Origin of the sequence: Nocardioides sp. CPCC 206348 (assembly GCF_048654705.1) — a bacterium.
Classification (GTDB): domain Bacteria; phylum Actinomycetota; class Actinomycetes; order Propionibacteriales; family Nocardioidaceae; genus Nocardioides.
Map to the genome: position 1 here is coordinate 8,816 of NZ_JBMCZA010000042.1, position 47,236 is coordinate 56,051.

Annotated in this window: 59 protein-coding genes and 1 pseudogene; 14 read left to right on the plus strand and 46 right to left on the minus strand. The window is 69.3% G+C overall.

Annotated elements, in window-relative coordinates:
* The 8 genes and pseudogenes from ACOADB_RS01225 to ACOADB_RS01260 form a co-directional block, all read right to left on the minus strand.
* A pseudogene (locus tag ACOADB_RS01225) lies at positions 1-277 on the minus strand (glucosamine-6-phosphate deaminase); the annotation flags it as partial.
* The gene (gene nagA / locus ACOADB_RS01230; protein WP_378596103.1) at positions 277-1,401 is read right to left on the minus strand and encodes an N-acetylglucosamine-6-phosphate deacetylase; all 1,125 of its coding nucleotides are present in this window, start codon (positions 1,399-1,401) and stop codon (positions 277-279) included. The pseudogene ACOADB_RS01225 and the gene nagA, both read right to left, overlap by 1 nt.
* Positions 1,394-2,299, minus strand: a complete 906-nt coding sequence (locus ACOADB_RS01235) for an ROK family protein (RefSeq protein WP_378596104.1) — start codon at positions 2,297-2,299, stop codon at positions 1,394-1,396. Before ACOADB_RS01235 ends, nagA begins: the two co-directional genes overlap by 8 nt.
* Complete coding sequence (locus ACOADB_RS01240) at positions 2,296-3,723, minus strand: glycoside hydrolase family 3 N-terminal domain-containing protein (protein ID WP_378596105.1); 1,428 nt, start codon at positions 3,721-3,723, stop codon at positions 2,296-2,298. Before ACOADB_RS01240 ends, ACOADB_RS01235 begins: the two co-directional genes overlap by 4 nt.
* Complete coding sequence (locus ACOADB_RS01245; RefSeq protein WP_378596106.1) at positions 3,720-4,562, minus strand: carbohydrate ABC transporter permease; 843 nt, start codon at positions 4,560-4,562, stop codon at positions 3,720-3,722. Before ACOADB_RS01245 ends, ACOADB_RS01240 begins: the two co-directional genes overlap by 4 nt.
* On the minus strand, positions 4,559-5,458 hold the full coding sequence (locus ACOADB_RS01250; protein ID WP_378596107.1) for a carbohydrate ABC transporter permease: 900 nt from the start codon (positions 5,456-5,458) through the stop codon (positions 4,559-4,561). Before ACOADB_RS01250 ends, ACOADB_RS01245 begins: the two co-directional genes overlap by 4 nt.
* Before the next feature lie 101 nt (positions 5,459-5,559).
* Positions 5,560-6,834: an extracellular solute-binding protein gene (locus ACOADB_RS01255; RefSeq protein WP_378596108.1), complete on the minus strand. Its 1,275-nt coding sequence runs from the start codon at positions 6,832-6,834 to the stop codon at positions 5,560-5,562.
* A 94-nt stretch (positions 6,835-6,928) separates the two neighbouring features.
* On the minus strand, positions 6,929-8,053 hold the full coding sequence (locus ACOADB_RS01260; RefSeq protein WP_378596109.1) for an ROK family transcriptional regulator: 1,125 nt from the start codon (positions 8,051-8,053) through the stop codon (positions 6,929-6,931).
* Between the two features lie 81 nt (positions 8,054-8,134).
* Between ACOADB_RS01260 and ACOADB_RS01265 the strand changes: the two genes are divergently transcribed.
* Together ACOADB_RS01265 and ACOADB_RS01270 are read left to right on the plus strand one after the other, a co-directional pair.
* Positions 8,135-9,214 (plus strand): ABC transporter ATP-binding protein, encoded by a 1,080-nt coding sequence (locus tag ACOADB_RS01265; RefSeq protein WP_378596110.1) that lies wholly within the window; start codon positions 8,135-8,137, stop codon positions 9,212-9,214.
* Between the two features lie 19 nt (positions 9,215-9,233).
* On the plus strand, positions 9,234-9,656 hold the full coding sequence (locus tag ACOADB_RS01270) for a DUF6542 domain-containing protein (RefSeq protein WP_378596112.1): 423 nt from the start codon (positions 9,234-9,236) through the stop codon (positions 9,654-9,656).
* A 13-nt stretch (positions 9,657-9,669) separates the two neighbouring features.
* Here the strand turns inward: ACOADB_RS01270 and ACOADB_RS01275 are convergent, their stop codons facing one another.
* The 37 genes from ACOADB_RS01275 to rpsJ all read right to left on the minus strand — a co-directional run bounded on the left by ACOADB_RS01275 (position 9,670) and on the right by rpsJ (position 34,366).
* Positions 9,670-10,290: an L-threonylcarbamoyladenylate synthase gene (locus ACOADB_RS01275; RefSeq protein WP_378596113.1), complete on the minus strand. Its 621-nt coding sequence runs from the start codon at positions 10,288-10,290 to the stop codon at positions 9,670-9,672.
* A complete protein-coding gene (locus ACOADB_RS01280; protein WP_378596114.1) occupies positions 10,290-11,306 on the minus strand; it encodes a 4-hydroxy-3-methylbut-2-enyl diphosphate reductase in 1,017 nt (338 codons plus the stop codon). The genes ACOADB_RS01275 and ACOADB_RS01280 overlap by 1 nt, the downstream gene beginning before the upstream one ends.
* Before the next feature lie 97 nt (positions 11,307-11,403).
* Positions 11,404-11,961 carry a 50S ribosomal protein L17 gene (gene rplQ / locus ACOADB_RS01285; protein WP_378596115.1) on the minus strand — a complete coding sequence of 186 codons (558 nt, stop codon included), beginning with the start codon at positions 11,959-11,961 and terminating at the stop codon, positions 11,404-11,406.
* 222 nt (positions 11,962-12,183) lie between these two features.
* Positions 12,184-13,203, minus strand: a complete 1,020-nt coding sequence (locus ACOADB_RS01290) for a DNA-directed RNA polymerase subunit alpha (RefSeq protein WP_378596116.1) — start codon at positions 13,201-13,203, stop codon at positions 12,184-12,186.
* A 129-nt stretch (positions 13,204-13,332) separates the two neighbouring features.
* Complete coding sequence (gene rpsD, locus ACOADB_RS01295; protein WP_378596117.1) at positions 13,333-13,941, minus strand: 30S ribosomal protein S4; 609 nt, start codon at positions 13,939-13,941, stop codon at positions 13,333-13,335.
* 18 nt (positions 13,942-13,959) lie between these two features.
* Positions 13,960-14,361: a 30S ribosomal protein S11 gene (gene rpsK, locus ACOADB_RS01300; protein WP_038681087.1), complete on the minus strand. Its 402-nt coding sequence runs from the start codon at positions 14,359-14,361 to the stop codon at positions 13,960-13,962.
* Positions 14,362-14,417: 56 nt separating this feature from the next.
* Positions 14,418-14,795, minus strand: a complete 378-nt coding sequence (gene rpsM, locus ACOADB_RS01305; RefSeq protein ID WP_056707962.1) for a 30S ribosomal protein S13 — start codon at positions 14,793-14,795, stop codon at positions 14,418-14,420.
* A 164-nt stretch (positions 14,796-14,959) separates the two neighbouring features.
* The gene (rpmJ, locus tag ACOADB_RS01310; protein WP_056707964.1) at positions 14,960-15,073 is read right to left on the minus strand and encodes a 50S ribosomal protein L36; all 114 of its coding nucleotides are present in this window, start codon (positions 15,071-15,073) and stop codon (positions 14,960-14,962) included.
* A 43-nt stretch (positions 15,074-15,116) separates the two neighbouring features.
* Positions 15,117-15,338 (minus strand): translation initiation factor IF-1, encoded by a 222-nt coding sequence (gene infA / locus ACOADB_RS01315; protein ID WP_028656368.1) that lies wholly within the window; start codon positions 15,336-15,338, stop codon positions 15,117-15,119.
* A 201-nt stretch (positions 15,339-15,539) separates the two neighbouring features.
* Positions 15,540-16,595: an LLM class flavin-dependent oxidoreductase gene (locus tag ACOADB_RS01320; RefSeq protein WP_378596118.1), complete on the minus strand. Its 1,056-nt coding sequence runs from the start codon at positions 16,593-16,595 to the stop codon at positions 15,540-15,542.
* Between the two features lie 36 nt (positions 16,596-16,631).
* On the minus strand, positions 16,632-19,166 hold the full coding sequence (locus ACOADB_RS01325; RefSeq protein WP_378596120.1) for an FHA domain-containing protein: 2,535 nt from the start codon (positions 19,164-19,166) through the stop codon (positions 16,632-16,634).
* An 81-nt stretch (positions 19,167-19,247) separates the two neighbouring features.
* Complete coding sequence (locus ACOADB_RS01330; RefSeq protein WP_378596121.1) at positions 19,248-20,288, minus strand: TerC family protein; 1,041 nt, start codon at positions 20,286-20,288, stop codon at positions 19,248-19,250.
* 196 nt (positions 20,289-20,484) lie between these two features.
* Positions 20,485-21,627, minus strand: coding sequence for an isochorismate synthase (locus ACOADB_RS01335; RefSeq protein WP_378596122.1), 1,143 nt, complete (start codon positions 21,625-21,627; stop codon positions 20,485-20,487).
* A gap of 9 nt (positions 21,628-21,636) precedes the next feature.
* Positions 21,637-22,461 carry a type I methionyl aminopeptidase gene (gene map, locus ACOADB_RS01340; RefSeq protein ID WP_378596123.1) on the minus strand — a complete coding sequence of 275 codons (825 nt, stop codon included), beginning with the start codon at positions 22,459-22,461 and terminating at the stop codon, positions 21,637-21,639.
* A gap of 10 nt (positions 22,462-22,471) precedes the next feature.
* A complete protein-coding gene (locus tag ACOADB_RS01345; protein ID WP_378596124.1) occupies positions 22,472-23,047 on the minus strand; it encodes an adenylate kinase in 576 nt (191 codons plus the stop codon).
* Entirely contained in the window at positions 23,044-24,357 is a 1,314-nt protein-coding gene (gene secY / locus ACOADB_RS01350; RefSeq protein WP_378596125.1) for a preprotein translocase subunit SecY, read from the minus strand. The genes ACOADB_RS01345 and secY overlap by 4 nt, the downstream gene beginning before the upstream one ends.
* Positions 24,358-24,516: 159 nt before the next feature.
* On the minus strand, positions 24,517-24,960 hold the full coding sequence (gene rplO, locus ACOADB_RS01355; protein ID WP_056707981.1) for a 50S ribosomal protein L15: 444 nt from the start codon (positions 24,958-24,960) through the stop codon (positions 24,517-24,519).
* 2 nt (positions 24,961-24,962) lie between these two features.
* A complete protein-coding gene (gene rpmD / locus ACOADB_RS01360) occupies positions 24,963-25,151 on the minus strand; it encodes a 50S ribosomal protein L30 (RefSeq protein ID WP_056707984.1) in 189 nt (62 codons plus the stop codon).
* Positions 25,151-25,795, minus strand: a complete 645-nt coding sequence (rpsE, locus tag ACOADB_RS01365) for a 30S ribosomal protein S5 (RefSeq protein WP_056707987.1) — start codon at positions 25,793-25,795, stop codon at positions 25,151-25,153. The genes rpmD and rpsE overlap by 1 nt, the downstream gene beginning before the upstream one ends.
* A 25-nt stretch (positions 25,796-25,820) precedes the next feature.
* The gene (gene rplR, locus ACOADB_RS01370) at positions 25,821-26,204 is read right to left on the minus strand and encodes a 50S ribosomal protein L18 (protein WP_056707991.1); all 384 of its coding nucleotides are present in this window, start codon (positions 26,202-26,204) and stop codon (positions 25,821-25,823) included.
* Position 26,205: 1 nt separating this feature from the next.
* Complete coding sequence (gene rplF, locus ACOADB_RS01375) at positions 26,206-26,745, minus strand: 50S ribosomal protein L6 (RefSeq protein WP_378596126.1); 540 nt, start codon at positions 26,743-26,745, stop codon at positions 26,206-26,208.
* A 26-nt stretch (positions 26,746-26,771) separates the two neighbouring features.
* Positions 26,772-27,176, minus strand: coding sequence for a 30S ribosomal protein S8 (rpsH, locus tag ACOADB_RS01380; protein WP_056707995.1), 405 nt, complete (start codon positions 27,174-27,176; stop codon positions 26,772-26,774).
* An 81-nt stretch (positions 27,177-27,257) separates the two neighbouring features.
* Positions 27,258-27,443 (minus strand): type Z 30S ribosomal protein S14, encoded by a 186-nt coding sequence (locus ACOADB_RS01385; protein ID WP_056151931.1) that lies wholly within the window; start codon positions 27,441-27,443, stop codon positions 27,258-27,260.
* A 1-nt stretch (position 27,444) separates the two neighbouring features.
* The gene (gene rplE, locus ACOADB_RS01390; RefSeq protein WP_378596127.1) at positions 27,445-28,026 is read right to left on the minus strand and encodes a 50S ribosomal protein L5; all 582 of its coding nucleotides are present in this window, start codon (positions 28,024-28,026) and stop codon (positions 27,445-27,447) included.
* Complete coding sequence (gene rplX, locus ACOADB_RS01395; RefSeq protein WP_378596128.1) at positions 28,026-28,421, minus strand: 50S ribosomal protein L24; 396 nt, start codon at positions 28,419-28,421, stop codon at positions 28,026-28,028. The genes rplE and rplX overlap by 1 nt, the downstream gene beginning before the upstream one ends.
* On the minus strand, positions 28,421-28,789 hold the full coding sequence (gene rplN, locus ACOADB_RS01400; RefSeq protein WP_017932847.1) for a 50S ribosomal protein L14: 369 nt from the start codon (positions 28,787-28,789) through the stop codon (positions 28,421-28,423). Before rplN ends, rplX begins: the two co-directional genes overlap by 1 nt.
* Before the next feature lie 66 nt (positions 28,790-28,855).
* The gene (gene rpsQ / locus ACOADB_RS01405; RefSeq protein WP_378596129.1) at positions 28,856-29,137 is read right to left on the minus strand and encodes a 30S ribosomal protein S17; all 282 of its coding nucleotides are present in this window, start codon (positions 29,135-29,137) and stop codon (positions 28,856-28,858) included.
* Complete coding sequence (gene rpmC / locus ACOADB_RS01410; protein ID WP_056708009.1) at positions 29,137-29,376, minus strand: 50S ribosomal protein L29; 240 nt, start codon at positions 29,374-29,376, stop codon at positions 29,137-29,139. Before rpmC ends, rpsQ begins: the two co-directional genes overlap by 1 nt.
* Positions 29,376-29,795, minus strand: a complete 420-nt coding sequence (gene rplP / locus ACOADB_RS01415) for a 50S ribosomal protein L16 (protein ID WP_056708012.1) — start codon at positions 29,793-29,795, stop codon at positions 29,376-29,378. Before rplP ends, rpmC begins: the two co-directional genes overlap by 1 nt.
* A gap of 3 nt (positions 29,796-29,798) precedes the next feature.
* The gene (rpsC, locus tag ACOADB_RS01420) at positions 29,799-30,632 is read right to left on the minus strand and encodes a 30S ribosomal protein S3 (protein ID WP_378596130.1); all 834 of its coding nucleotides are present in this window, start codon (positions 30,630-30,632) and stop codon (positions 29,799-29,801) included.
* Positions 30,632-31,063, minus strand: a complete 432-nt coding sequence (gene rplV, locus ACOADB_RS01425) for a 50S ribosomal protein L22 (RefSeq protein WP_378596131.1) — start codon at positions 31,061-31,063, stop codon at positions 30,632-30,634. The genes rpsC and rplV overlap by 1 nt, the downstream gene beginning before the upstream one ends.
* The gene (rpsS, locus tag ACOADB_RS01430) at positions 31,060-31,341 is read right to left on the minus strand and encodes a 30S ribosomal protein S19 (RefSeq protein ID WP_056708017.1); all 282 of its coding nucleotides are present in this window, start codon (positions 31,339-31,341) and stop codon (positions 31,060-31,062) included. The genes rplV and rpsS overlap by 4 nt, the downstream gene beginning before the upstream one ends.
* Positions 31,342-31,353: 12 nt before the next feature.
* Positions 31,354-32,190, minus strand: a complete 837-nt coding sequence (gene rplB, locus ACOADB_RS01435; protein WP_056708018.1) for a 50S ribosomal protein L2 — start codon at positions 32,188-32,190, stop codon at positions 31,354-31,356.
* Positions 32,190-32,492, minus strand: coding sequence for a 50S ribosomal protein L23 (gene rplW / locus ACOADB_RS01440; RefSeq protein ID WP_056708020.1), 303 nt, complete (start codon positions 32,490-32,492; stop codon positions 32,190-32,192). Before rplW ends, rplB begins: the two co-directional genes overlap by 1 nt.
* Positions 32,493-32,494: 2 nt before the next feature.
* Entirely contained in the window at positions 32,495-33,391 is an 897-nt protein-coding gene (gene rplD / locus ACOADB_RS01445; protein WP_378596132.1) for a 50S ribosomal protein L4, read from the minus strand.
* 5 nt (positions 33,392-33,396) lie between these two features.
* A complete protein-coding gene (gene rplC / locus ACOADB_RS01450) occupies positions 33,397-34,047 on the minus strand; it encodes a 50S ribosomal protein L3 (RefSeq protein ID WP_182379745.1) in 651 nt (216 codons plus the stop codon).
* 10 nt (positions 34,048-34,057) lie between these two features.
* Positions 34,058-34,366, minus strand: coding sequence for a 30S ribosomal protein S10 (gene rpsJ / locus ACOADB_RS01455; protein ID WP_007078637.1), 309 nt, complete (start codon positions 34,364-34,366; stop codon positions 34,058-34,060).
* 473 nt (positions 34,367-34,839) lie between these two features.
* Between rpsJ and ACOADB_RS01460 the strand changes: the two genes are divergently transcribed.
* From ACOADB_RS01460 to ACOADB_RS01480, 5 genes are read left to right on the plus strand one after another with little or no spacing between them, the layout of a single operon-like run.
* Positions 34,840-35,988, plus strand: coding sequence for a hypothetical protein (locus ACOADB_RS01460; RefSeq protein ID WP_378596133.1), 1,149 nt, complete (start codon positions 34,840-34,842; stop codon positions 35,986-35,988).
* Positions 35,985-36,626, plus strand: a complete 642-nt coding sequence (locus tag ACOADB_RS01465) for a DUF4129 domain-containing protein (RefSeq protein WP_378596134.1) — start codon at positions 35,985-35,987, stop codon at positions 36,624-36,626. The genes ACOADB_RS01460 and ACOADB_RS01465 overlap by 4 nt, the downstream gene beginning before the upstream one ends.
* The gene (locus ACOADB_RS01470) at positions 36,623-37,723 is read left to right on the plus strand and encodes a DUF4350 domain-containing protein (protein ID WP_378596135.1); all 1,101 of its coding nucleotides are present in this window, start codon (positions 36,623-36,625) and stop codon (positions 37,721-37,723) included. Before ACOADB_RS01465 ends, ACOADB_RS01470 begins: the two co-directional genes overlap by 4 nt.
* Positions 37,720-38,712, plus strand: a complete 993-nt coding sequence (locus tag ACOADB_RS01475; protein WP_378596136.1) for an AAA family ATPase — start codon at positions 37,720-37,722, stop codon at positions 38,710-38,712. The genes ACOADB_RS01470 and ACOADB_RS01475 overlap by 4 nt, the downstream gene beginning before the upstream one ends.
* A gap of 7 nt (positions 38,713-38,719) precedes the next feature.
* Positions 38,720-40,045, plus strand: coding sequence for a DUF58 domain-containing protein (locus tag ACOADB_RS01480; protein WP_378596137.1), 1,326 nt, complete (start codon positions 38,720-38,722; stop codon positions 40,043-40,045).
* Between the two features lie 202 nt (positions 40,046-40,247).
* Here ACOADB_RS01480 and ACOADB_RS01485 read toward each other — a convergent pair whose 3' ends face one another.
* Positions 40,248-41,252: a stage II sporulation protein M gene (locus ACOADB_RS01485; protein ID WP_378596138.1), complete on the minus strand. Its 1,005-nt coding sequence runs from the start codon at positions 41,250-41,252 to the stop codon at positions 40,248-40,250.
* Positions 41,253-41,289: 37 nt separating this feature from the next.
* On the opposite strand from ACOADB_RS01485, the gene ACOADB_RS01490 reads away from it, so the two are divergent.
* From ACOADB_RS01490 to ACOADB_RS01520, 7 genes are read left to right on the plus strand one after another with little or no spacing between them, the layout of a single operon-like run.
* A complete protein-coding gene (locus ACOADB_RS01490) occupies positions 41,290-42,102 on the plus strand; it encodes an RDD family protein (protein ID WP_378596139.1) in 813 nt (270 codons plus the stop codon).
* Positions 42,103-42,118: 16 nt separating this feature from the next.
* A complete protein-coding gene (locus ACOADB_RS01495) occupies positions 42,119-43,147 on the plus strand; it encodes an AAA family ATPase (RefSeq protein ID WP_378596140.1) in 1,029 nt (342 codons plus the stop codon).
* A 25-nt stretch (positions 43,148-43,172) separates the two neighbouring features.
* A complete protein-coding gene (locus ACOADB_RS01500) occupies positions 43,173-44,063 on the plus strand; it encodes a DUF58 domain-containing protein (protein ID WP_378596141.1) in 891 nt (296 codons plus the stop codon).
* Positions 44,047-44,529 (plus strand): hypothetical protein, encoded by a 483-nt coding sequence (locus ACOADB_RS01505; RefSeq protein ID WP_378596142.1) that lies wholly within the window; start codon positions 44,047-44,049, stop codon positions 44,527-44,529. Before ACOADB_RS01500 ends, ACOADB_RS01505 begins: the two co-directional genes overlap by 17 nt.
* Positions 44,526-45,572 carry a VWA domain-containing protein gene (locus tag ACOADB_RS01510; RefSeq protein WP_378596144.1) on the plus strand — a complete coding sequence of 349 codons (1,047 nt, stop codon included), beginning with the start codon at positions 44,526-44,528 and terminating at the stop codon, positions 45,570-45,572. The genes ACOADB_RS01505 and ACOADB_RS01510 overlap by 4 nt, the downstream gene beginning before the upstream one ends.
* Positions 45,569-46,507, plus strand: a complete 939-nt coding sequence (locus ACOADB_RS01515; RefSeq protein ID WP_378596145.1) for a vWA domain-containing protein — start codon at positions 45,569-45,571, stop codon at positions 46,505-46,507. The genes ACOADB_RS01510 and ACOADB_RS01515 overlap by 4 nt, the downstream gene beginning before the upstream one ends.
* Positions 46,504-47,217, plus strand: coding sequence for a hypothetical protein (locus tag ACOADB_RS01520; protein ID WP_378596146.1), 714 nt, complete (start codon positions 46,504-46,506; stop codon positions 47,215-47,217). Before ACOADB_RS01515 ends, ACOADB_RS01520 begins: the two co-directional genes overlap by 4 nt.
* Positions 47,218-47,236: the final 19 nt, after the last annotated feature.

Here is a 47,236-nt window from a genome sequence, read left to right on the forward strand (position 1 = left end):
GCGCGTCGGTGAGCTCGCGCGCGATCGTCGCCCGGTAGCTCTCCGGATGACCCGGTTCGAGGCCGACGTACTCGTCGAGGTTGAAGCACCGCACCCGTGCGTACGACGGTCCGACACCGGCGACGTACCGCCGGACCAGCTCGCGATAGGTGGGCAGCGGGGTCGAGCCCGTGGCCAGCCCGAGCACGGAATCGGCGTCGGCCGCGACCACACCCTCGATGACATCCGCGGCCAGTGCCGCGACGTCCTCCGGCGTACCCAGCGGAACGACCTCCATCAGCGCATCTCCCCGTGCAGCAGGTGTCCACCCACCACGGTGGCCGCCACTTCCAGCTCGTCGTCGACGAGCGTCAGGTCGCCGCGGGCGCCAGCGGCGATCGTGCCCCGGGACCGGTCGCCCAGCACCCGCGCCGGCACGGCCGTCGCGGTGGCAACGGCGTGCGCCAGACCGCATCCGGCGGCGCTGCGGAGCACGGCCAGGCACTGCGGCAGGTCCACGGCTGATCCGGCGAGGGTGCCGTCCTCGAGCCGCACCGTGCCACCGCCGACGACGACGTGCTGCTCACCCAGCCGCGTTGGCCCGTCGGGCAGGCCCAGCGCTGCGGTGCAGTCGGTGACGGCGAGGAAGCGGTCCGGGCCGAGGGCCTGCCAGAAGGCCGCGAGGGTCGTGGGATGCAGGTGGTGGCCGTCGGCGATCACTCCTGCGGTCAACCGGGGGTCGGCGAGTGCGGCCGCGATCGGGCCGGGTTCGCGGCCCAGGAACGGCGGCATCGCGTTGCCGAGGTGGGTGACGAGACGGGCGCCCCGGTCCACGGCGGCGAGCACCTGGTCGCTGGTGGCGTCGGTGTGGCCGATCGCCACCAGCACACCGCGAGCGGTGAGGTCCGCGATCACCTCGAGCGCTCCGGGGAACTCCGGCGCGATCGTCACCAGCGCGACTCCGTTCGCACGCGACCATCCCTCGACCAGTTCCGGCGCCGGCACCCGGAGCCAGTGCTCCGGGTGTGCACCCTTGCGCGCGGGCGCCAGCATCGGGCCCTCGAGGTGCAGGCCCAGCGGTACGGCGCCGCGCCACCCGGCGGGCGGACCGGCGGCCAGGACAGCCATCGCCGCTTCGCGTGAGTCGGGTCCGGACGTGATGATCGTCGGCAGGAACGCGGTGACGCCCCACCGGGGCAGCGCGGAGGCGACCTCCCACAGGCGCTCGGGCTCGAGGGTGAGGTCGAGGCCGGCGACCCCGTTGACCTGGAGGTCGATGAGTCCGGGCAGGACGTGCAGCCCGCCGGCGTCGTACGTCGGGAGGGAGCGGGGTCCGTCGTCGACGACGTGGCCGCCGACGATGGCGACCTCGACCGGCTGGCCGGCGGCATCGACGCCCCCGACGATCCTCAGGTCAGCCATCGCTCCTCCCGAGGAGGGCCGCTCCGAGCGCGGCGACGGGGAGGTCCTGCGGGACCAGCCGGACCCGGCCGGCCAGGTCGAGCGAGGCGAGGAACGGCGACCCGGTTGCCTGCTCGGCCAGCGCATGGGCGACAGCGACCCGCAAGCGCTCGCCAACGCCGGCGACGCCGCCACCGAGCACCACGACCTGGGGATCGACGGTCAGCGCGACCAGCCGTACGGCGTCGGCGAGGTGCGCGGCGAAGCGGTCCCTGATCGCCACCGCTGCCGCATCGCCGCTCGCGGCCGCGTCGAAGAGTGCCTGCGCCGGCGGCCGGTCCGTCGAGGGCCAGAGTGCCGCCAGCGCCGAGCCGGACGCCACCGTCTCCAGACAACCCACCTGGCCGCACTCGCACAACGGGCCGGACGGGTCGACCGGGATGTGCCCGATCTCGCCGGCCGCATTGCGCGCCCCGCGGCGCAGGACGCCCCCGAGGACGGCCGCGGCGGCCAGGCCGGTGCCGATGCTGAGGTAGACGAGGTCCTGATGGCCGACCAGAGCCGTCGCGCCCAGGGCCGCGGCATTGGCGTCGTTGTCGAGGACCACCCGCATCCCCGTCACGGCGGCGAGACGGGACCCGAAGGGGAAGCCGTCGTCCACGCCCAGGTTCACGGCGTGCCGCACCGTCCCGTGGTCAGTGTCCACCAGACCGGGGATGCCGACGCCGACGATGCCGTCGAGGGACTCCCCCGACGCCACCCGGAGCCGGGAGACGACCTCGGCTGCGGCAGCCACGACGTTGTCACCCCCGGCAGGGCTGCCGGCCCGCACCTCGGCGACGACGCGACCGTCCGGTGACGCCACCACTCCGAGGATCTTGGTGGCCCCGATGTCCAACCCCACGAGCAGCCCGCTCACCGCGTCCAACCTGCCTTCTCCAGTAGTTCCTCGACGGCCGTGATCGACGGTCGACTGTTGCCGCGGGTGCAGATCCGGGCGTGCGGACTCGAGGTCCAACCAGTGCGGGGGCCCGGCCAGCCCCACTCCACGACCACCGCCGGACCGGACACGGCGGCGAGCATCGCCGCCACACCAGGTCGTCGATGCGCATCCCGGACCTGTACGACGACCGGCCCGTCCGGCACCGCGTCGCCCTCGGCCACGACGAGATCGGCGACCACGCCCCAGCGCCCTTCACCCACCGCGATGTTGGCCTCGGACGCGATGCTCACGATCCGTGCGCCACCCAGGTCGGGCAGGGTGCCCTCGACGACGAGCGCCGCCCGCGCCGCCGCAACGAAGTCCGTCTGCTCGAACGGGTCGAACGGGTCGGGCAGGCGGGGCGGGTCGGCCGCCCGGGAACCGCGCGGCAGGTCGGCCACCCGCGCAGCCGCTTCGGCGAGCCGGCCCAGCGGCAGCTGCCCGCTCCGGACCGCCTCCTCGATGGCGGCCTGGACCTCGCGCACCAGGGACGGATCCTTGTCCGATCCCAGGCACAACAGGTCGGCGCCGGCCGCGAGCGCGAGCACCGCCGCCGCGGGAATCCCTCGGCCGGCCGAGGCTCCGGCCATGTCCAGCGCGTCACTGACGACCACGCCGTCGTACTCCAGCTCGCTGCGGAGCAGCGAAAGGATCGGCTCGCTCATCGTGGCCGGCAGGTCGGGGTCGAGCGCCGGCACCATCAGGTGCGAGGTCATCACCGCTGCGGTGCCCGCCGCGACGGCGGCGGCAAAGGGCACCAGCTCGCGCTGGCGAACGGTGGCGGCCGAGGCGTCGAGCACCGGGAGCGTCAGGTGGCTGTCCTGCGCGGTGTCACCGTGGCCGGGGAAGTGCTTCACACAGGCCGCGACGCCGGTCGCCTGCAGACCGGCCAGCCAGGCAGCGACGTGCCTCCCGACGAGGGCCGGATCGGCACCGAAGCTGCGGGTGCCGATGACCGGGTTGTCCGGATTGCTGTTGACGTCGGCGACTGGACCCAGCACGAGGTCGACACCGAGCGCGGCCAGCTCCTGGCCGACGGCGACGCCGACCGCTTCGGTCAGCGCGAGGTCGTCCACCGCTCCGAGGACCGCAGGCCCGGGGACCGGGCTCGCGTCGCCCACGTGCAGCCGGGTGACGTCTCCGCCCTCCTCGTCGATCGCGACGAGAGCTCCCGCACGATGGGCGCGGATCGAGGCAATGAGAGCGACGGCATCGGCCCCGGCGCCGGTCAGGTTGGAGCCGAACAGGCAGATCCCGCCCAGTCCCTCGTCGAGGAGGCGCGCCCACTCCGCCGGGAGCACCGGTCCGTGGAACGACGCCAGCTGCACCTGGAGCGCGAGCGCGGCCACCTGGTCGCTCATCCCTTGACCCCGCCCGCCGTCATGCCCGACACGACCCGCCGCTGCACGACCAGGAAGAAGACGATCACCGGAATCGTGATCAGTGTCGAGGACGCCATGATCGCGCCCCAGTCGACACCACGGCTGCGGTCGTCGGTGAAGGCGACCAGCCACACCGGCAGGGTCTCCTTCGACGGGTCGGTCATCACCACGACGGCGAGGGTGAACTCGTTCCAGGCCTGGATGAAGCCGAAGACCCCGGTCGCCACCAGGCCCGGTGCGAGCAGAGGCAGCGTGACCCGGAAGAACGCTCCAGTCCGCGAGCAGCCGTCCATCATGGCGGCTTCCTCGAGCTCGCGCGGCACCCCGTCGACGAACCCGCGCAAGGTCCACACCGTGAACGGCAGCACGCTGGCGACATACACGAGGGTCAGGCCGATGACCGAGTTGAGCAGGCCCATGCCGTCGAGCATCTTGTACTGGCTGATGAACAGCGCCTCGGCCGGGATCATCTGGATGACCAGCAGCGCGAGGATGAACGAGCGCCGCCCCCGGAAGCGGAACCGGCTCACCGCCACGGCCGCCAGGAAGGCGAAGATCAACGCGACGGCCACGGTCAGCAGGGTGACGCTGAGGCTGGTCACCAGCGCGTTCGTGAAGTCGTTGTCGCCCAGGACGCGCTGGTAGTTGTCGAGGGTGCCGTGCGTCGGCACGATCTCGGGATCCTCGCCCTTGATCCGGTTGCGCGGCAGGAACGAGCGGCTCACCATCCAGTAGACCGGGAACACGCACGCGAGGAAGACCAGTACGCCGATCAGGTCGGCGCCGATCCGGACGGGGAGCGGGGTCTTGCGGCTCACGACTCGTCCTCCGCCTTGAGCATCAGGCGCACGTACGGCGCGGTGAGGACCACGGTCAGGACGAGCATGAACATCGCGGCCGCCGCTGCCATCCCGAAGTCGCCGCCCTTGATGCCGAGAGTGTGGATGTAGGTGCCGAGCAGGTTCGTGTCCTTGGCGATCCCGCCGGCCCGCTGGAGGGTGTAGATCTGCGTGAACACCCGGAGGTCCCAGATCACCTGGAGCAGCACGACGACGAGCAGCACCGGCCGGATCGACGGGAAGACCACGTGCACGAAGCGTTGCCACACGCCCGCGCCGTCGATCTGGGCGGCCTCGACCACGTCCTCGGGGACCTGGGTCAGGGCGGCGTACAGGGTGAAGGCCACGAAGGGGACGCTCATCCAGACCACGATGATGGTGGCGACCAGGAAGAACGACCACGGATCGAGCAGCCAGCCGTGCCGGTGGAAGTCGCCGCCGGCCTTGGTGAGCAGCCAGTTCACGACCCCGTAGTCGGTGTCGAAGAGGAACTGCCACACCGTCATCGCCGCGACCACGGGCATCGCCCAGGCCAGCATCAGCCCGCACTGGGTCACGACCCGCACGAACCGGCTCATCCGGGTCATCAGCAGCGCGAGGCCGAGCCCGATGGCAAAGGTCAGGCCCGCGTTGACGAAGCAGAAGGCGACGGTCCGCAGGACGACGGCCCACAGCTCACCGTCGGTGAGCAGCTCGCGGTAGTTGGCGAAGCCCGCCCACACCGGCGCCTGGCCGAACTGCTGCGCCAGCCCGAACTCCTGGAGGGACAGGACCACCTGGCGCACCAGCGGATAGCCGAGGGCCAGGCCGAGGGCGATGGTGGCCGGGACGACCAGCCCGTAGGGCAGCGGCGATCGGCGTGCGGTGGATGCCACGGGCTCCTCCTCTCGAGGACGGCGTGTCAGGACGGCGTGTCAGGACGGTACGACGTCCGGCCGGCCATGGGGACCGGCCGGACGTCGTGCGAGGGGTCGAGCTAGTTGAGTTCGGCGGTGATCTCGTCGTCGGCCTCGGCCGCGAGCTCCTTCACGTCGCCGCCCTGGGCGATCTCGCTGAACAGGTCCTCGAGGATGAACTTGCCCTCGACGGTGGCCCACGCGGCTGCCGCCGGCGTCAGCTTGGCGTTGGACGCAGCAGCGACCGTGGCCTGGGCGAACTCGTCGTCGCCGAGCTTGCTCGCGAACGACTGCCGGGCCGGCGTCAGGCCTGCCTCGGCGAGGATCGTCTGGTACTCATCGCTGAGCATCAGCGCGACGACCTTGCGGGAGAGGTCCTGGTTCGGCGACTTCGCCGACACGGCGATGTCCGAGCCGCCGAGCAGCACCGGCGCGGGCTCACCGTCGGTGCCTGGAAGCGCGAAGACACCGACCTGTTCGGCGAGCTTCGGGCATCCGCTCTTGGGGTCCGTCAGCATGCCGTACACCCAGCCGGGTCGCGACATCATCCCGATCTTGCCCGCGCAGAAGGGCGTCACCGGGTCCGCCTCGTTGGCGTCGGCCGGAGCCCCGGATGCCGACTTGTACAGGTCCTGGAAGGCCTGCAGTCCGGCGATCGACTCGCTCGAGGAGAGCGTGCCCTTCCAGCCGTCACCGTCGGGCTCGGCGAACTCGCCGCCGGCATCCCACAGGAGCGCGGCACCGTCACGCCAGTCCTTGCCCGGCAGCCAGTAGCCGGAGAAGTCGGCCTTGCCGCTCTCCGCCTTGAGCTTGGCGGCCGCGTCGACGAACTCCTCCATCGTGGTGGGGACGCCGTCGACGCCCGCCTGCTCGAACAGGTCCTTGCGGTAGAAGACGTACGTCGATCCCGCGTAGTACGGCACGGCGAACGTCTTGCCGTCGACCGTGGCGCCGTCGACGAAGCCGGTCAGCAGGTCGTCGCCGCCGAGGTCGGCCAGGTCGTCGCTGAGATCACTGAATGCACCGACCGTCGTGAACGTCGGCGCCTGGGTGTTGCCGACCTCGACCACGTCCGGCGTCTGGTCGGCAGAGGTGAGCGCGGTGGTGAGCCGCTCGACGAGGCCCTCCCATTCCTGCTGCTCGATGGTGAGGGTCGACCCGGGGTTCTGGTCCTCGAAGGTCGTCTTGAGCCAGTCCCGCGCCGCCTGGGGGGTGTCGGCGCCGTTGAGCCAGACGACGAGGTCGGCCTCGGTCGGGCCGCCGCCGGACGACTTGTCGTCGTCGGAGCCGCATGCGCTGGTCACGGCCAGCAGGACGGCCGTGGCCGCGACTGCCAGAGTCTTCTGAATTCGCACCGCTAGTTCCCTTCGATTCTCACTACTGGACGCGGCCCCGGTGGGACCGCGCGGACGCTGCTGGCTGGACGCACGCGATGGCGCTGTCGCCCTGTCACGACACCCCCAGCTCTCCCGAGAGCACGACGCCGGTGGCGCCGACGAGGACGCCGTCGTCGCCGAGGGTCGAGACCCGGACGGCGAAACCGGCGGAGGAGACCGGCATGACCCGGTCCCGGATGGCGGCCTCGGCCTCGCGGGCCAGTGGCTCGACCAGGTCGGCGGGTCCGCTGAGCACGACCTCGCCGAGGTTCAGGGTGGCCACGACAGGAGCCAGGGCCTGTCCCAGCCTCCGGCCGGCGTCCCGCAGGACGGCCTCGGGGTCGCCCGCCCCGATCCGTCGACGCAGCCGCGGCACGGCGACGAAGGTCTCCAGGCAACCGGGCCGGCCGCAGGCACAGATCTCGCCGTCGGGGTCGACCTGGACGTGGCCGATCTCGCCGGCCGCGCCCCCGTTGCCGTGGAGCACGGTCCCGCCGAGGACGAGGCCGGCACCCACACCGGTGCTGAGCCGGAGCAGGAGCAATCCGCCCTCGCCACCCCCGCCGAAGGTGTACTCCCCCGTCACGGCGGTGTTGGCGTCGTTGGCGACGTAGACCGGCTGGTCGAGGGTGGCACCGAGCGACTCCGCGAGGGGGACGTCGTGCCAGCCGAGGTTGGGGGCGTCGAGGACGACACCGTCCGGGCTGACCACGCCGGGCGTGGCCACGGCGACGCCGAGCAGCGGGCGGGTGCTGCGGGAGACGAGATCGGCGGTGAACTCCTCCACCAGCTCGAGTGCGTCCGCGCCCCGACGTCCCTCGAGCGGGCGCCCGTCGCGGACGACGACTTCGCCCACCAGGTTCAGGATCGCGCCGACGACCTGGTCGTCGACCGACAGGTCGATGGCCACGACGTGCTTGGCGTCGGGGACCAGCCCGACCAGTGTCGGCGGCTTGCCCACGCGGATCTCGACCGGTGCACCGAGCTCGGTGAGCAGCCCCTCGGCGATCAGCTCGGCCACGAGCTCCGACACGGTGACGCGCGTCAGGCCACTGCTGCGCGCGAGGTCGGCACGGCTGGCCGGACCCTGTGCGAAGAGCTCCTGGAGGAGCATCGCGCGGTGGTGGCGACGGGAGTCTGCTCGCCGGAGCTTGATCCGGTCACGGGGGGCCCGATCCGTCGGGGTTCGCCAGGACATGTTTGTTAGTTCACCATACGAACATATAAGGTGCAAGCATTCCGAGCGATCCACGTCACATTTCACCTAGCAGGAGCAGCGATGGCCGGCATCACCTTCGAAGCAGCACAGCGGTGGTACGACGGCGCCGACGCCCCCGCCGTACCCGGGATCGATCTCGTGGTCGAGGACGGCGAGTTCCTCGTCCTCGTCGGGCCGTCCGGTTGCGGGAAGACCACCACCCTGCGCATGCTCGCGGGCCTGGAGGAGGTCGACGCGGGCCGGATCCTGATCGGCGACCGGGACGTCACGCGCCTGGCCCCGAAGGACCGCGACATCGCGATGGTGTTCCAGAGCTACGCCCTCTACCCCCACAAGTCGGTCCGCGAGAACCTCGGCTTCGCCCTCAAGATGGCCGGCGTCGACCGCGAGGAGAGGGAGCGCCGGGTCGACGACGTGGCCGCCCTCCTCGGCCTGACCGAGCTGCTCGACAGGAAACCGAGGGCCCTGTCGGGTGGTCAGCGGCAGCGCGTCGCCATGGGCCGGGCGATCGTGCGCGAGCCCCAGGTGTTCTGCATGGACGAGCCGTTGTCCAACCTCGACGCCAAGATGCGGGTCCAGACCCGCAGCGACATCGCCCGCCTCCAGCGCGAGCTCGGGGTCACCACCGTCTACGTCACCCACGACCAGGTGGAAGCGATGACCATGGGCGACCGGGTCGCGGTCATGAACGCCGGCGAGATCCAGCAGATCGACGCCCCTCTCGCCCTCTACGACCGCCCGGCCAACCTCTTCGTCGCGAGCTTCATCGGATCACCGCAGATGAACCTGCTCGAGGCTCGGGTCGACGACGGCCAGGTGTTCCTCGGGAGCCACCGCCTCTCCCTCGATGCGGCGACGAGCAGCGGGCTCACCGATGCAGTGACGATCGGCGTCCGCCCGGAGGGCTGGCAGTTGGTGTCCGCCGGCGACGGCATCCCCCTGAAGGTGCACCTCGTCGAAGAACTCGGCTCCGAGGGCTTCGCCCACGGCACGGCCGACCTCGGCGACCGCGAAGTGGCGCTCGCCGTACGCCTGCCGTCGCGGGGCCACGTCGGGCCGGACGACACCGTGCACCTGGCCGTGCCTGCCGGAGCAGCCCACGTCTTCGACACGGCGACAGGTCGCCGGATCGGCCCCTGACCGCCGTTAGCGTGGGGGCGTGAGCACCGTCCGGGAACAGCGGTCCCCCACCCTGTGGGAAGAGGGCCGCCAGCCTGCGCGCGAGCTCATCGCACTCGCCATGGCCCTGCTGCTCACGGTGACCGTGCTCGACCTCGTCCTCAGCGACGGGCTCGGCCTGTTCTACGACCTGGCCTTCGTGACGATCTGCGTCGGCGTGGCCCTGCTGGTCCAGCCGTCCGACTTCTTCCCGGTCGGCGTCCTGCCCCCGCTGGCGATGCTCTTCATCGCGTTGCTGCTCGGCATCAGCGAGCCGGGATCGATCGCCCGCACCGACGACGGCTTCGTCCAGGCGACGGTGTCCGGGCTGTCCGGACATGCCCTCGCCCTGGTCTTCGGGTACGGCGCCTGCCTGGCCCTGCTCGCCGTACGACGGTCGTTCCTGCTCCGCCACCCGCGCTGAGCTGGTCGACGGATCAGGCGAAGCGGTCCGGGTCGCCGGCGCCCCGGCGGATGATCTCGGGCGCGCCCTCGGACCAGTCGACGACCGTGGTCGGCTCGGCCGGGGTCTCGCCGGCCTCGACCACGATGTCGACGTCGTGGTCGAGGTCTTCCTTGATCTCCCAGCCCATGGTGCGGGGCTCGGTCTCCCCCGGAAGGATCAGCGAGCTCGACAGCAACGGCTCACCGAGCAGGTCGAGGATCGCCTGCACGACGGCGTGGTCCGGGATGCGCACGCCCACGGTCTTCTTCTTGGGGTGCAGCAGGCGCCGCGGGACCTCGGGCGTGCCGGGCAGGATGAACGTGTACGGCCCCGGCGTCACGGCGCGGATCGCGCGGAAGGCCGCGTTCTCGACGTGGACCAGCTGGCCGAGCTGGCTGAAGTCGCGGCACACGAGGGTGAAGTGGTGGCGGTCGTCGAGCCCTCGGATCTTGAGGATCCGGTCACGGCCGTCGCGGTTGCCGACCCGGCAGCCCAGGGCGTAGCCCGAGTCGGTCGGGTAGGCGATCAGTGCGTCGTCGTGCAGTGCGTCGACGATCTGCTGGATGGACCGCGGCTGCGGGTTGTCCGGGTGGACGTCGAGATAGCGGGCCATCAGAGCCGTACGGCGGTCTTGGTGCTGCGTCCTGCGGCCTTGAGGTCGCGGTGCAGCTCCTTGGGCAGCGAGAAGGCCAAGGTCTCCTCTGCGGTCTGGACCGCGCGGGCGTCGGGGTAGCCGCGCTCGGCGAGGTAGGCCAGGACCTCGGTCACGAGGTGGTCGGGTACCGAAGCACCGGAGGTCACACTGACGGCGGCGGCACCGTCGAGCCAGGCCTCGTCGAGCTCGGACACGTCGTCGATGCGGTAGGACGCCTTGGCGCCGGCCTCGAGGGCCACCTCGACCAGGCGCACCGAGTTGGACGAGTTGGCGGAGCCGACGACGATGACCAGGTCGGCAGCGGCACCGATCTCCTTGACGGCGACCTGGCGGTTCTGGGTGGCGTAGCAGATGTCGTCGCTCGGCGGGTCCTCGAGCTGCGGGAACTTCTCGCGCAGCCGCCGGACCGTCTCCATCGTCTCGTCGACGCTCAGCGTCGTCTGCGAGAGCCAGGCCAGCTTGGCGTCGGCGGGGAACTCGAGCCGGTCGACGTCGTCGGGATGCTCGACGAGGACGGTCTGCTCGGGTGCCTCCCCGGCGGTGCCCTCCACCTCCTCGTGCCCAGCGTGTCCGATGAGCAGGATGGTGTAGCCGTCGGCCGCGAATCGAACGGCCTCGCGGTGCACCTTCGTGACCAGCGGACACGTTGCGTCGATGGTCTTCAGGGACCGCTCAGCCGCCTCGTTGACGACGGCGGGCGAGACACCGTGGGCCGAGAAGACGACGGTGGCGCCCGCAGGGACCTCGTCGAGCTCCTCGACGAAGATCGCGCCGCGCGCCTCGAGGTTGGCCACCACGTGCTTGTTGTGGACGATCTGCTTGCGCACGTAGACGGGCGAGCCGTAGAGGTCGAGCGCCTGCTCGACGGTCACGACCGCGCGATCGACACCGGCGCAGTAACCGCGGGGCGCTGCCAGCAGCACCTCGCGCTGGCCGTCCTCGATCAGGCGAGGGGTCCCCAGGTCGATGCTCATGGTCCCAGTCTATCGGCGCCCGGGCAGGCACCCGAATCCGGAAAAATGCACTGGCCCGGCTCGTGTGGAACGAGCCGGGCCAGCCAGGTGTTGCAGATCAGGCCTTCTCGGAGTCCTCGGGGGTCTCCTCGGCAGCCTCGACCTCAGCCTCGACCTCAGTGGTCTCCTCAGCAGCCTCGGGCGCCTCGACCTCAGCGGTCTCCTCGACCTCGACGACCTCTTCGACCGGAGCAGCCTCGACGGCGGGCTCGGCCTTGGGGGCCTTCGGAGCAGACGGCGTGAACGCCTCGGTCACGAGCTCGATCACGGCCATGGGCGCGTTGTCGCCCTGGCGCGGACCGATCTTCGTGATCCGGGTGTAGCCACCCGGACGCTCGGCGAACGTCGGAGCGATGTCCTCGAACAGCGAGTGCACGACACCCTTGTCGCGGATGGTCTTGAGGACCTCGCGACGCTGGTGCAGCGGGTTCTCGCCAGCGTGGGCCTTCTTCGCCTTGGTGATCAGCTTCTCGGCGTAGGGCCGCAGGGTGCGGGCCTTGGCCTCGGTCGTCGTGATCTTGCCGTGCTCGAAGAGAGCGGTGGCGAGGTTCGCGAGGATGAGGCGCTGGTGCGCCGAGCTGCCGCCGAGGCGGGGACCCTTCTTGGGCTTGGGCATTGCTTCTCTCGTTTCTCCCCGGCCGTGTCAGGTACCGGGTGATAGGTCCGGCCGTTTGAGGTACCGGGGTGTTGTCTTGTCTTGCCGCCAAGCAATCTGTGGTCCAGATCTGCTCGACTGCGGTGCGGCAGCGTGTCGCCTGCGGCGAAGCCGCTCGGTGGTCGCCCTCGGGCCGGAGGCCCGGGTGGCGATCACCGATGGCGACACGCTCGCACCATCAACTCAGAACTGCTCGTCCTCGACGAACGACTCGTCGTCGTCATCGTCGCTGTAGTTGGCGAGCGCAGCCGAGGGGTCGAAGCCCGGGGCGCTGTCCTTGAGGGACAGACCCATCTCGTGCAGCTTGGCCTTGACCTCGTCGATGGACTTCGCACCGAAGTTGCGGATGTCCAGCAGGTCCTGCTCCGAGCGGCTGATGAGCTCGCCCACGGTGTGGACGCCCTCGCGCTTGAGGCAGTTGTAGGACCGGACGGTCAGCTGCAGGTCCTCGACCGGGAGGGCGAGGTCAGCGGCGAGCTGCTCGTCCACGGGCGAGGGGCCGATGTCGATGCCCTCGGCCTCGACGTTGAGCTCACGGGCCAGGCCGAAGAGCTCGACCAGCGTCTTGCCGGCCGACGCGATGGCGTCGCGGGGCAGGATGGACGGCTTGGTCTCGACGTCGATGACGAGCTTGTCGAAGTCGGTGCGCTGCTCGACACGGGTGGCCTCGACCTTGTAGGTCACCTTCAGCACGGGGCTGTAGATCGAGTCGACCGGGATCCGGCCGATCTCGTTGTCGGCGCCCTTGTTCTGGACGGCGGAGACGTAGCCGCGGCCACGCTCGACGACGAGCTCGAGCTCGAGCTTGCCGTTGTCGCCCAGGGTCGCCAGCTTCAGCTCCGGGTTGTGGACCTCGACACCGGCCGGGGGCGCGATGTCGGCACCGGTGACGTCACCGGCACCCGACTTGCGGAGGTACATGGTGACGGGCTCGTCGTGCTCCGAGGAGACGACCAGGCCCTTCAGGTTGAGGATGATCTCGGTGAGGTCTTCCTTGACGCCCTCGATGGTCGAGAACTCGTGGAGGACCCCGTCGACCTTGATGCTCGTGACCGAGGCACCGGGGATCGAGGAAAGGAGAGTACGACGCAGCGAGTTGCCGAGCGTGTAGCCGAAGCCGGGCTCGAGGGGCTCGATGACGAAGCGCGACCGGAACTGGTCGACAGTCTCCTCCGACAGGGTGGGGCGCTGTGCGATAAGCACTTGTTTCGTTCCTTTCCGGATCGACCGCTATATGAGGATCCAGATGTGGTGCGGATGGAGAAGGGGACGTGCAACGCATGTTGCCCCGACCCGCGCTCCCGAGGGAGCGACGGGCCGGAGCACGCATGATCACTTCTTGGAGTAGTACTCCACGATGAGCTGTTCCTGAACGGGCAGGTCGATCTGCTCACGGACGGGCACCGAGTGCACCAGGATCCGCATGCGGCTCGGAACGGCCTCGAGCCACGCCGGAACGATCCGCTCGCCGTGGGTCTCGCGGGCCACGATGAACGGCGTCATCTCGAGCGACTTCTCGCGCACGTCGATGATGTCGTACTGGGTGACCTGGAAGGACGGGATGTCGACCTTCTTGCCGTTGACCGTGAAGTGGCCGTGGTTGACCAGCTGGCGGGCGTGACGACGCGTGCGGGCGAAGCCGGCACGGTAGATCACGTTGTCCAGGCGGCACTCGAGCAGCGTGATGAGGTTGTCGCCGGTCTTGCCCTGGCGACGAGCTGCCTCGACGTAGTACTTGTGGAACTGCTTCTCGAGGATGCCGTACGTGTAGCGCGCCTTCTGCTTCTCCTGCAGCTGGTTGCGGTACTCGCTCTCCTTGATCCGCGCGCGGCCGTGCTGGCCGGGAGGGTAAGGACGCTTCTCGAATGCGGCGTCGCCGCCGACGAGGTCCACGCCGAGGCGGCGGGACTTCTTGGTCAGGGGTCCGGTGTAACGGGCCATGTCTCTACGCTCCTAATCTCAGACGCGGCGGCGCTTGGGCGGGCGGCAGCCGTTGTGGGGGGCGGGGGTCACGTCCTGGATGGTGCCGACCTCGAGGCCGATCGCACCCAGCGAGCGAATCGCCGTCTCGCGGCCCGAACCCGGACCCTTGACGAAGACGTCGATCTTCTTCATGCCGTGCTCCATCGCCCGACGGCCAGCGGCTTCAGCAGCCATCTGAGCGGCGTACGGCGTGGACTTGCGCGAGCCCTTGAAGCCGACGGTGCCGGCAGAGGCCCACGAGATGACCGCACCCGTGGGGTCGGTGATCGTGACGATCGTGTTGTTGAACGTGCTCTTGATGTGGGCTTCGCCCTGAGCGACGTTCTTCTTTTCCTTGCGGCGCACCTTCTTGGCGCCCGCGCGAGCCTTGGGAGGCATCTATTTTCTCCTTGTCGAAGCTGGTCTGAGGCAGTGAGATCGCACGAGGCGATCGATCACTTGGCCTTCTTCTTGCCGGCAACCGTGCGCTTCGGGCCCTTGCGGGTACGAGCGTTGGTCTTGGTGCGCTGTCCGCGGACCGGAAGGCCCATGCGGTGACGACGACCCTGGTAGCTGCCGATCTCGATCTTGCGACGAATGTCGGCCTGGACCTCACGACGGAGGTCACCCTCGATCTTGATGCCCGCGGCGTCGATGGCGTCGCGGAGCTTGACCAGCTCTTCATCTCCGAGCTCGTGCACACGGAGGTTGGGGCTGACGCCCGTGACCTCCAGCAGCTGCTGGGAGCGGGTACGGCCAATGCCGTAGATGTAGGTGAGTGCGATCTCGATGCGCTTGTCGCGCGGGAGGTCGACTCCGACGAGGCGTGCCATGAAAGGCGTTCTCCTTGGAATTCACGGTGGTGTGGTCGTGATGCGTCTGGGGGTTCTCCCCCAGCTCCGGCCATCCGCTCCGGAGGTGGTTCGCCGCTGTTGCCAGCGACTAAGCGATCACGTTGATTGAGGTGTATTCAGTTGTGGGTCGCGCTGGGGCTGGCTCAGCCCTGGCGCTGCTTGTGACGCGGGTTCTCGCAGATGACCATGACGCGGCCGTGGCGACGAATCACCTTGCACTTGTCACACATCGGCTTCACGCTCGGGTTGACCTTCATGTCAGCCCTTTCTAGCTAGTGGCGGTAACGGTGAGCCGGTGGCTCACTTGTAGCGGTAGACGATCCGTCCACGGGAGAGGTCGTACGGCGAGAGCTCCACCACCACGCGGTCCTCGGGGAGGATCCGGATGTAGTGCTGGCGCATCTTTCCGCTGATGTGAGCGAGGACCTTGTGGCCGTTGCTCAACTCCACGCGGAACATGGCGTTCGGAAGGGCCTCCACGACGGAGCCCTCCATCTCGATGACGCCTTCCTTCTTGGCCATGTCTCACAATCTTGTTGGGAACAGTTGTCTACCGGTGGCCCGGGAACCTCTCCCGTGTCCCGGACCCCAGGGCACGCCTGAGGAGCGGGTGAAACGAGAGTGGACCTCGCGAGTTGTGCACCACACACGAACCCACGTTGGACCGACACGCCAGTTTATGCATTCCGACCCGTGAACACCCAATCTGCGAGCCCTCGGGGGTCAGCCGGCGAGCAGGGCCAGGGTCTGCTCGCGCGCCGCTGCGGACCGCGGGTCACCCCCGGCGAAGGCACCCCCGACCGGGTTCACCATCACTTCGTCGACGTCGTACGTCGCCGCGAGCGATTCCAGCGCCGCGCGGGCCGACGAGGGGTCACCGATCACCCAGCGGCTGCGCATGGCGTCGATCAGCTCCTGGTGGCCGCCCGGCAGGCCCGCCTCGACGATCAGCTCGGCGTCCTCGACCACGCGCTGGGCGGCCAGCGGCCGGCCCGTGCGCAGCGCCGCCATCTGGAGCAGCTGCGGCAGCGCGAGTCGCTCGGCCTCCTCGGCCGTGGGCGCGACCGAGGCGTTCACGGTGAGGAAGGTGCGCGGCTCGGCCAGCGTGGCGGACGGCTGGAAGGTCGAGCGGTACAGCGCCAGCGCCTCCTTGGTCCCCGAGCCGCTGAAGTGGTGGGCGAAGACGTAGGGCCGGCCCTTGGCCGCGGCGAGCTGGGCGGAGTAGTCGGAGGAGCCGAGCAACCAGATCTCGGGCACCGACGTGGCCGCCGGCGTCGCCTTCAGCACGTGCTCGCGCCCGCGCAGGGCCAGGCCCACGCCGGCCGGTTCCATCATGGCGAGCACGTTGTCGACGTACTCCGGGAAGCGGGAGACCGCCTCGTCCGTGACACCGCCGGCGCCGTGGCGCAACGCCCAGCTCGTCACCGGGTCGGTGCCGGGTGCTCGTCCGATGCCCAGGTCGATCCGTCCCGGGAACGTCGCCTCGAGCAGCGCGAACTGCTCTGCCACGACCAACGGAGCGTGGTTCGGGAGCATCACTCCCCCGGAGCCGACCCGGATCCGGTCGGTCACCGAGGCGATCAGGCCGATCAGCACCGCCGGGTTGGTCGCGGCGACGGCCGGCATGTTGTGGTGCTCGGCGATCCAGAAGCGGCGGTAGCCGAGGTCGTCGGCCGTGCGCGCCAGGGACAGCGTGGCGGCGACCGCGTCGCCCGTCGACTGGTCGCTGCGGACCGGCACGAGGTCCAGGACGGAGAGGTGGGGGCCGGAGGTTGTCATCCCTGACCCAAGGCGTACGACGCCCCGGACATTCCCTCAGTCGTCCGACGTGGCGCTGCGCTTGGCGAGCAGCAGACCGGCGCCGAGCGCGAGCAGGCACAACACCCCGAGCACCATCAGGTCCATCAGGTAGTGACCGCCACCGCCGAGGGCGATCCAGTCCTCCTTGTCGGTCCCCTCGGTCTCCCGCGTGAAGTCCATCGCGGAAGCCGCGGCGGCATACCCCCAGCGCGACGGGGACAGCCAGGCGATCTGCTCGAGCAGGACGCGGCCGGCGATCTCGAAGAGCGCACCCGAGAGCACCAACTGGACCATGACCATGCCGACCAGCGCGGGCATCGTCTGCTCCGTGCTGGTCACCACCGCGGACAGTGCCAGGCCGATGACGACCATCGTGAAGGTCAGGGACGCGATCGCGATGGCGACCCGCAAGGTGCCGATGTCGCCGTCCGCGCCCGGCAGGCCGACCGTCGCGAGGAACGTGACGAGGAGGCCCTGGACGAAGCCGGCGGTCCCGAGGACCAGCACCTTGCTGATGAAGTAGACGCCCGGCGAGAGGCCGACGGCGTACTCGCGCTTGAAGATCGGGCGCTCCCCCACCAGCTCGCGAATCGCCAGCGCCGTGCCCATCAGGCACGCCGCGACGATCAGCACGATCAACCGTTGGGAGGCCTCGCCGGTCGCGAAGGACTCGACCACCGTGCCGTCGGGAAGGGTGCGCTCCCGGCGGGTCACGTCGAGGGAGAGGCCGTTGCTGCCCGGCACCAGCCGGCTGAGGCCGCCGAGGATCAGGGGCAGCAGGATCAACATGCCGAGCAGCAGCTTGTCGGCGAAGACGACCGCCAGGTTGCGCTTGATCAACGTCGACAGCTGGCGCGCCACCGACTGGCGCGGCGGGGCCGGCACCGAACCGGCATGGGACTGACGCGGGACCGACGAGGTGTCGACCGCGTGCTGCGGCACCGGGATCCGGCTCCACAGGTCGGGGTCGTCGAGCAGGTCGAAGACCTCGGGGTAGTTGGTCTTCCCGAAGTGTGCGAGTACGCCGGCCGGCGGGCCGAAGTAGGCGATCCGGCCGCCCGGCGCGAGGACCAGGACGTTGTCGCACACGTCGAGCGCGAGCACCGAGTGGGTCACCACCATCACGACACGACCGTCGTCGGCGAGGCTGCGCAGCTGGCGCATGACTTCGAGGTCCAGGCCGGGGTCGAGGCCCGACGTCGGCTCGTCGAGGAACAACAGCGGCGGCGCCGTGAGCAGCTCGGTCGCGATGGAGACCCGCTTGCGCTGACCGCCCGAGAGCTGGGTGCCGATGCGGTTCTCCATCCGCTGCACCAGCTGGAGCTGGTGCGCGACGTGGTTGACGCGGGCGTCCCACTCCTGCGCCGTGGTGTCCGGCGGGAGCCGGAGCTGGGCCGCGAACCGCAGGCCCTGTCGCACCTTGAGCTGCGGGTGCAGGATGTCCTGCTGCGGCACGAGGCCGATCTGGAAGCGCAGCTGGTCGTAGTGCTGGTAGAGGTCGTGGCCCTGCCAGATGACCCGGCCGTGGCTGGCGGGCTTGAGGCCGGTCAGCGCGCCCAGCAAGGTGGACTTGCCGGCACCCGACGGGCCGATGACGGCCGTCAGGCTGCGCGGCTCGAGCTTGAACGAGATGTTCTCGATCAGCCGCTTGCCCCCGGCGACGACCTGGGTGAGGCCGTCGGCGTACAGCGTGAACTCGTGGGCGGTCGCCGAGGCGACCAGCTGGTGGCCGTCCCAGCGGAAGGTCTGGTTCCCGACGATGACCTCGGACCCGACGGGGAGCTGGACGGCGCCCTGCAGGCGGTGGCCGTTGACGAAGGTCCCGTTGAACGAACCCAGGTCGTGCAGCACCGCCAGGCTCGTCGCCGTCGGCGGATCGAGACGCGCATGGCGCCGGCTGACGAGTGCGTCGTCGAGCACGATGTCGTTGGCGTGGTCGCGGCCGATGCTCAGGGAGCGACCGGCCTGCACCTGGGCAGGCAGGACCACGGAGTGCCCGTGCGGGAGCTGTCCCGGGGGCAGCACGCCCACCGGACGCCAGGCGTCCACCGGCGCACCGCTGGCCGGCACCTGCGGCGGCGGCAGGTTCTTCCAGAACTCGCCGCCGAGCTGTTCGGGCTGGGGCGTCGGTTGCGGCGTCGGCTGTGCGTTGGGCTGGGGGGTCGGCACGGGCCGGGAGGACGGCGTCGGCGGCTGGTACGGCGGTGGTGCCTGGTGCTGGACCGGCGGCGCCTGATGGGCCGACGGGCCGCCGTACTGGCCCACGAGGACGGTCACGACGACGGCCTCGCCCGCGGGACCGCCCATGTGCAGGCTGACCGGACCGCCCCGCAACGGCAGCCGCGTGATCCGCTCGCCGGCGACGAAGGTCCCGTTGCTGCTCGAGTCGACGACCACCCAGGCGCCGTTCTCGACCTGGATGACGGCGTGGTGGCGCGAGGCGCGGCCGTCGGTGACGGGTACGTCGCAGTCGAGCTCACGGCCGATGACGACCCGCGGACCATCAAAGGTCCGGGTGGTACCGGACCACTGCACCTGGAGTCGGTCCACGGAGTCCTCGTCGGTCGGTTGCGGGAGCAGGCTGACGTCACGCAACCCTAGTGGATGTCGCGACGCCAGCCAGGCAAACCGTCAGCGCCAGTCGGGCCCGGTCGTGTCGTCGACGTCCTCGGCCACCGCGGGAACGGTGACTCCGGCCTGCTCGTCCCGGCTCGCACGCCACAGGCTCGCGACTCCGGTGACGATGAGCGTCACGATGATGACCCCGAGGCTGAACAGCGACGAGATCTCCGGCGCACCGTGCACGCCGTGACCGTCGTTGATGAACGACAGCTCGTTCTCGTGCAACGCGTGCAGGACCAGCTTGACGCCGATGAAGGCGAGGATGAACGCCAGGCCGAGCGACAGGTAGACGAGCTTCTGCAGCAGGCCGCCGAGCAGGAAGTACAGCTGGCGCAGGCCCATCAGCGCGAACACGTTGGCCGTGAACACGAGGTACGGCTCCTGGGTGATGCCGAAGATCGCGGGGATCGAGTCCAGCGCGAACAGGATGTCGGTGACACCGAGCGCGATGATGACGATCAGGATCGGCGACACGAAGCGAACGCCGTTCTTCGTGTACCAGAGGCGCAGGCCGTGGTACTCGTCGCCGACGTTGAGGTGCTTGCGGGCGAAGCTGACGACGGCGTTGTCCTCGGGGTGCTCGTCCTCGTGGCTGCCGTAGGACTTGACCAGCTTGAAGGCGGTGTAGACCAGGAACGCACCGAAGATGTAGAAGACCCAGCTGAAGTTCTCGATCAGCGTGTAGCCCAGCGCGATGAAGATGCCGCGGAAGATCAAAGCCAGCACGATGCCGACGAGCAGCGCCTCCTGCTGGTATTTCCGCGGGACCTTGAGGGCCGCCATCAAGATGATGAAGACGAACAGGTTGTCGATCGACAGGGAGTACTCGGTCAACCAACCGGTGTAGAACTCGATGCCGTAGTCGTGGCCGTGGTGGAGCCAGACGAACAGGCCGAAGGCCAGCGCGGCGCCGATGTAGAAGGACAGCGCGATCGCGCATTCCTTCATCGTGGGCTCGTGGGGATCGCGCGCGATCACAACGATGTCGAAGAGCAGGACACCGATGGTGGCGGCGATCGTGATGGTCCACTCGAGGGTGGTCACGTCCATGGAAACAGTCCTCTTTCAGGGGGCTGGAGCGGTCAACTAGATCGCCCGAGGTCTCTTCCGCTGCCCCCACCAGCACGCTGGTGGGACAACCCACGGGACCGGATCGAACGGCGACGTTCGATCGTGATGACGAGCCCGCAGCGAAGGAATACTCCCCTCAAGTGGACCGATCCTCCCATGGTGGTCGGGCGCAGCACTAATCGACTACGAGACCGCTGACCCTTGCCATGGTGGCGAGCTTGGCGCCGGTCTCGCGCACCTCGGAAGCGGGGTCTGACCCCGCCACGATGCCCGCCCCGGCGAACAGGCGCAACCGGTCGCCGTCGATGACGGCAGCGCGGATGGTCACGGCGAACTCGCCGTCTCCGTTGCCGTCGACCCAGCCGACACAACCAGCGAACCAGTCGCGCAGGTCGCCCTCGAGGTCGGCGATCACGGCGTTGGCAGCAGCCGTGGGTACGCCGCCCACGGCAGGCGTGGGGTGCAGGAGCTGGGCGAGGCGCAACGCGCTGGGGCCGTCGGCACCGACCGCGAGGCGGGCCCGGATCGGCGTGGCGAGGTGCCAGACGGTGTCGGTCGAGAGCAGCTCGGGGGTGGCGGGGTACTCGATCTCGACGCACACGTCCTTGAGGGCGTGCACGATCGCCTCGACGACGAAGGCATGCTCGGCGAGGTCCTTGGCCGACTCCCGCAGGCCTGCGGCTCGCGCCGCGTCCTCGGCTGCGTCGGCAGAGCGGGGTACCGAACCGGCCAGCGGCGTGCAGGAGATGTCCAGGCCGTCACGACGGACCAGGAGCTCCGGGCTGGCTCCGACCAGGATCGGGCCATCGGCCGGGGCCGCATCGTCGCTCACCAGCGGAACGCTGAAGACATAGCGCCCGGGTCGCGTCTGCAACAGGCGGTCGATGATCTCGGCCGGCACCAGCGGCGGCGAACTGATCACGTCGAGGCAGCGACCGAGCACCACCTTGTGGAGCGAGCCGTCCGCGATCTTGGTCAGCGCCGTCTCGACCATCCGGGCGTACTCGTCGGCCGTCGGGAACTCGGTGACCTGGTACGTCCGGTCCACCGCCAGCGGAACCGTCGGCCGCTGCAACGCGTGCTCGGCTCCGACCACCTGGTGCGCAAGGCCGGGCGCTCCGGCAGCGAAGGACAAGGCGCACAGCGCCCGCTCCCCCGGCGCCAGGGCCGCGACGACCTCGTCGGCCCACCCGACATCAGCCCCGTCGGGCGTGGTCCACGTGTGCACCACCCGGCTGGCGACGTACGCCTCCTCGCCGGAGGCGAAGAGGAAGGGCCGGGCGGCGAGGGCCGCAGGTGTGATCGGGTCCCGCGCCATGGATCCAGCCTAGTCCTCGCCGCCGAACGGGACGCCGAGCGCCTCGAGGCGGGACCGGCCGCCGTCCTCGGCGGTCAGCACCCACACGCCGGAAGCGGTGAGGGCGAAGGTGTGCTCGTAGTGGGCTGCCCACCGGCCGTCCGAGGTGACCACCGTCCACTCGTCGTCAGCGATGTCGGTGTCATCGGTGCCGAGGGTGATCATCGGCTCGACGGCCAGCGCCGTGCCCTGCTTCAGGCGCGGACCACGGCCGGCCCGACCGCGGTTGGGCACGTCCGGCTCCATGTGCATCTCGGTGCCGATGCCATGGCCGGTGTAGCCGTCGACGATGCCGTAGTTGCCCCGGCTCAGCACGTAGGACTCGACCGCGGCCGAGATGTCGCCCACCCGGCCACCGATGCGGGCGGCGGCAAGGCCGCGCCACAGGGACTCCTCGGTGACGTCCATCAGGGTCGCGACCTCGGGACGGACCTCTCCGACGGCGACCGTGATGGCGGCGTCGCCGTGCCAGCCCTGGACGATCGCACCGCAGTCGATGGAGATCGCGTCGCCCTCGACCAGCACCCGGTCGCCCGGGATGCCGTGGACGACCTCGTCGTTCACCGACGTGCAGATGCTCGCCGGGAACGGCGGGACGCCGTACCCGAGGAACGACGGGATCCCGCCCTGCTGGCGGATGCTCTGCTCCGCGAGCGCGTCGAGCTCGGCCGTCGTGACGCCCGGTCGTACGGAGTCACGCAGCAGGCTCAGGGTGCGGCCGACCACGAGGCCGGCCACACGCATCGCCCGGACCTGATCGGGAGTCTTGATCTCGATCCGGTGGTCGAAGAGCACGCGGACAGGTTCAGCTCTGGTCGATGTCGTCCAGCGCAGCGAAGATGCGCTGCTGGACTTCGTCGACCTCGCCCATGCCGTCGACGGAGACGACCAGGCCACGCTCGCTGTAGGACGCGATGAGCGGCTCGGTCTCCTCGCCGTAGACCTCGAGGCGGCGTCGAATGACGTCCTCGTTGTCGTCGGCGCGACCCTCGATCTCGGCGCGCTTGAGCAGGCGGCCGATCACGGCCTCCTGGTCCACCGTGAGCACGAGGACGGCGTCGAGCTTGTGGCCCGTCGCCTCGATCATCCCGTCGAGCTCGGTGACCTGGGCCAGCGTGCGCGGGTACCCGTCGAGCAGGAAGCCGGCGTCGGCGTCCGGGTCGGCGATCCGGTTGCGGACCATCTTGTTGGTGATCTCGTCGGGCACGTACTCCCCGGCGTCCATGTAGCGCTGCGCCTCGACACCCAGCGGGGTGCCCTGCGCGACGTTGGCGCGGAAGATGTCGCCGGTCGAGATGGCCGGAACACCGAAGTGCTCAGCGACCGCCGTGGCCTGCGTGCCCTTGCCGGCCCCGGGGGGACCCATGATCAGAAGCCTCAACGCAAGAATCCTTCATAGTTGCGCTGCTGGAGCTGGCTCTCGATCTGCTTCACCGTATCGAGGGCGACACCGACCATGATCAGAATGGAGGTACCACCGAACGGGAAGTTCTGGTTGGCGTCAATCAGCACGAACGCGATCAGCGGCACGAGCGAGATCAGACCCAGGTAGAGAGCGCCCGGCAACGTGATGCGGGACAGAACGTAGGACAGGTAGTCCTGCGTCGGCTTGCCCGCCCGGATCCCGGGGATGAAGCCGCCGTACTTCTTCATGTTGTCGGCCACCTCTTGCGGGTTGAAGGTGATCGACACGTAGAAGTAGGTGAAGAAGATGATGAGCAGGAAGTACGCCGCCATGTGCACGGGGTGGCCCTGGTCGACGAGGTACTCGTTGACCCACCGGATGATCTGGTTCGGGTTCTCCTGGTTGAACTGGACCGCCATCGCCGGCAGGTAGAGCAGCGACGAGGCGAAGATGACCGGGATGATGCCGGCCTGGTTCACCTTGAGCGGGATGTAGGTGGAGCTGCCGCCGAACATCTTGCGGCCGACCATCCGGCGGGCGTACTGCACCGGGATCCGGCGCTGCGCCTGTTCGATGAAGATGACCGCGGCCACGATCACGAGACCGATGATCACCACGATCGCGAAGGTCCACCAGCCCTGGCTGATCTTCACGGCCCAGAGTCCGGCCGGGAAGGTCGCGACGACCTGGGTGAAGATCAGGATCGACATGCCGTTGCCGACGCCGCGCTCGGTGATCAGCTCGCCGAGCCACATGATCACCGCGGTGCCCGCGGTCATGGTGACGACCAGGACGAGGAAGGTCTTGGTGTTGTCGCTGTGCAACAACGGATAGAGCGTGTTGTCACAGCCCTGGAGGAGGTTGCCGGTGCGCGCGAGCGCGACGATGCCCGTCGCCTGCAGCACGGCGAGGCCGAGCGTGAGGTACCGCGTGTACTGCGTGATCTTCGTCTGACCGGCCTGACCCTCCTTCTTGAGGGCCTCGAGGCGCGGGATCACGACGACGAGCAGCTGCAAGATGATGCTCGCGGTGATGTAGGGCATGATGCCCAGCGCGAAGATCGTGAGCTGGAGCAGTGCTCCACCGGAGAAGAGGTTCACCAGGCTGTACAGGCTGGCGTTGCTGCCCTCCTGGACGACGTCGATGCACTTCTCGACGTTGGCGACATTGACGCCGGGGGCGGGGATCTGCGAGCCGGCCCGGAAGATCACAATGATCATCAGGACGAACAACAGCTTGCGCCGAAGGTCCGGGGTCCGGAAGGCGTTCACGAACGCGCTGAGCACTCGGGTCCTCTTCTCTTGCTCCTGGCCTTGTGGCCAGCGGGAAGCCTAACAGGGGGTTCCGCACCCCCCGAGGGGGTGCCGGGGAAGTTCCGGGGACGTGCAGGAGAAGCGCAAAGGGCGCGGAGACCTCGGGAGGTCACCGCGCCCCTTGCAGCGTCATCACAGAACCGTGACGGTCCCGCCGGCGCTCTCGATCTTGTCCTTGGCCGAGGTGGAGAACGCGTCAGCGCTCACCGTGACCTTGACCGTGAGCTCACCCTGGCCGAGCACCTTGACGGGCAGGCCCTTGCGGACCGCGCCCCGTGCAACGAGCGTCTCCGGGGTGACGTCGCCACCCTCGGGGAACAGCGCGCTGATCTTGTCGAGGTTGACGACCTGGAAGGTCACCTTGAACGGGTTCCGGAAGCCGCGAAGCTTCGGGAGCCGCATGTGGATGGGCATCTGCCCACCCTCGAACGCGACCGGGACCTGGTAACGGGCCTTGGTGCCCTTGGTACCACGACCCGAGGTCTTGCCCTTGGATCCTTCACCACGACCAACACGGGTCTTGGCAGTCTTGGCACCCGGCGCGGGGCGCAGGTGGTGCAACTTGAGCGGGGTCATTGTCACTCGCCTCCGACGACCTCGACCGTCACCATGTGACGGACGGTGTGGACCATGCCCCGGATCTCGGGACGGTCCTCCTTGATCACGACGTCGCCGATCCGCTTGAGGCCAAGGCTCCGCAGCGTCTCACGCTGGTTGAACTTGGCGCCGATCTTCGACTTGGTCTGCTGGACCTTCAGCTGTGCCATCAGGCCGTCACCGCCTCAGGTGCAGAGGTCTTGGCCGCGGCCGCAGTGGCCTCGCCCTCGGCCTGAGCCTTGAGCAGCGCCGCCGGGGCGACGTGCTCGACGGGCAGACCACGACGCGCGGCAACGGTCTCGGGCATCTCCAGGAGCTGGAGGGCCGCAACCGTGGCGTGCACGATGTTGATCTGGTTCGACGAACCCAGCGACTTGCTGAGGACGTCGTGGATGCCGGCGCACTCCAGGACGGCGCGCACCGGACCACCGGCGATGACACCGGTACCGGGGGCGGCCGGACGCAGGAACACCACGCCGGCAGCCTTCTCGCCCTGAACCGGGTGCGGGATCGTGCCCTGGATGCGGGGGACGCGGAAGAAGTTCTTCTTCGCCTCCTCGACACCCTTGGCGATCGCCGCGGGAACTTCCTTGGCCTTGCCGTAGCCGACGCCGACCAAACCGTCACCGTCACCGACGACCACGAGGGCGGTGAAGCTGAAGCGACGACCACCCTTCACGACCTTGGCGACGCGGTTGATGGCAACGACGCGCTCGACGTACTGGCTCTTGTCGGCGCCGCCACGGCCGCCGTCGCGACCGCCACGGCCGCCACGGTCGCCGCCCGAACGCTGTCCGCGCTGGGGTCCGCTCATGATTTCTCCTCAGTCCTGTTCGCGGTCAGAAGGTCAGGCCGCCCTCGCGGGCGCCATCAGCCAGGGCCGCGATGCGGCCGTGATACTTGTTGCCGGACCGGTCGAAGACGACCGACTCAACGCCGAGTTCCTTGGCGCGGGCGGCGACAAGCTCGCCGACCTTCTTGGCCTTGGCCGTCTTGTCGCCCGCGAGGGAACGCAGGTCGCCCTCGAGGGTCGAGGCAGAGGCCAGGGTCTTTCCGACCAGGTCGTCGACGACCTGGGCGGTGATGTGCTTCGTCGACCGGGTGACCACCAGGCGCGGACGCGCGGCAGTGCCGGAAATCTTCTTGCGGCCCCGGATCTGGCGACGCAACCGTGAGGATGCGCGCGCAGAGAGGTTCCGCTGGTGCTTCAGAGTGATCGCCATGTCACTTACCAGCCTTTCCGACCTTGCGGCGGACGTGTTCGCCGGAGTACCGGACACCCTTGCCCTTGTACGGCTCGGGCTTGCGAAGCTTGCGGATGTTGGCGGCAACCTCGCCGACCAACTGCTTGTCGATTCCGACCACTGAGAGCTTGGTGGGGCTCTCCACCACGAAGGTGATGCCTTCCGGAGCGTCAAAGATGATCACGTGGGAGTAACCGAGCTGGAACTCCAGCTGGGTCGGGCCCTTCGAGATGACGCGGTAACCCACGCCGACGATCTCGAGCTTCTTCTCGTAGCCCTCGGTGACACCGACGACCATGTTGTTGATGAGCGTCCGGGACAGACCGTGGTAGGCCTTGGACAACCGCTCGTCGTCGGGGCGGATGACGTCGAGGACGCCCTCACCCTGCTGGACGGTGATCGGGGCGATCACCGTGTGGCTCAGGCTGCCCTTGGGGCCCTGGACGTTCACGGTGGCGCCGTCGATCTGGACATTGACGCCCGCGGGGACCGGGACGGGGAGCTTGCCGATGCGCGACATAGTTTCTCTCTCCTAACTTTCCCTGGTCACCAGACGTAGGCGAGGACTTCCCCACCCACGCCCTTCTGGTTGGCCTGACGGTCAGTCAGCAGGCCCTGGCTGGTCGAGATGATCGCGACGCCGAGGCCACCGAGGACCTTCGGGAGGCCGGTGTGCTTGGCGTACACCCGGAGGCCGGGCTTGCTGATCCGGCGGACGCCGGCGATCGAGCGCTCGCGGTTGCGGCCGTACTTGAGGGTGACGGTCAGCAGCTTGCCGACGCCGTTCTCGTTGTCGGCAACGGCGAAGGAGGTGATGTACCCCTCCTGGCGGAGGATCTCCGCGACGCCTTCCTTGAGCTTGCTGTACGGCATGGTCACCGCATCGTGGTACGCCTGGTTGGCGTTGCGCAGACGCGTGAGCATGTCTGCGATCGGGTCAGTCATCGTCATGATGTGTGTTTCCTTCTGCTGCGGTTTCCGTCAGCTCAAGCGGCGGGCGGACCTGCAACGTTGTGATGATGTGGTCTCAGCTCACCAAGAGGACTTGGTGACGCCGGGCAGTTCGCCGCGGTGGGCCATCTCCCGCAGGCAGATCCGGCACAGGCCGAACTTGCGGTAGACCGACTTCGGGCGGCCACAGCGCTGGCAGCGGGTGTAACCGCGGACAGCGAACTTGGGCTTGCGAGCGGCCTTGACCTTGAGCGCAGTCTTCGCCATGTCAGTTCTCCTTGAACGGGAAGCCGAGGTGCTTGAGCAGCGCCCGTCCCTGCTCGTCGTTGGTCGCCGTGGTGACGATGGTGATGTCCATGCCCCGCTGACGGTCGACCTTGTCCTGGTCGATCTCGTGGAACATGACCTGCTCGGTCAGACCGAACGTGTAGTTGCCACGGCCGTCGAACTGCTTGGGCGAGAGGCCCCGGAAGTCGCGGATACGGGGCAGCGCCAGCGAGAGCAGGCGGTCGAGGAACTCCCACATGCGGTCGCCGCGCAGCGTGACGTGCGTGCCGATCGGCATGCCCTCACGCAGCTTGAACTGGGCGATCGACTTGCGGGCCTTCGTGACCGACGGCTTCTGGCCGGTGATCGCGGTGAGGTCGCGGATCGCGCCCTCGATCAGCTTCGAGTCACGCGCGGCCTCGCCGACACCCATGTTGACCACAATCTTGGTCAGGCCGGGCACCTGCATGACGTTGGCGATCTCGAACTCGGTACGCAGGGCGGGGAGGATCTCCTCGCGGTACCTGGTCTTGAGACGCGGGTACACCTTCTCGGCGACCTCGACGTCGGTGGACTCCGTCATCAGATTTCCTTCCCGGTCTTGCGGGAGATACGGACGCTACGCGTCGACGCGTACTCCGAGCCGTCCGGGCGACGCTTGGTGACCTCGACCCGCTTGCTGCCGGTCCGGGTCACGCCGTCACCCTCGACGAGCATCACGTTGGACACGTGGATCGGGGCCTCGGTGGTGATGATGCCGCCGGTGTTGCCCGAACGCCCACCCTGGTCAACGACCTTGGTGTGCTTCTTGATCCGGTTGACACCCTCGACGATCACGCGGCTGTCCTCGCGGATCACCTTGATGATCTTGCCTTCGGCGCCCTTGTCCTTGCCGGCGATGACCTTGACGGTGTCGCCCTTCTTGACATGCAGGTTGGGCTTCTTGCGGACCTGCTCCGCCTTCTTGCGGGCACCCATCACAGCACCTCCGGCGCGAGCGAGATGATCTTCATGAACTTCTTCTCTCGCAGCTCACGGCCGACGGGGCCGAAGATGCGGGTTCCACGGGGCTCGCCATCGTTCTTGAGAATCACCGCAGCGTTCTCGTCGAAACGGATGTACGAACCGTCGGGGCGGCGGCGCTCCTTGACGGTGCGCACGATGACGGCCTTGACGACGTCACCCTTCTTCACGTTGCCGCCGGGAATGGCGTCCTTGACGGTGGCGACAATGACGTCACCGATCCCGGCGTAGCGACGACCGGAGCCGCCAAGCACCCGGATGCAAAGGATTTCCTTCGCACCGGTGTTGTCGGCGACCTTGAGTCGCGACTCCTGCTGAATCATCGATTTCTCCTGGTTGTCGTGCCGGTTCTCGATCGCTCACAGGCGATCGAGCCTGGCCGAACGGATTTACTTCGCGCGCTCGAGGATCTCCACCACGCGCCAGCGCTTGGTGGCAGACAGCGGGCGGGTTTCCATGATGAGGACACGGTCGCCGACGCCGCAGTCGTTCTGCTCGTCGTGCGCCTTCAGACGGCTGGTGCGCCGCATGACCTTGCCGTAGAGCGCGTGCTTGACGCGGTCCTCGACGGTCACGACGACGGTCTTGTCCATCTTGTCGCTGACCACGAGGCCCTCGCGGGTCTTGCGCGCGTTGCGGGCGGTGTCGGTCTGCTCAGTCTGCTCAGCCATCAGTTCTCCTCCTCGGCACCCGGAGCGGTACGAATCCCGAGCTCGCGCTCGCGCACCACGGTGTAGATCCGGGCAATGTCCTTCTTGACCGTACGGAGCCGTCCGTGGCTCTCCAGCTGGCCGGTGGCCGCCTGGAATCGCAGGTTGAACAGCTCCTCCTTGGCCTCGCGCAGCTTGGCCTCGAGGTCGACGTCGTTGAGCTCGTCCAGTTCGTGAGCAGCAGTGGCGTTGATAGCCATCAGAACTCACCAGCCTCTCGCGTGATGAAGCGGCACTTCATGGGCAGCTTGTGGATGGCCCGGCGCATCGCCTCGCGGGCGACATCCTCCGAGACACCGGACAGCTCGAACATGACACGGCCGGGCTTGACGTTGGCGACCCACCACTCGGGCGAGCCCTTACCGGAACCCATGCGGGTCTCAGCCGGCTTCTTGGTCAGCGGACGGTCGGGGTAGATGTTGATCCACACCTTTCCACCACGCTTGATGTGACGGGTCATCGCAATACGCGCGGACTCGATCTGACGGTTGGTCACGTAGTGACCTTCGATCGCCTGGATACCGAAGTCACCGAACGCGAGCGACGTGCCACCCTTGGCAGCACCGCGACGCTTCGGGTGGTGCTGCTTGCGGTGCTTGACGCGACGGGGCATCAACATGGCTCAGGACTCCGATCCGGTGGTCGGCTCCGCAGCAGCCGCCTCGGGAGCAGCGGCCGGGGCGGCAGCGGCGTCAGAGGGCGCTTCGGAGCGAGTCGGGCGGTCGGCGCGCGACCCACGGGTCGGACGCTCACCACCACGGGTGGGACGGCCAGCGCCGCGACCGGGGACACCGGCGCGAGCAGCAGCCTGGGCCTGGCGCTCGGCACGTGTGCCGGCAACCTCGCCCTTGTAGATCCAGACCTTCACGCCGATACGGCCGAAGGTGGTCTTGGCCTCGTAGAAGCCGTAGTCGATGTCGGCACGCAGCGTGTGCAGCGGAACGCGACCCTCGCGGTAGAACTCGGTGCGCGACATCTCGGCGCCGTTGAGACGACCCGAGCACTGGATCCGGATGCCCTTGGCACCGGAACGCATCGAGGTCTGCATGGCCTTGCGCATCGCACGACGGAACTGCACGCGACCGGAGAGCTGCTCGGCAACACCCTGGGCAACGAGCTGAGCGTCGATCTCGGGGTTCTTGACCTCGAGGATGTTCAGCTGGACCTGCTTGCCGGTGAGCTTCTCGAGCTCGCCACGGATCCGGTCGGCCTCGGCGCCGCGGCGACCGATGACGATGCCGGGACGCGCAGTGTGGATGTCGACGCGAACCCGGTCACGGGTGCGCTCGATCTCGACCTTGGAGATACCGGCCCGCTCCATGCCCTTGCTGAGCAGCTTGCGGATCGCGACGTCTTCTCCGACGTAGGCCTTGTACAGCTTGTCGGCGTACCAACGCGACTTGTGGTCGGTCGAGATGCCGAGGCGGAAGCCGTTCGGGTTGATCTTCTGGCCCATTACTTCTTGGCCCCCTTCTTGGTCTTCGCTTCGACGACGTCGGCGGGCTGAACCGCGATGGTGATGTGGCTGGTGCGCTTGTTGATCCGGGTGGCCCGGCCCTGCGCACGGGGACGCCAGCGCTTCATCGTCGGACCCTCGTCGACACGCGCCACGGAGACGACCAGGTCGCCCGTGGGCAGGCCCTCGGTGGTCTCGGCGTTCGCGACGGCGCTCTGCAGCACCTTGAAGATCGTGGTCGACGCCGACTGCGGTGCGAACTGCAGCAGGGTCAGGGCATCGTCAGCGGGCAGGCCGCGGACCATGTCGATGACGCGACGGGCCTTCATCGGGGTGATCCGGACGTAACGCGCGGAGGCGTAGGCACCCGGCTCGTCGCCCAGGATCGACTCCCGGCGCGCGCTCGTGCGGTGGCGCTCGGTGGTGCTCATCGACGGCGCCCCTTTCGGTCTTCCTTGACGTGTCCGCGGTAGGTGCGGGTCGGGGCGAACTCGCCCAGCTTGTGGCCGACCATCGAGTCAGACACGAAGACCGGAACGTGCTTGCGCCCGTCGTGGACCGCAATCGTGTGGCCGATCATCGAGGGGATGATCATGGACCGGCGCGACCAGGTCTTGATGACGTTGTGAGTGCCCTTGTCGTTCTCGGCGTCCACCTTCTTGAGGAGGTGGCCGTCGATGAAGGGGCCCTTCTTGAGGCTGCGAGGCATCTTTCAGTTCCTTCAGCGCTTGTTCTTGCCGGACTTGCGGCGGCGAATGATCTGGGAGTCGCTGGCCTTGCGCTTGCGCGTACGGCCCTCGGGCTTGCCCCACGGGGAGACGGGGTGACGACCACCGGACGTCTTGCCCTCACCACCACCGTGCGGGTGGTCGACCGGGTTCATGACGACACCGCGGACGGTCGGGCGCTTGCCCTTCCAGCGCATGCGGCCGGCCTTGCCCCAGTTGATGTTGGACTGCTCGGCGTTGCCGACCTCACCGACGGTGGCGCGGCAGCGCACGTCGACGAACCGCATCTCGCCCGAGGGCAGACGCAGCGTGGCGCGGGAACCCTCACGGGCGACCAGCTGCGCGCTGTTGCCAGCGGAGCGGGCCATCTTGGCGCCGCCACCGGGGCGGAGCTCGACACAGTGGATCGTCGTACCGACCGGGATGTTGCGCAGCGGCAGGTTGTTGCCGGGCTTGATGTCAGCACCGACTCCCGACTCGACGCGCATGCCCTGGGTCAGGTCCTTCGGCGCCACGATGTAGCGCTTCTCGCCATCGGCGTAGTGCAGCAGCGCGATGCGGGCGGTCCGGTTGGGGTCGTACTCGATGTGAGCGACCTTGGCCGGCACGCCGTCCTTGTCGTAGCGACGGAAGTCGATGATCCGGTAGGCCCGCTTGTGACCGCCACCCTGGTGACGCGTGGTGATGCGTCCCTGGTTGTTGCGGCCACCCTTCTTCGGGAGCGGACGCGTGAGCGACTTCTCCGGCGTGGTGCGGGTGATCTCGGCGAAGTCGGCGACCGACGAGCCACGACGGCCCGGGGTAGTCGGCTTGTACTTGCGGATAGCCATCAGGCCTGACCTCCGAAGATGTCGATGCGGTGGCCCTCAGCCAGGCTGACGATGGCGCGCTTGGTGTCCTTGCGCTTGCCAAGGCCGTGCTTGGTCCGACGGACCTTGCCCGTGCGGTTGAGGGTGTTCACCGAGGTGACCTTGACACCGAAGATCTTCTCGACCGCGATCTTGATCTCGGTCTTGTTGGCGTCAGGGCGCACGACGAACGTGTACTTGTTGTTGTCGAGGAGGCTGTAGCTCTTCTCGGACACGACCGGCGCGATCAGAACGTCGCGGTGGTCCTTGTGCAGGGTGCTCATGCTCAGGCCTCCTTCGAACCGGCACGCTTGAAGCCAGCGGCCTCGGCGTCCTCGGCGGACTTGAAGTAGAACTCGGCGACCGTGGCGTCGTACCACTGGCCGTCGGGCTCGTGGTAGAGGCCCGAGTCGGCGTTGCCCTTGACCTCGTAGCCCTTCGGCGCGGCGCCGCTCTTCAGCGGGGCCTTCGCGCCCGTGGGCAACTCGGCGGTGACGGCCTCGGCGTCGACGAGCGCAACCGGCTCGGCCTTCGCCTTGGGGGCCTTCTCAGCCTTGGGGGCCTTCGCAGCCTTGGGAGCGGCCTCAACGGAGCCACCGGCGACGAACAGGTCGAAGGCGGCCTTGCTGAAGACGATGTCGTCGCTCGCGAGGACGTCGTAGGTGTTGAGCTGGTCGACGGCCACGATGTGCACCTCGGGCGCGTTGCGCAGCGAGAGCCAGGTGACGCTGTCGGTCCGCTCGAGCACCACGAGGAACTTGCGGCGGTCGGTGAGGGCCAGCAGCGAGGTGAGCGCAGCCTTGGTCGACGGCTTCTCGCCGGTGACCAGGGCGTCGACCACGTGGATCCGCTCGTTGCGCGCCCGGTCGGAGAGGGCTCCGCGCAGGGCGGCGGCCTTCATCTTCTTGGGGGTGCGCTGGCTGTAGTCGCGCGGGTGCGGCCCGTGGACGATGCCACCACCGGCGAACTGCGGCGCGCGGGTCGAGCCCTGACGGGCGCGGCCGGTGCCCTTCTGCTTGTAAGGCTTGCGGCCACCGCCGCGGACCTCGCCCCGACGCTTGGTCGAGTGCGTGCCCTGGCGCGCTGCTGCCTGCTGGGCAACAACGACCTGGTGGATGAGGGGAACGTTGACCTCGGCGTCGAAGATCTCGGCGGGAAGGTCAACGGAAACGGTCTTGGCCATGTCGATCAGCCCTTCTTCGCTGCCGTGCGGAGGACGACGACGCCACCCTTGGGGCCGGGAACGGCACCCTTGAGGAGCACAAGGCCCTTCTCGACGTCGACGGCGTGAACAGTGATGTTCTGCGTCGTGACCGTGTCGCTACCCATGCGACCGGCCATCCGCATGCCCTTGAAGACACGACCCGGCGTGGCGCACGCGCCGATCGAGCCGGGCTTGCGGTGGTTGCGGTGGGCACCGTGCGAGGCACCGACACCGTGGAAGCCGTGACGCTTCATGACACCGGCGAAACCCTTGCCCTTGCTGGTGCCGGTGACGTCGATGACCTGGCCGGCCTCGAAGGTGTCAACGGCCAGCTCCTGGCCAACGGTGTACTCGGAGGCGTCAGCGGTGCGGATCTCGACCACGTGGCGGCGCGGCGTGGTGCCGGCCTTCGCGAAGTGGCCGGCCTGCGGCTTGTTGACCTTGCGGCCTTCGATCTCGCCGAAGCCGATCTGGATGGCGTTGTAGCCGTCCGGCTCGGGCTGGCGGACCTGGGTGATGACGTTGGTGCTTGCAGCAATCACGGTCACCGGGACGACGCGGTTGTTCTCGTCCCACAGCTGGGTCATGCCGAGCTTGGTGCCCAGCAGACCCTTCACGTTGCGTTCGAATGTCATCTCAACAACCTCAGAGCTTGATCTCGATGTCGACACCGGCCGGCAGGTCGAGGCGCATGAGGCTGTCGACGGTCTTCGGCGTGGGGTCGATGATGTCGATGAGGCGCTTGTGCGTGCGCATCTCGAAGTGCTCGCGCGAGTCCTTGTACTTGTGCGGCGACCGGATGACACAGAAGACGTTCTTCTCGGTCGGCAGCGGCACCGGGCCGGCGACCTTGGCACCCGTGCGGGTCACCGTGTCGACGATCTTGCGCGCCGAGGTGTCGATCACCTCGTGGTCATAGGCCTTGAGCCTGATGCGGATCTTCTGTCCCGCCATAGGTCTCTCTCGTCCTTTTCGTGTCGTACGTACCGGGCCGGTCAAATCTGTTGGCAGCTCCGACCCCCGAGGTCGGGCGTGTCGCGCCGTTTGACCGGCACACACATCGTTCCCTCGCCATGCCCTGAGTGCTGGCATGGAGAAGCGGAGCTGTTGTTACCTGAATCGGGTCTCACCCCCGAACTCCCTGGTGGAAGATCCGGTGGCGTGCGGTGCGACCAACGTCGACGACCGAAACACGCTCGCAGCGGCACAGACCGGATCACAGATCCGATCACTCCGCGTGGGAGACACGATTCAGAAGTCAAGGTGTTGCTCGCACCCCGACAAACCCATCGGGGCAACCGGAACATCTTGGCAGAGTCCCCCCGGCCCCACCAAATTTACGAGGCAGGTCGCTGGCGGAGCCCGTTCCACGGCGGATGCAAGGATGTCCGCACCGCCCGATCCACCGTGCCATCCGAGGGAGAACGATGACCGACGGCCCGTCGCAGTACCCGCCCCCGGGTGCCCCGCCGCCGGAAGACCCGCTGCCGAACCACGCCGGCTACGCCCCGCCGGGCGCCGCTCCCACCGCTGCTCCCCCGGCTCCCGGCGCTGCAGGTGCCCCGTGGTCGACGTACCCCACCGCGGGACGGGCGGGCGGCCCTCCCCCGGGCCTGGTGCTGGGCGCTGCCCACAAGCCCGGGGCCTTCCCGCTGCGACCGCTCACGCTCGGCAGCATCTATGACGGCGCCTTCCGGATCATCCGGTTCAACCCGAAGGCGACGGTCGGTGCCGCAGTCATGGTCACCGCGGTGGCGATGATCATCCCGGTGGCGATCACCGCGGTCCTCACCTTCACGGTGGGCCTGTCGCTCGACGCGACGAGCGAGACCAACCCCGATACCGACGTTGCCGACGCCCTTGGACTGCTCGCCGCCTACGGCTCACTGCTGCTCTCGGTCGTCCTGGCCCTCGTCGGAGTGACCCTGGTGACAGGCATGATCGTCCACGTCACCCGCGCCGCGGCCGTCGGACGGCGCCTCGGGCTCCGCGAGGCCTGGGACGCAACTCACGGCAAGCGGTGGCGGCTGATCGGGCTCACTGTCGTGATCAACATGGCGTTCCTCCTGATGACCATCGTGTACATCTTCTTGTGGGTGGCCGTCGTACTCGTCAGCCCAACCGCCTGGCCGATCGTGCTGTGGGGCCTGGTCACCGTTCCGGCCTTCATCGCCCTCTGCTGCTGGCTGTGGGTGCGCTTCTACTACCTGCCGGTCCCCGCGCTGATGCTGGAGCCCGTCGGTGTCTTCGGTGCGATCGGCCGAGGCTGGCTCCTCACGTCGCGGCAGTTCTGGCGCACCTTCGGCATTGCGCTTCTGACGGTCCTGGTCACGCAGGTCGGCGGGAGCATGCTCTCGACACCGATCAGCGTGGTGGGACAGCTGGCGTCTCTTGCCTTCCTCGACTACGCCGCGCTGATCATCGTCGTGACGCAGGCCATCGCCCTGGTCGCCAGCAACGCGTTCGTGGCGCCCTTCGCCGCGGCGGTCACCTCCGTCCAGTACGTCGACCTGCGCATGCGCAAGGAGGCCCTGGACGTCGAGCTGATGCGTGAGGCAGGAATCATCGCCGCATGATCGCTGCGCTCGTGGTGCCGTTGATCGGTCGTCTCGACCCACCGCTCGACCCGAGCGGTGACGAGGCGCGCGGTCAGCTGCGCCGCGAGCTCGCGCGTCCGGAGTACTACGACGCAAACCTTTTTGACCGGATCAACAACTGGCTCAACCGAGCGATCAACGACAGCATCGGTGCAGCGTCCAGCTCGCCTCCCCTCACGGTGGCGATCGCGATCCTGGTCGCCCTCCTGCTCCTGACGGCGACCATGCTCATCGTCTCCCGCGCCCGCCGTACCGCCCGTGCGGACAAGGCGCCCACCGGTGCACTGACGGACGAGGCGATCACCGCCGATGAACTGCGCGCCCGTGCGGAGGCCGCGCTCGCGGCCGAGGACCCGGTCGCGGCCCTGATCGACGCGTTCCGCGCGACCGCGTTGCGCCAGATCGAACGCGGCCGCATCGACGACATGCCCCAGGCCACCGCCCACGAGCTCGCGGGTGCCCTCGCCGTCGTCTTCCCCGATCACGGACCAGCCGTCAGGCGGGGCGCCGACCTCTTCGACCAGGTCCTGTACGGCGACCGGCCGGCCACCGACGAACAGGCGCGCGAGCTGCTGGCGCTCGACGACACCCTCGCCGGGCGGGCGGCCCGCCGATGAAGCGTCGTCCCCCGGGCTGGGTACTGATCGCCCTTGCGCTGGCGCTCGCGCTGGGCGTCGCCCTCTGGTCGTCGCGGGATGCCGAGACGCACCCCGACGCGCTGGACCCCCGCAATCCCGCGCCCGAGGGCGGCCAGGCGATCGCCCGCGTGCTCGAGGACGAGGGCGTGGACCTCACGATCGTGCGGTCGGCTGCTGCGCTCGACGAGGCGACGGTGGACGAGTCGACGACGGTGGTCGTGACGAGCACCGAGTACCTGTCGCCGGGCACTCTCGAACGACTCCGCGACAAGGCGGCCCCGGGGCGACTGGTGCTGGTCGAACCGTCGTACGTCGTGCTGGAGGAGATCGACCGCAGCCTCGACCTGACCTCGGTGTCCGACACGAAGGTCCGTGCCGACTGCGACCTGGCGGTGGGTGGGCTGACGCTGGAGGTCGACCAGCTGACGGCGTACCGAGGGGACGGCCAGACGTGCTTCCGCACCGGCGGCGGCTCGGTCCTCGTCGAGACGGACCGACTGGTGCTCTTCGGAGCGGGCCAGGCGCTGAGCAACGACCAGGTCCTGCGGGCCGACAACGCCGCCGTCGGTCTCCGCCTGCTCGGCGCTACCGACCGCGTGGTCTGGTACGTGCCCGACCTGGCCGACCCGGCGTCCGACGATGCGGTCACCCTCACGTCGCTGATCCCCCGGTGGATCGGTCCCGGCATCTGGCTCGGCGCCCTGGCGGTGATCGCGTTGATCCTCTGGCGCTTCCGTCGGCTCGGCCCGCTGTCGACCGAACCGCTGCCCGTGGTGGTGCGTGCGGTCGAGACCGCGCACAGCCGGGGCCGGATGTACCGCCGTAGTGGCGACCGCCAGCACGTCGCCCGTGCCCTGCGCCGCGCGGCGCGCGCCGACCTCGCCGTACGACTCGGCCTGGATCGCCGCACCCCGCCGGGCGCGGTGATCGAGGCGACGGCCCTGCACCTCGACGCCCGTGTCGAGGCGATCGACGCACTGCTGAACGATGACCAGTTCCCCCCAGCGAGCGACCACGACCTGGTCGGGCTCGCCCAGGCGCTCACCCGATTGAGAAGAGAGGTACGACGCGGATGACCTCAACCGCTGGATCCCCGGCCCCGTCCCGAACCGACGACCAGGCGGTGCGCGAACGACTCCTGGCCGTGCGCCAGGAAGTGGGCAAGGCCGTCGTCGGCCAGGACGCTGCGGTGTCCGGGCTCCTCGTCGCGCTGCTCTGCGGCGGCCACGTGCTCATGGAGGGCGTGCCCGGAACGGCCAAGACCTTGCTCGTGCGCACCCTTGCCGCGAGCCTGTCGGTGGAGACCCGACGCGTGCAGTTCACGCCCGACCTGATGCCCGGTGACATCACCGGATCGCTCGTCATCGACTCCACGGCGGGTGAGCTGAGCTTCCGCGAGGGACCGATCTTCACCAACCTGCTGCTCGCCGACGAGATCAACCGGACACCCCCGAAGACGCAGTCGGCGTTGCTCGAGGCGATGGAGGAGGGCCAGGTCTCCGCCGACGGCGTGACGCGGCCGCTGCCCCGTCCGTTCCTGGTGGCCGCCACCCAGAACCCGGTCGAGTTCGAGGGCACCTATCCGCTGCCCGAGGCACAGCTCGACCGCTTCCTGCTGAAGGTCGTGCTCCCGATCCCGCCGCGCGACCAGGAGATCACCATCCTGACCCGCCACGCGGACGGCTTCGACCCGCGCGACGTCGCCGGTGCCGGGGTCCAGCCGGTCGCCAGCGGTGCCGACCTCGAGGCCGGCCAGGCCGCGGTCAAGACGGTCCAGGTCTCCCCCGAGGTGGCGACGTACATCGTCGACATCGCGCGGGCCACCCGTCAGTCGCCGTCCCTGTCCCTCGGCGTCAGCCCGCGTGGTGCGACCGCCCTGCTGCGCGCGGCGCGTGCGTGGGCGTGGCTCTCGGGTCGCGACTTCGTGACGCCCGACGACGTCAAGGCGCTCGCCCAGGCGGCGCTGGTGCACCGTCTCGGCCTCCGCCCCGAGGCCGAGCTCGAGGGCGTCGACGTCACCCAGGTGCTGGGCTCGGCCATCGCCTCGGTCCCGGTCCCGCGCTAGGCACCCGATGGTGATCTCCGGGCGCGTACCGCTCCTGCTCCTGCTGGGGCTCGGAGCGGTGTTGCTGCGCCCGTTCCCGAGCACGGTCGCCCTGTGGCTGCTCGGCGTGCTGCTCCTGGTGGGGATCGACCTGCTCCTGACCCCGCGCCCGCGGACCGTCGGCATCACCCGCCGCCAACCGGGGACGGTCCGGCTCGGCGACCCGGCCACCGCCGGGCTCGTGCTGACCAACGACGGAACCCGCCGCCTCCACCTGCACGTGCGTGACGCATGGCAGCCCTCGGCGGGCGCGACCGACAACCGGCACCGCTTCCGGCTGCCGCCCACCGGGCAGGAGCGCCTGACGACGCCCCTGCTCCCCCGGCGTCGCGGCGACCTCCGGGCCCACGGCGTCACCATCCGGTCGTGGGGCCCCCTCGGCCTGTCCGCCCTCCAGCAGACGTACGACGTCCCGGGCACGGTCCGCGCACTGCCACCCTTCGAGTCGCGCAAGCACCTGCCCTCGCGTCTCGCCCGACTCCGTGACCTCGACGGCCGCGCGGCCGTCCGGGTCCGCGGGCAGGGCACCGAGTTCGACTCCCTGCGCGAGTACGTCCGCGGCGACGACGTCCGCTCGATCGACTGGCGCGCATCGGCGCGCACGCCGCACGTCGTGGTGCGGACCTGGCAGCCCGAACGTGACCGCCGGGTGGTGATCGTGCTCGACACGTCCCGCACGTCCGCCGGCCGCGTCGCGCGCGAAGCCGGCGCCGACGATGCCGACGGCATGCCCCGCCTCGACGCCGCGATGGACGCCGCTCTGCTGCTCGGCGCCCTGGCCTCCCGCGCTGGTGACCGCATCGACTTCCTGGCCGGCGACCGCCGGGTACGGGCCCGCCAGCGGGTCCACGGCGTGCGTGACGTCGCGGCCCGCCTGCAGGAACAGATGGCCGACCTCGATCCCGTGCTCGTCGAGGCCGACTGGGATGCGCTCGCCGGCGCGGTCCAGGGCTTCGGACGGCAACGCGCTCTCGTCGTACTCCTGACGGCACTGGAGCCGTCCGCCATCTCCGACGGCCTGCTCCCCGTCCTCCCGGTGCTGACCCGCCACCACCGCGTCGTGCTCGCATCGGTGCGCGACCCCGAGCTCAACCGGCTCGCGACGCCGGACGAAGCGCCCACCGCCGACGACGTGTACGGCGCTGCTGCGGCCGAGCACGAGCTCGCTCGCCGGTCGAGGATGCGTGACGTGCTCGCCCGCCTGGGTGTCGACGTCGTCGATGCGGATGCCGCGCAGCTGCCGCCGGCGCTGGCCGACCACTACCTGCACCTCAAGGCCCAGGGCCTGCTGTAACGACGGCGCGAGCGAGTCGCTCCTCCGTCGCGCCGCGCTGCCGCGCGCGCAGTTGCCCCAAGAGTCGGTTGGGTTGACACGGCGGCAAGCCAGTCGCCACGCAGGACGGCGCCTCCCTGCGCTTCGGTCGCTCGTCCCTCGCTCCCTCGGGCTCCGGGCCGGCTTCGTCCTGCGGTAGGCGAACAGCGCGTGAACCAGGGAATCAGGCCTGGGTCGCGACCCGGTCCTCGAGCAGGTCGTTGCCGATGTCTCCGGTCGCGCCACGCCCTGCGGCGGCCCGGCCGATGACGAAGACGTAGGCCAGGAACAACGCCTCGGCGAGGATGCCGATCGCGATCCGTGCCCACGTCGGCAGGGGCGACGGCGTCACGAACCCTTCGACCATGCCGCTGATCGCCAGCACGACGCCGAGACCGAGGGCCACCGTGACGGCCGTGCGTCCGGCCCGCGCCAGCGACGCCGCCCGGCTGATCTGGCCGGGCTCGATCCAGGACCAGAACAGGCGCAACCCGACCCCGCCGGCGACGAAGACGCAGGTGAGCTCCAGCAGGCCGTGCGGGATGATCAGGCCCCAGAACAGCTCCCCGCGGTCGTGGCGGGTCATGATCGAGCCGACGATCGCAAGGTTCACGATGTTGGTGAACAGCAGCATGATCACCGGGAACCCGAGGATGCCCAGCGCGATGCACAGCGCGCTGACCCAGGTGTTGTTGATCCACACGTGGGTGGCGAACGCGCCGGCGGCGTTCTCGCTGTAGTAGCTCTCGAAGTCGCTGTTGACGAGCTGGTCGACCTCCTGCGGCGAGATCAGGTTCTGCTCCACCTCGGGGTGGTGGGCGAGCCACACCATCATGATCGCGATCACGACCACGTTGCCGGCCAGGCAGCTGAGCCACCACCAGCGCATCCGGTACAGCGCGGCCGGGAACTGGTCGGTGAAGAACCGCGCGACGCCGCGCCAGGTCGGCACCCGCGAGGCCAGCATGGAGATCCGCGACCGTCCCAGCAGCGACGACAGGTAGGCGACGAGCTCACCGTCCGGCGCCGACGTACGCACGACCGACAGGTGGGTGGCGACCTGCTGGTAGCGGTCGACGAGCTCGTCGGACTCGGCGCCGGTGCGCTTGCGGAGCGCGACCAGTTCCTCGAGGCGCACCCACGAATACGAATGGGCCGCGACGTAGGCGTCGAGGTCGATGCGGGGCACGCGCACACTTTAGTGGTCGGTCATTAGGCTGACGCCGATGAGCACGTCCGACTTCGCCACCGTCACCGCCGATGACCTGGTCACCGGTGAAGGTGTCGCGCTCGACCTGCCGGCCGCCTCGCTCGGCCTGCGGCTCGCGAGCGGCATGCTCGACGTGCTCGTCACGCTGGTCACCTTCATCGTGCTGTTCATCGTGCTGATCGTCGCGACGCTCCCGGCGGGGGACGACGCACTCACGGGTGCGGCCATCGTGCTCACGTCGGTGCTGACGTTCCTGGTCATCCCGACGACCGTCGAGACGCTCACCCGCGGCCGGTCCGTCGGCAAGCTCGCCCTCGGCCTGCGGGCCGTGCGTGACGACGGCGGACCGATCAGCTTCCACCACGCGCTCGTGCGCGCCCTGATCGGCTTCGTCGAGATCTACGCCTTCTCCGGAGCGCCTGCGTTCTTCTCGATCATGCTGAGCGCGCGGGGCAAGCGGCTGGGCGACTACGCAGCCGGGACCTACGTCGTCCGGGCCCGGGTCCCCCTGCGCCTGCCCTATCCGCCGCCGATGCCGCCCGCGTTGGCGTCCTGGGCGAAGCGCACCGACCTCGGCACCCTGCCCACCGGCACCGCCCTGGCGGTGCGCCAGTTCCTCGGCCGGTTGCCAACGATCGACCCCGTCTCCCGCGTCCGTGTCGGTGAGGCACTCCTGGCCGACGTACTGCCCCATGTGGCGCCGGCTCCTCCGGCAGGTGCTCCCCCGGAACTGGTGCTGGCCGCGATCATCGCGGAGCGCCGTGAACGCGACCTGGCCCGCCTCCGCAGGGACGAAGACCTTCGCGCCCGGCTCCTCGCTGGTGGCTGAGAAGTAGGTTTGGCGCATGATCGAGGCCTTCGAGTCACCCGCCGCGCCCTCCGGCGCCCCGCTGACCGCTCCTGAGCTCGAGCAGGCGACCGAGGCGATCCGCCGCGTGTCCGAGGCATTCTCGAGCCGCGTCGTCGGGCAGCACCGGGTGCGGACCGCCTTGCTGGTCACACTGCTCGCCGAGGGCCACGTGCTCCTCGAGAGCGTCCCCGGCCTGGCCAAGACGCTGGCGTCGGCCACCCTCGCGCAGGCCATCAACGCGCAGTTCGCCCGCATCCAGTGCACGCCCGACCTCCTGCCGAGCGACATCATCGGCACACAGGTCTACGACCCGCGGCGCCACGAGTTCGAGACCCAGCTCGGGCCGGTGCACGCCAACTTCGTCCTGCTCGACGAGATCAACCGCTCGAGCGCCAAGACCCAGTCCGCACTGCTCGAAGCGATGCAGGAGCGGCAGACCTCGATCGCCGGCACCATCCACAAGCTGCCCGAGCCGTTCATGGTCCTGGCCACGCAGAACCCCATCGAGGAGGAGGGCACCTACATCCTTCCCCACGCCCAGATGGACCGGTTCCTGCTCAAGGAGATCGTCGACTACCCCAGCGAGGACGACGAGCTGATGGTCCTCGAGCGGATCGACGACGGCACCCTGGGCCAGCACATGACCGACATCGAGCCGGTCGTGACGACCGCCGAGATCGCCCGGATCCAGGCCCTCGTCCGTCGCGTGTACGTCGACCCGGCGATCAAGCGCTACGTCGTCTCCCTGATCCGGGCGACCCGCAACGTCGGCCAGCTGCTCGGCCCCGAGCTCGGCAACTACGTCGACATCGGCGCCAGCCCGCGTGGCTCGATCGCGTTCTTCCAGGCGGCGCGTGCGATGGCCGTGGTCCAGGGCCGCCACTACGTCATCCCCGAGGACGTCCGCGAGCTGCGGCACAGCGTGCTGCGGCACCGCATCCACCTGAGCTTCGAGGCGCTGGCCGACCGGGTCCAGCCCGAGACGGTGATCGACGCCGTCTTCCGGGCAGTCCCCACCCCGTGACCGGCCCCGGGACCGTGATCCACCCATGACAGCGCACCTGACCCGCATCAAGTCGCGACTGTCGGTCCACGCGCACCGCAAGGTGCGGGGACTCCTCGATGGCGAGTACGCCGCGATCCATGTCGGCCGCGGCATCGACTTCAACGACCTGCGCGAGTACGTCCGTGGCGACGACGTGAAGGACATCGACTGGAAGGCGTCCGCCCGGAGCCGGCAGCTCCTGATCAAGCGGTACGTCGCCGAACGCAAGCACACCGTCCTGCTGTGCGTCTCGACGGGACGCAGCATGGCCGCGATGAACGACGCAGCGGTCTCCAAGCGCGAGCTCGCCGTCTTCGTCGCCGGCGTCATGGGCTACCTCGCCGTGCAGCACGGCGACCTGGTCGGGCTCGCCCACGGCGACGCGACCCGTCAGTCCGCGCGTCGGCCGGAGGGCAGCGAGCTCCACCTCGAACGACTCCTGGGGCTCGTCCACGACGCGATCGCACCGGACGGTCCGCCGTCCGACCTCACCGCCCTGCTGCGCTACGTCGCCCGCACGGTCCGGCGGCGCACCATCCTGGTCGTCGTCTCGGACGAGGCCACGCTGCCGGAGGACAGCGTCGAGGTCCTGCGGCGGCTGACTGCCCAGCACGAGGTGCTGTTCCTGACCATCGGCGACCTCGACCCGACCCTGCCCGCCGTCGCCGACCGTCGCCTCGTCGATGTCGACGCGGGCGCCGAGGTGCCGGGCTGGTTGCGCCACGACCGCGAGCTGCGCGACCAGTACGCCGCGCTCGTCGGCACCCAGGAGCAGCAGCTGCGCCGCCGGCTCGAGCAGCTCGGCGTCGTCCACGAACGGGTCCGCGACACGGAGTCGGCCATCAGCGCCGTCTACCGCCTGCTGGAAAGGCATCGCCATGCCCGCCGCAGATGAGCTGCCCGGGGAGTTCACCGGTCCCGTCGAGTACGCCGACTGGTGGCTGTGGCTCGCCCTGCTGCTCGCCGTCCTGGTCGTCGCCTACTACCTCGTGTCCTGGTGGGTCACCCGCGCACCACGGGTCCCGACGATCGCGCGCCACGACGTCGACGTACCGACGGCCCAGGAGGAGCACCTCGCCCGCATCGACCGGGTCGTCGCGCAGGTCCGGTCCGGAGCGCTGGCGCCGCGTGACGGGCACCAGCAGCTCAGCGAGGTCGTCCGGGCATACGTCGCCACGGTCACCACGCTGCCGGCGCGGACGATGGCACTGGCCGACTTCCGCGAACGCGCACCGCAGGACCTCGTGGACGCCATCGAGGTGATGTATCCGCCGGAGTTCGCCCCCGACGCGACGCTCGCCGAGAACGCCTTCGACACCGCTGTCGCGCAGGCCCGAAGCGTGGTGGGCACGTGGACATGACCTGGAACAGCGGCGGCAGCGAGTTCCGCTGGCCGTGGATGCTGCCCGTACTGGTCCTGCTCATCGTCGGCCTGCTCGTGTGGTGGGCGCGGACCCGCGGCCGTCCTCCGGCCGGGGCGGCCTACGTCGCGCACACCGACCGCCTGCGCTCCCTCCCCCGCTACCAGGCGCTGGTACGACGCCAGGTCATCCTCGGGACCTGCCTGACCCTCGCGGCGCTGCTGACCTGCGCGGGAGCCATCGTGCTCTCCGGTCGGGTCCAGGAACGCCAGACGTCGCTGCAGGACGACCGGACCCGCGACATCATGCTGTGCCTCGACGCGTCCGGATCGATGGCCGAGGTCGACGCACAGGTGCTGCGTGAGTTCCGGACCATCGTCGACGGCCTGCAGGGCGAGCGGGTCGGGCTCACGATCTGGAGCGGCGTCGCGATCACGGTCTTCCCGTTGACCGACGACTACGACTTCGTGGTCGAGCAGCTGACCGAGGCCGAGGCGGCCTTCGGCACGGGTGGCATCTACAGCGACGCCTACGCGATCTACACCGCCGGCACCGTCGTCGACTGGTCGGTGCAGTCCCAGCTCGGTGACGGCCTGGCGTCCTGCGTGCAGCGGTTCGACCGCAAGGACGAGGACCGCAGCCGGGCGATCGTGCTGGCGTCCGACAACGAACCGATCGGGGAAGGCATCTTCGACCTCGCGGGCGCGGCCGAGTTCGCGGCCGACGAGGACGTCGTGGTGCACGGCATCGCGGCACCACTGACAGCCGACCGGCCGAGCGCACTGCGGTTGTTCGACGACGCGGTGACCAGCACCGGTGGGACCTTCGCACTCCTCGGCGAGGACGGGAGTGCGGCCGCGGTGGTCGAGGCGATCGGCGACCTCGAGGCCACGAAGATCGACAAGCCGCCGCTGGTGCAGGTGCTGGACCGTCCGGCCCTGGGCACCACCATCACCGGGATCGGCCTGGGTGGCCTGGTGGCCGTGTGGATCGCCGAAGCCGTGATCGCACTGCGCGGGCGACGACGCGAGGACGCGCCATGAGTCCCTCGACTGCGACGTTCCTCGTCGTCGCGCGCCGGATCGGCATCGCGCTCACGTTCATCCTCGTCCTGCTCCGCCCCGGCGTCGGTGAGGCCGATGCGCCGACCCAGCTCGCCGACGTCGACGTACTCGTCGTACTGGACCGCACGCGATCCATGGCGGCCCTCGACTTCGACGACCGCGAGCCGCGCATCAACGGCGTGAAGGCGGACCTGGTCGCACTGGCCGAGGACCTGCCGGGTGCCCGCTTCGGGATGCTGACCTTCGGTGCCGAGGCGCGCCTGGTACTGCCGTTCAGCACGGACGTCACCGCGTTCGAGTCGGCCGTCGACACGGTGTACCTCGAGGGCCCGCAGGACGGCGAGGGGTCCCGGGCCGACCGGCCGGTGCCCGAGCTGACCGAGGTCCTCAAGCGCGCCGAGGAGCAGCGGCCCGAGCGGCGTCGGGTCGTGGTCTACGTCGGCGACGGAGAGGACACGGCCGAGGGCGAGGGCAGCGCCGACCCCACCTTCGGGGACGTCGCCGACCTGATCGCGGGCGGCATCGTGCTGGGCTACGGCACGGAGCAGGGCGCCACGATGCCGTCGTCCAGTGACCTCGACATCGACGAGGGCTATGTCCTGGACCCGGAGACCAACCAGAGCGCGGTCTCGAAGGCCGACCTCGGGAACCTCGAGAAGATCGCCGACGAGCTCGGGGTCGCGTTCGCCCACCGCACCAGCACCGCGGGCATCGCAGGGATCGCGGAGTCCTTCGAGGCGTCGTACGTCGACGGCGAAGGTGGTGACGGCCTCCCGGCCAAGCACGACCTCACCTGGTTGTTCGGCCTGATCCTGCTCGCCCTGGTGCTCGCCGAGCTGCGGGCCGGCTGGCGCGGGGTGTGGTCCGCACGGAACACCCTGTTGCCGCCGTCCGCGAAGGGGGCAGCCCGGTGAAGAAGCCTCCGAACCCGCGCCGCCGGCTGCGCCGGGTGCTGCTGGTCGCCGGCATCCTCCCGGCCCTGCTGGTGCTGGCCTGGTGCCTCAAGGTCGGCCTCACGCTGCAGCACAATTCCGCAGGACGCGACGCCTTCGAGGACCAGGACCTCGACCGCGCGGTCGCCCAGTTCGCCGACAACCAGCGCCTCAACTGGTTCGAGTCGTGGGTCGCCTTCTTCAACGAGGGCACCGCCCTGTACGTCGACGGCGCCTGGCCCGACGCGATCACCGCCTACGAGACCGCCCTCGAGACCGTGCCGCACCGCGACGAGTGCACGGTGCGCATCAACCTCGCACTCGTGCACGAAGCCGTCGGCGACTCGTTGCAGGTGGCCAAGAAGACCGATGAGGCGATCCTCGCGTGGGACGCCGGGATCGACGTCCTCGCCGAGGGCTCCTGCCCGACCGACTCCGGCCGCGGCGACGAGCAGAGCGACGACGCCGCAACGGTCGACGACCGGCTCCGCAACAAGATCCAGAAGACCCAGCCGCAGGACCCGCCCCCTCAGGACCCCCAGCAGCCCGACAACGAGGGCGACGGGGAGGACGACGGCAAGAAGGACCCCCGGCAGGAGCAGCTCGAGCGCAACAACCAGGAGGGCCTGGAGCAGCGCCGTGACGAGCAGGACCTGTACGACGACGACTTCAACCGCCCGAACTCGTGGTGAGCCCGCTGCGGGTTCATCA

Excerpts from the sequence above, each read along its gene's own strand:
- nagA (WP_378596103.1), bottom strand. The coding sequence starts at position 1,401 with ATGGCTGACCTGAGGATCGTCGGGGGCGTCGATGCCGCCGGCCAGCCG.
- ACOADB_RS01240 (WP_378596105.1), bottom strand. The coding sequence starts at position 3,723 with ATGAGCGACCAGGTGGCCGCGCTCGCGCTCCAGGTGCAGCTGGCGTCG.
- ACOADB_RS01260 (WP_378596109.1), bottom strand. The coding sequence starts at position 8,053 with ATGTCCTGGCGAACCCCGACGGATCGGGCCCCCCGTGACCGGATCAAG.
- ACOADB_RS01265 (WP_378596110.1), top strand. The coding sequence starts at position 8,135 with ATGGCCGGCATCACCTTCGAAGCAGCACAGCGGTGGTACGACGGCGCC.
- ACOADB_RS01275 (WP_378596113.1), bottom strand. The coding sequence starts at position 10,290 with ATGGCCCGCTATCTCGACGTCCACCCGGACAACCCGCAGCCGCGGTCC.
- ACOADB_RS01280 (WP_378596114.1), bottom strand. The coding sequence starts at position 11,306 with ATGAGCATCGACCTGGGGACCCCTCGCCTGATCGAGGACGGCCAGCGC.
- rplQ (WP_378596115.1), bottom strand. The coding sequence starts at position 11,961 with ATGCCCAAGCCCAAGAAGGGTCCCCGCCTCGGCGGCAGCTCGGCGCAC.
- rpsD (WP_378596117.1), bottom strand. The coding sequence starts at position 13,941 with ATGGCCCGTTACACCGGACCCCTGACCAAGAAGTCCCGCCGCCTCGGC.
- rpsK (WP_038681087.1), bottom strand. The coding sequence starts at position 14,361 with ATGCCTCCCAAGGCTCGCGCGGGCGCCAAGAAGGTGCGCCGCAAGGAA.
- rpsM (WP_056707962.1), bottom strand. The coding sequence starts at position 14,795 with ATGGCACGCCTCGTCGGAGTCGACCTCCCGCGCGACAAGCGCATCGAG.
- rpmJ (WP_056707964.1), bottom strand. The coding sequence starts at position 15,073 with ATGAAGGTCAACCCGAGCGTGAAGCCGATGTGTGACAAGTGCAAGGTG.
- infA (WP_028656368.1), bottom strand. The coding sequence starts at position 15,338 with ATGGCCAAGAAGGAAGGCGTCATCGAGATGGAGGGCTCCGTCGTGGAG.
- ACOADB_RS01320 (WP_378596118.1), bottom strand. The coding sequence starts at position 16,595 with ATGACAACCTCCGGCCCCCACCTCTCCGTCCTGGACCTCGTGCCGGTC.
- ACOADB_RS01330 (WP_378596121.1), bottom strand. The coding sequence starts at position 20,288 with ATGGACGTGACCACCCTCGAGTGGACCATCACGATCGCCGCCACCATC.
- ACOADB_RS01335 (WP_378596122.1), bottom strand. The coding sequence starts at position 21,627 with ATGGCGCGGGACCCGATCACACCTGCGGCCCTCGCCGCCCGGCCCTTC.
- rplO (WP_056707981.1), bottom strand. The coding sequence starts at position 24,960 with ATGACCCCGCTCAAGTTGCACCACCTGCGCCCCGCGCCGGGTGCCAAG.
- rpmD (WP_056707984.1), bottom strand. The coding sequence starts at position 25,151 with ATGGCACAGCTGAAGGTCCAGCAGACCAAGTCGAAGATCGGCGCCAAG.
- rpsE (WP_056707987.1), bottom strand. The coding sequence starts at position 25,795 with ATGAGCGGACCCCAGCGCGGACAGCGTTCGGGCGGCGACCGTGGCGGC.
- rplR (WP_056707991.1), bottom strand. The coding sequence starts at position 26,204 with ATGGCGATCACTCTGAAGCACCAGCGGAACCTCTCTGCGCGCGCATCC.
- rplF (WP_378596126.1), bottom strand. The coding sequence starts at position 26,745 with ATGTCGCGCATCGGCAAGCTCCCCGTCCCGGTCCCCGCGGGCGTCAAT.
- rpsH (WP_056707995.1), bottom strand. The coding sequence starts at position 27,176 with ATGACGATGACTGACCCGATCGCAGACATGCTCACGCGTCTGCGCAAC.
- ACOADB_RS01385 (WP_056151931.1), bottom strand. The coding sequence starts at position 27,443 with ATGGCGAAGACTGCGCTCAAGGTCAAGGCCGCTCGCAAGCCCAAGTTC.
- rplE (WP_378596127.1), bottom strand. The coding sequence starts at position 28,026 with ATGACGGAGTCCACCGACGTCGAGGTCGCCGAGAAGGTGTACCCGCGT.
- rplX (WP_378596128.1), bottom strand. The coding sequence starts at position 28,421 with ATGGGTGCCCGCAAGAAGGCGGAGCAGGTCCGCAAGAAGCCCAACCTG.
- rplN (WP_017932847.1), bottom strand. The coding sequence starts at position 28,789 with ATGATTCAGCAGGAGTCGCGACTCAAGGTCGCCGACAACACCGGTGCG.
- rpsQ (WP_378596129.1), bottom strand. The coding sequence starts at position 29,137 with ATGGCTGAGCAGACTGAGCAGACCGACACCGCCCGCAACGCGCGCAAG.
- rpmC (WP_056708009.1), bottom strand. The coding sequence starts at position 29,376 with ATGGCTATCAACGCCACTGCTGCTCACGAACTGGACGAGCTCAACGAC.
- rplP (WP_056708012.1), bottom strand. The coding sequence starts at position 29,795 with ATGTTGATGCCCCGTCGCGTCAAGCACCGCAAGCAGCACCACCCGAAG.
- rpsC (WP_378596130.1), bottom strand. The coding sequence starts at position 30,632 with ATGGGCCAGAAGATCAACCCGAACGGCTTCCGCCTCGGCATCTCGACC.
- rplV (WP_378596131.1), bottom strand. The coding sequence starts at position 31,063 with ATGAGCACCACCGAGCGCCACCGCACGAGCGCGCGCCGGGAGTCGATC.
- rpsS (WP_056708017.1), bottom strand. The coding sequence starts at position 31,341 with ATGCCTCGCAGCCTCAAGAAGGGCCCCTTCATCGACGGCCACCTCCTC.
- rplB (WP_056708018.1), bottom strand. The coding sequence starts at position 32,190 with ATGGCTATCCGCAAGTACAAGCCGACTACCCCGGGCCGTCGTGGCTCG.
- rplW (WP_056708020.1), bottom strand. The coding sequence starts at position 32,492 with ATGAGCACCCTGCACAAGGACCACCGCGACGTTCTGATCGCGCCGGTC.
- rplD (WP_378596132.1), bottom strand. The coding sequence starts at position 33,391 with ATGGCCAAGACCGTTTCCGTTGACCTTCCCGCCGAGATCTTCGACGCC.
- rplC (WP_182379745.1), bottom strand. The coding sequence starts at position 34,047 with ATGACATTCGAACGCAACGTGAAGGGTCTGCTGGGCACCAAGCTCGGC.
- rpsJ (WP_007078637.1), bottom strand. The coding sequence starts at position 34,366 with ATGGCGGGACAGAAGATCCGCATCAGGCTCAAGGCCTATGACCACGAG.
- ACOADB_RS01460 (WP_378596133.1), top strand. The coding sequence starts at position 34,840 with ATGACCGACGGCCCGTCGCAGTACCCGCCCCCGGGTGCCCCGCCGCCG.
- ACOADB_RS01465 (WP_378596134.1), top strand. The coding sequence starts at position 35,985 with ATGATCGCTGCGCTCGTGGTGCCGTTGATCGGTCGTCTCGACCCACCG.
- ACOADB_RS01470 (WP_378596135.1), top strand. The coding sequence starts at position 36,623 with ATGAAGCGTCGTCCCCCGGGCTGGGTACTGATCGCCCTTGCGCTGGCG.
- ACOADB_RS01475 (WP_378596136.1), top strand. The coding sequence starts at position 37,720 with ATGACCTCAACCGCTGGATCCCCGGCCCCGTCCCGAACCGACGACCAG.
- ACOADB_RS01480 (WP_378596137.1), top strand. The coding sequence starts at position 38,720 with ATGGTGATCTCCGGGCGCGTACCGCTCCTGCTCCTGCTGGGGCTCGGA.
- ACOADB_RS01490 (WP_378596139.1), top strand. The coding sequence starts at position 41,290 with ATGAGCACGTCCGACTTCGCCACCGTCACCGCCGATGACCTGGTCACC.
- ACOADB_RS01495 (WP_378596140.1), top strand. The coding sequence starts at position 42,119 with ATGATCGAGGCCTTCGAGTCACCCGCCGCGCCCTCCGGCGCCCCGCTG.
- ACOADB_RS01500 (WP_378596141.1), top strand. The coding sequence starts at position 43,173 with ATGACAGCGCACCTGACCCGCATCAAGTCGCGACTGTCGGTCCACGCG.
- ACOADB_RS01505 (WP_378596142.1), top strand. The coding sequence starts at position 44,047 with ATGCCCGCCGCAGATGAGCTGCCCGGGGAGTTCACCGGTCCCGTCGAG.
- ACOADB_RS01510 (WP_378596144.1), top strand. The coding sequence starts at position 44,526 with ATGACCTGGAACAGCGGCGGCAGCGAGTTCCGCTGGCCGTGGATGCTG.
- ACOADB_RS01515 (WP_378596145.1), top strand. The coding sequence starts at position 45,569 with ATGAGTCCCTCGACTGCGACGTTCCTCGTCGTCGCGCGCCGGATCGGC.